Raw genomic sequence first — 43,783 nt, 5'->3', positions numbered from 1 at the left:
CCCCGGACGCGGAACTCACCCCCGTCGAGACCCCGGCGCGCTTTCCTACGTGCGTGCGCCGGACGCCGATGGAACGGGGACGCTAGACGCGTCCGGACAAAACCCCTCAGCCACCGCGATCGCCGTTCCAGGGCGCCCGCTGGGATGCGGGGCCGGGCCGGGGGCGGGCGACGGGTATCGGGACTGGGTGCCGGGAGGCGGGCGTCGGGTGCCGGGTGCCGGGATTCGGGACCGGGACCGGGACCGAGACCGGGACCGGGCGTCGGGCGCCGGGACCGGGCGCCGGGTCCGGGCGCCGGGACCGGGCGTCGGGCGCCGGGTGCCGGGACCGGGATTCGGGACCGGGACCGGGTCCGGGCGTCGGGACCGGGCGTCGGGCGCCGGGACCGGGACCGGGCGTCGGGACCGGGCGTCGGGCGCCGGGACCGGGACCGGGCCGCGGGACCGGGCGCCGGGCGCCGGGACCGGGACCGGGCCGCGGGACCGGGCGCCGGGTCCGGGCCCCGGGACCGGGCGCCGGGTCCGGGTCCGGGACCGGGTCCGGGTCCGGGACCGGGACCGGGTCCGGGCGTCGGGACTGGACCGGACGGGGTTGCCCGCCGAGCCGAGCGCCGGGAGAGCGCGAGCGGAGCGAGCGCCTGCCACTCCGTCCTAACGCGAAAGCGGGGACGGGCGCGACAGCGCCCCAAAGAGGGCGGCCGAAGGCCGCCCGAGGCGCGAGCGAAGCGAGCGCAGGTGAAAGCGGGGAAGCGCAGGACAAAGTCCTGCGCTAGAGCACGAAATCCACGCCCTTCGGCCGGGCCGCCTCGCGGTAGTTCGGCACGCTGTCGTCGCGGCCGAGGATCTGCTTCGAGCGGACGCCCGTGAGGACGACCATCGCGCGCAGGGTCTTCCCGAGGTCGGGCTGCACGTTCGCGCCCCAGATGATGCGGCAGTCGGGCGAGACGCGGTCGTGGATCTCCTGCACGACCTTCTGCGCCTCCTCGAGCGTCATGTCGGGGCCGCCCGCGACGTCCACGAGGCAGCCCGTGGCGCTGCTCACGTCGACGTCGAGCAGCGGTGACGTGAGCGCTTCCTCGATGGCTTCGCGGGCGCGCTGGTCGCCTTCGGCCTCGCCGACGCCGATCATCGCGACGCCGCCCTTCTTCATGACCGTCTTGAGGTCCGCGAAGTCGAGGTTCACGAGGCCGGGCTTCGTGATCATCTCGGTGAGGCCGCGGATCGAGCGCATGAGGATCTCGTCCGCGACGCGGAACGCCTGCGCGAGCGGGAGCCGCGGCGCGACCTCGAGGAGCTTGTCGTTCGGGATGACGACCGTCGTGTCGGCCGCGTCGCGCAGGCGCGAGAGGCCCGATTCCGCGTTCTTCGCGCGGATATGGCCCTCCATGCCGAAGGGGGTCGTGACGACCGCGATCGTGAGCGCGCCGAGATCGCGGGCGACCTCCGCGACGACGGGCGCGGAGCCCGTGCCGGTGCCGCCGCCCATGCCCGCGGTCACGAACACGAGGTCCGCGCCGTCGAGCGCCTTGCGGATCGCCTCCTCGGACTCCTCGGCCGCGTTCTTGCCGACGTCCGGGATCGCGCCCGCGCCGAGACCGCGCGTGAGGTTGCGGCCGATGAGGATCTTCTGGGGGACCTTGACGTTGAGAAGGTGCTGCGCGTCGGTGTTGCACGCGATGAGCTCGACGTTCTCGAGGTTCGACTGGCTGAGCCGCATGATGGTGTTGCAGCCGCCGCCGCCGCAACCGACGACCTTGATCTTCGTGTTGAGCCCCGCGAGGAGGGCTTCGAGCTCCTGGTCGATCTCGGAGGTCGGCATCGCGGCCTGCGCGTAGGCGGGGGCCGCGGGGGCCGGCGCCGCGTACGGCTGCGGCTGGCCCGGGAACAGGCTCGCGAAGGGCGACGCGCCGTTTGCGGCGGGCGCGGCCTTCGGCGCGGAAAACGGCGACGAGCGGACGGCGGGCGCGCCGGACTCCTCGTTCGCCTTCTTGATAGCGTCCTGAATGAGGGACTTCATCGTGGCGGCTCCTAGTGCGCCAGGTGGACCTGGCGGTGCATCCGTCCCGGAAAGGGTGGCCGCGCGCTCATAACGGTTGCGAAGTGCGTCGCATCTCTCGACGGACGCAACCCTTTTCCTATGCCCAACCGCTGATCGACCCGGAGGCTCTCCCCTGATCACCCTGCGTCCCCTCTCCATCGTCCTCCTGGCCACCCTCTCGATCCTCGCGGCGGGTTGCCTGCAGCGGGAATACCGCGTCGAGGTCGGCTACGAGGTCGACGAACCGTCGGCCCTCGCGCACGCGGCCCTCGGCCAGCGGACGTGCCTCCTCGAGGCCCGGGAGCAACAGTCGACGGGCCCCTGCCCCCGCGTGGAGACCGGAGACCCCCGAATCCCGCTCGCGACGCTCGTGCTCGACGATTTCTACACCACGATCGGAGCCCCGAATGCCGGGGCGCAGCGCGACAACTACGAGGATCTCCTGAGCTCCCAGAACCCCTCGGAGATGCTCGACCGCGGCGACCCCGCGGCGCTCGTGACCGACGGGCTCGGCGGTTCGAATCCGCGCCGCGGCACGCAGGGCGCGATGAACGACGTGATCCTGCCGGGATTCGGCACGTTCTGGGCCGCTCTCGGCTACTGGGACGACCGCGACGGCGACGGCGTCGTGCGCCTCTCGCAGAGCTTTTCCGAGGATGACGACGATCCCGACTCCGAGTGGAGTCCTCGCCGCGACGCGAGACTGTACTCCTGGGTCGAGCCCGGACCTCGTCCCGCATGGTCGAGCGCCTACGCGCCCCCGGCGCACCACCCGGATTTCACGTATCACCTGCGAGGATACACGCTCTACCTCGCGGGGGCCGAATCCTCGGACGTCCTCGTGTTCCCCGATGGATCCCTCGCCCAGTCGATGCGGGTCGCGACGGCGTCCGATCCCGTCCTTGCGCCGTCCTCCGAAGGCCTCCCGTTCACGCCCACGGAGCATTCGCGCGTCGACATCGACGCCTACTCGGCGATCGCGGGCGGACCCGTCGCCGCGATCTACGCGTCGGTCCTTGCCCCGACGGTGAACGCCTACGGCAACCCGAGCTGGGGGTGGTGCCCGAACGCCTGCCGCCTCCCGTTCGGCACGGGCGTGGACCCGGTCGACGGGGGTCTGGACGGGGTGTACGACCTGGCCTATCCGCGCGCCGCGCCCGAGTGGACGGAGGGCAGCGGCTCCTCCGCGGCGGGACGCAGGGAGGATTTCACGGACACGTACAGGGGCTGGATCGACGTGCGCCCTGCGACGCGCATCCCCGGCCCGCCGTCGGCCTACGTCGTGAACTTCGGGATCCGCTTCCCCACGGTGGAATCCGCCGCGGTCGCCGCGAGCCCCCAGGGATGGGACCCGCAGCAGGGGACGACGATCGGGCCCGGTTATTTCGCGTTCGATCTGTGGATGGGCGTCTGGAAGGACATCGATGGGGACGGGTTCATCGGGAGCGCGGCGAAGCACGATCCGTACGAAGGCGGCCGGCGCCCCGACGGCAATGACTATCTGCAACCGGGGTCGGAATTCGTGGGCGCGTTTCCCGCCGAGCAGCCGAACGGCGAGAACTTCCAGGTCCGCCTCATCCCCGACGAAGGGTGGGGCCCGGGTGTCTATCAGATGAACACGGGGGGAACGCCCTCCGACGTCTATTCGCGCGACCCGAACTCGGGCGCCTGCATGGACCCGTCCGCCACCCACGTCGCCGGCGTCTGCCTCAGGCCCGTCGACCGTGGAAAGGATACGCTCACGCTCGCAGCGGGCGTCGACCGGAGCTTCGGAAGCGACGGTTACTACCGCTCGATCGGCACGCTCTTCCTTCCGTTCGGGTCGCCGGGATTCACGATCTGCACGCCGACGTTCACGATGCGCCACGAAACCGGCGGAGTCCTGCACGAGGACCCGATCTACGACTGCGACCACCTGGCCCGATACGAGGCCCGCTGATCACGGGATACGGCGCGGAGGACCCGGCGATGCGCGCCGCGGGCTGTGCCGGCGCACGGCCGCGGCGATCGCGGGCTTCGGCTGCGCGCCGACCATCGCGTCCACGAGCCGGCCGTTCCGGAAGATCATGAGGGTCGGGATGCTGCGGACGTCGAAGGCGCGCGCCGTCTGCGGGTTCTCGTCCACGTTGAGCTTCGCGAACACCGCCTCGCCCGCCATCTCGGAGGCGAGGGCCTTGATGACCGGCTCCACGATGCGGCACGGACCGCACCACGGCGCCCAGCAGTCCACGACGACGAGCGGGTGCTTCGCGAGAAGCGCCGGAAGCGTCGCGTCCGTCACGTCGACCGGCGTCGCGGGCGCGGCCTCGGCCGGGGGCGCCGCGGGCGCATCGGCGAGGCCCATGAGCTCCGCGAGCTTGCGCTTGCGCAGCGCCGCGAGTTCCGGGTCGTCGTCCATGCGGCGCCCATCGCGCGTTCCCCGGGATAACCGTTGCGCAGGCGGTCGAAACGGATTTCAGCCTCGACGCGGGTTGCGGCCGCGTGCGCGCGCACCTCCGCATCAGCGGCCGCGTCCAGGGCGTCTACTTCCGTGAATCCACCCGGCAGGAGGCCGAGAAGCTCGGCGTCACGGGCTGGGTCCGCAACCTCGCGGACGGCCGCGTCGAGGCCGTTTTTGAAGGCCCCGAGGAGGCCGTGGAGAAGCTCGTCGCGTGGGCCCGCATCGGACCGCCTCGCGCGCGCGTGGCTTTCATGGACGTCGAGCGTGGCGGGAACGAAGAGGGGTTCCCGGCGTTCGAGGTCCGGCGGACGGGCTAACGCGCGAAGTCCGCGAGATCCAGGTCCGCGTCGCTCCAGAGCGTCCCGAAATGGGACGTGAGCGTGCTTCCGAACTTCGCGTCGCGGACGAACACGACGGCGAAATAGGCGCCGTGCGCGACCGGGTGCGGGACGCCCACCATCACCTTCTCGCCGTCGATCACCGCGAACGGCGTCTGCTCGCGCGCGCTCACGCGCACGTGCAGGTTCTCGCCGAGGCGCGGGAGCACCGTGCGCGCGATCAGGTCGTTGTAGCCCGACTCGAGGACGTACGGAATGTCGCGGTCGCGCATGAGGACCCGCACCTCGACGCCCCGGTCGAGCGCGCCGCGGATGGTCTCGAAGAGCGCGTCGTCGCGCGCGTCGTAGCGGTCGAGATGGAGGCTCACCATGAGCTCGCGCTCGGCCTCCGCGATGCGCGCGGTGAGGTATTCGCGCGCGGCCTCCTCCCCGATCGCGACGTGGTAGAACGTCGAATCGCGATCGCCCGGCGGCATGCGGCGCGCGAGGCGCTTCTCCACCTCGCTTGCGCGATGCGTGAGATCCTCGTATCGCTCGTCCAGCTCGCGGCGGCGCTGCGCGAGCAGGGTCTGGATCGCGGCCTTCGCGGGCACGGCCCGGTAGACCTTCGGGCGCTCGTCGCGCAGGCGCACGAGGTTCTGCGTCGTGAGCGCGGCGAGGACGTCGTAGATGCGCCCCGTCGGAAGACCGGCGCGGCGCGCGAGGGCCGTCGCCTCGCTCGGGCCGGCGAGGAGGAGGGCCACGTACGCCTGCGCCTCGTATCCCCCGAGCCCCAGGGCGCGGAAGCTCGCGACGAGGTCGTCCCGGCCGCCGTCCGGCGGGGCCGCTTTCCCGGGGGCGCGGTCCACGCGGGACCACGGGATGGGCGAGGTAAAAGCTTATCCCGGGATGGGACGTCCCCCGCCACGCGGATGGCGTTCGTCGAGCAAGGCCTGGCCCGGGTCGAAGCGCGCCTCATCGAAGAGGCCGCCGCGGCCGAGGACCCGCTGCTCGAGGAGATCGCGACCGATCTCATCCGGGCCGGCGGGAAGCGGCTGCGCCCGCGCGTCCTCCTCCTCTCCTATGCCGCCGCGGGCGGCCGCGACCTCACGGACGCGGTCGTCGACGCGGCCGTCGCGGGCGAGCTCATCCACACGGCGAGCCTCGTGCACGACGACGTCATCGACCAGTCGGCGCTGCGCCGCGGTCGCCCGACCGTGCACGTCCGCTACGGTCTCGGGCCCGCGATCGTCGCGGGCGATTTCCTCTTCACGCGGGCCTTCGGCCTCTCCGGCAAGCTCGGACCGCGCATGGTGAAGATCGCGCTCGACGCCTGCACGCGCCTCGCCGAAGGCGAGATCATGGAGCATCAGCTCTCGATCCTCGCCGCGAAGGCGACGAACGGGAACGGACACGGCGAGTTCCCGCCCGAGGTCGAGCGTTACCTCAAGACGATCGTGAAGAAGACCGCCGAGCCCATCCGCGCCGCCGCCGAATCCGGCGCGGTGCTCGCAGGGGCCGGCGATGCGACCGTCGCGCGCTACGCGGAGTATGGCCTCGCGGTTGGCATCGCGTTCCAGATCCAGGACGACATCCTCGACCTCGTGGGGGATCCCGCGACGACGGGCAAGCCGCGCGGCGTCGACGTGCGCGCGGGCGTCCTCACGCTTCCCGCGCTCCTGTCGCGCATCGACGGCGCGCTCCCCGAGGAGGCGACGCGCGACGCCGACGCGCTCGCGAGGTCGCTTGCGCGCTCGCCCTACCTCAAGGCCGCCGAGGAGGTCGCGCTCCGGTACGGCGACAAGGCGAAAGCCGCCCTCGCGAACGTGCCGACGACGCCCTACAAGGACCAGCTCCTCGCCCTCGCCGAGGGCGTCGTGCGCCGCGCCGCGTGATCACGCGAAAAGCCGCGCGCGCACCTTCTCGAGACCGTCGAGGTCGTGGATCGAACCCGCGTGGGCCGGGACGAGCGCGAACGAGGCCCGTATGCCCGCGCGAAGCTCCTCGACGCGACGCTCGTGCTCCCGCGCGACGGCGTCGTACAATGTCGCGGCGACGGCGGCGTCCTCGAGGAACGCGGCGGCATCGCTGGCCGACGCGCCCGTCGCCCGCGCGAGGGCGGTCGCCGCCGCGCCGTCTGAGACAAGCATGCGCGCGTCCGCGAGGCCCGGCAGGCGCGGATAGAACCGATTCACGACTACCCCCGCAACCTCGAGGCGCGCGTCGCGCTCGACCTCCCGCGCAAGGTCGAGGGCGAGCGGGACGCTCGCGGCCTCGGCGGTCGCGACCAGGTTGATCGACGTCGTCGTCGGATCGCGCAGGACGCCCTGCATCCGTCGAACGCGCTCCTCCATCGCGACGAACATCGGGTCGAGGGTGGTGAGGAAGTCCGACACCTCGTCGAGATAGCCTGCGCTCGTCCATTTCGCGAGGGTTCCCGCGACGTAGCCGCCGCCCATGCGGAGGACGCGCGTCGGGCGGAATAGGTACTTCACGACGCCCGATTCGAAGACTCGGATGAGCTTCTCGTTGACCCGGAGGAAATCGACCGCGTGGCGCGACGGCGGCGTGTCGACGACGACGAGGTCGTAGCCGCCCTCCTTCACGACGTCGTGGAGCGCGCCCATCGCGACGTATTCCTCGGATCCCGCGAAGGCGTCGCTGAGCTGCGCGTAGAATCGGCTCGCGAGCATCCGCTTCATCGTTTCGGGCGACGGCGCGTGGCGCGCGACGAGGCCGTCGAGCGCGGCCTTCGTGTCGAGCATCATCGCGTCGAGGTTCGGCTTCACGTTCGACGGCTCGTTGCCGAGTTTCACCCCCATCGCGTCCGCGAGGCGCCGCGCCGGATCGATCGTGAAGACGAGCGTCTTCCGCCCGCGTCGGGCGGCCTCGAGCGCGGCCGCGGCCGCAAGCGTGGTCTTGCCGACGCCGCCCGGCCCGAGGAAGACGACGAGCTTCCGCGCGAGGATCTGATCCGCGAGCTTCAGGCGATCCCCTCCAGGCTTCGCGCGACCGCGACGAGACGCCCCTCGGTCGCGGGCGTCCACGGCACGTAGGCAATCGGCGCGCCGACGTCCGCGAGGCGCTCGCGATGCTCGACGGCCTCGCGCCGCTGCGCGTCAAGAAGCTCGGAAGCCGCGACGAGCGCGTCCACGTCCTCGCGCGAGGCCCCCGCGAGCGCCCGCGCGACGTCCCGTCGCGCCCCGGCGTCCGCGGCGAGCCGGTCGAGCACGCGCTTCGAGCCCGGCGTTTCGAAGACGGGCGTCACCCAGCGGTTGACGACGACGCCCGTCACGGGAATCCCGTCGCGCGCGAGCGCCCGGGCGAGCTCGACGGTCTCGCGCACGGGCGTCTCCTCGGGAAGCGTGACGAGGACGACGGACGTCGCCGCCGGGTCGCGCACGAACGTGTCGAGGACGAGCGCGCGCTCGCGAAGCCGGCCCGCGAGGATGGCCGCGGCCTTGCGCGGCGCCTCGAGGAAGTGCAGCCCGTGACCCGTGGCGGGCCCGTCGAGCACGATGCGGTCGTAGCGGCCCTCCCGCGCGAGGTTCCACACGCGGTTGAGGACGGCGAGCTCCTTCGCGCCGGGGGCGATGTCCGCGAGGCTTGCGTAGGCGGGCGACTTCACGACCGCGTCGGAGAGGGCGCCCATCGGGACCATCTTGCGCACGATGTCGTCGAGGAGCCCGCGCGGATCGATGCCACTCACGTCGAGCGTCGCGGGAACGCGCCCGCCCTCGGCCGCGAGGCGCGCGACGAGGTCCCGCGCCTCCACGAGGCCGACGAGGAGCACCCGCTCGCCCGCCTCGGCGCGCGCGAGCGCGAACGCGGCGGCGAGCGTCGTGCGCCCGACGCCGCCTTTGCCGAGGAAGAGCGTGGTCTTCGCCGCCACGCGGCGGGATGCGGTCTCGTGCGCTATAGAAGCTGCGGAACCCCGGCGTCCTCGAGGATCGCGCGGACCTCGTCGTAGCCGTTCTTCGATCCGCGCGAATCAAGCGCGTAGCCCGCGACGCCCGGCGTTGCGGCGAGGGCGGCAAGCACCGTCTCGCGCGCGACGCCCTGGTCGATCGCGTAGCCGGGAAGCATGTGGCCCGGCGCGGCGCGGCCCTTGAGCGCGAGGTCGACGCACTTCGGCGCGTAGTGGCCGCCACCGAGGCCGAGGACGACAGGCTCGTCGCCGGGCGGCTCACGCGAGACGGCGAGGAGCGCCCGGGCGACGGCGCGCGCGGGCTCGGGCTTCGACCATTCCTCCTCCGTCGAGCCGACCTCGACGAACGCGAGGGGCACGCCCGTCCAGGGGCCGTGGTGCGTCACCTCGTACGTGATGGCGTGGCGGAGGCCCTTCGCCTCGCGGGCGAGCGCGCGGAGCGCCTGCGCCATGCGGCGCGCGGGCGCCGGCGCGAACGAGCGGGGCTTACCCCCGTACTCGGCGACGTCGCCCCAGACGCCGACGGGATGCACGGTGAGCGACGGCGAACCCGATGCGGCCTTGTGCTTGCTCGCGACGAAGATGGCCTCGGGCGTCTCGCCGAGCGCCGCGGCGAGGCGTTCGCCGATCGATTCCTCGAAAAGGTGCAGGCCTTCGACCTCGGCGATGACGAGGTCAGGCCCGACGCGAAGCGGGGCGGCCCCGAAGTCCCCGCGCGTCTCCCACGAAGCCTCGCCGAGAAGCGCGTCGCGGATGGCGACGGAAGCGGGGTCGGCGCGGGAGACGAGGATGGCGAGCGTCACGCGCCCGCGAGGCGCGCGGGCGACTTAGCGTTGACGCTACCCGCCGGACATGTTGACGGTCCAGCTCGCCCGCAGGTTCGAGAGCATGTAGGCGTACTGCTCGTCGCACGCGGGCCGGTCCTCGAGGTGGTGGAAGAGCGCCAGGTTCTCCGGCTCGGAGGTCTGGATCCGCTCGTCGCAGAATTCGCAGGTAAAACGCATGGACGTGCGTTCGACGTCACCGTTTTAGTAGGTTACCCCCCAAACGGCGGCACGTGTGACGGATCGCGTCACGCCGTAGCCTTTTTCGCCCGCATGGCCCGTGACGTTCGCGTGATCGTCGATCCCGTCTGCGGCATGGAATTCACGGAAGAGGAGGCGGAAACCCTCGGCGCGGAACGCCTCGTGAAGGACGGCAAGACGATCTGGTTCTGCTCGCCCGCGTGCAAGCACGAGTACGCGAAGCGCGGTTAACGCACGGTTTCGAACTCGGTCAGGAGCGTCGCCGCGAGATCCTTCGGCGAGGCCTTGAGGACGCGGCCGTCGACCTCCTTCGCGATGCGCTCCGCGGCCTTGACGTAGAGCTCGTCCTCGGGTTCGAGGAGGATCTGCACGACGCCGAGGCCGGGGCGGCGGCGCAGGAGCCGCGCCTGTTCGAGCGCGTACGCGAGGCACTTGTCCGGCGTCGAGGCGATGTCGACGCCGCCCTTCGTGTAGGCCTCGGGAAGCCCATCGGTCACGAGGTACACGAGCGCGCGCTCGCCTTTCGAGAAACGGAGGAGGTCGTACGCAAGGCGCAGGGCCGCGCCGGTGTTCGTGAACCCGCGCGGCTCGCTCTTCCAGACGCCCATGAGGTCGACGCGCTCGACGCCCGTGTCCATCGCGATGACGTCCACGATGTGCGCGGGGTCGTCGTCCTTCACGGCGCGGTAGAGCGCGAGCACGGCGCGCTTCGCGGCCTTGAGGCGCTCGTTCTCCTCCATCGAGCCAGACCGGTCGAAGACGATCACGACGTGGTTGATCGCCTCGCGGTCCTCGCGGTGGACGATCACGTCCTCCTCGTAGATGTGGCGATTGTGTGGGTGCCGCGTGCGCGCGTTCACGAGCGTGCCGACGACGTCGAGGTGCGCCGTCTCGTAGGCGCTGCGCATCGGCTCGCGCGAGAGGTTGCCGGACCCGTCCACGATGGCGCCCGTCGCGCGGGCCTGCCCGGGCGGGATTCTGCGCGCCTCCTCGCTGAACACGATCTGGGAGAAGCGTTCGAGGAGCCGCGTCGTCGGGAGGAACGCATCGCCGTCCTTCGAGAGGAAGCCCGCGTCCTCGAGCTCGCTCGCGATTTCCGATTCGAGCGCGCGCTCGGGGCCCTGCTTGAGCGACGCCTCGATGCGCTTCATCTCCGCTTCGCGCTCCTGCTCGAGCCGCGCGAGCGCGGCGTCGCGGCGCTCGGCCTCCGCGCGCTCGGCGTCGAGCACCTCGGAGAGCCGCTTCGCGAAAGCCTCCTCGCGCGTGGCGTATTCGCTTCCGCGCGAGCGGGCGCGCTCGGCGGCGTCGCGCTCCATGAGGCGCATCGCGAGGTCCTCGTAGTCCTCGCGCCCGACGAGCCGGTCCCAGAGGGCGCGCATGCGCTCCTTCGTTCCCATCGTCCTCAGACGCCCCGCGATCGCGCTCCGCACGCGCGGGTCGCTCGCGAGTCGGCCGCGGAAGCCGGGGACGCTCAAACCGCCCGGGAGGAGCACGTCGCGGCCCTTCACGGCGGGCTTCCTCGGCTTCACGATCCCGAGCGCGCGCAGGAGGGCGCGGATCGGCCAGAGGATGGCCGCGAGGACGGCGCGCAGGAAGCGGCCGATCGCGGCGAGCGCGCGGCGCCACCAGGGAAGCGGCGGCGGGGGCTCCGTGATGAGGCGGACGAGATCGTCGGAGGCCACGGCGGCTCGCTCGGCTTCGGCGCGCGCGACCTTCGTGAGCTGGAGTTCGCGTTCGAGGGCCGCGCGCTCGGCCTCGGCCTTCGCGTGGGCCTCCTCCCAGGCGCGGGCGACGTTCTCCTTTCGAGCCGCGACGGAGCCTTCGAGCGCGCGCCGCATCTCCTCGGCGCGGCGAAGGAGCTCGTCGCGCAGGCGTTCGATGCGCGCGCGGATGCCGCGGTCGCTCTTCTCGCGCTCCCGCACGAACGCCTCGATCGCGCCCACGCCTTCCTCGGCGATGCGGCGCACGAGCTCGCGGCGGTCCTCGGGGGAGAGCGCCGGCGTCTCGACGCGCTCGCGGCAGTCGGGGACGCGCATCATTTCGCGGCCTCGAAGGCGCCGGTCGCCTCGAGGTAGCGGAACACGCGCGCCGCGTGCGGGCCGTGGTCGGCGCCGTCGAGCCGGTCCTCGCGGCGCACCCAGTCCGCGAAGCGCTTGAACTTCGGCGGAAGGTCGGCCGCGGCGGGCGCGGGCTTCGTCGCGAGGACGCCACGGATCTCCTGGATGACGCGGCCGGCTTCGGCCTTGTCCTCCTTGAGCTCCTCGTTGAAGAAGCGGCACCAGTAGCCGTCGGAGGCGTCGCGGGCGAGCGCCCCGAAGTGCTTCGCGACGAACGCCGAGACGACGTCGCGGTTCTGGCGGAAGCTCTCCTCGCTCCGGGCGCGGATCCGGCCCTGCATCGCGTCGAGCGCGCCCTGCTTGATGTCGTCGGCCGTGACCGCGGGGCGGCCCGCGAGGAGCGCGCGCGATTCCGCGCGGCGCAGCACGTCGATCATCGTGCGGTTGCTGCCGGCCTCGGAGAGCTCGCCCACGCCTTCCGTCGTCTTGCGCCACTTCGCCATGATGCGGGCGCTCGTTTCGCGCGCCACGCGCGGGACGCGGTCGTCGCGGCCGAGCGCGAGGTCGATGACGGCGAGATTCTTCATCGGATCCTCGTTGAAACCGACGTGGATGCCCGCGAGGCGGCCGACGAGCGGCTCCGTGATGTGGTCGAGATCCTCGAGGTTGGAGGTGGTGACGGCCAGGAAGCTCGCGGGGAACGTCTCGCGGCTCTTCGCGGGGCTCACGATGTGCTCCTGGAAGGCCTGCAGGAGCACGTTCTGCGTGCCGCGCGGGAGCTTGCCGATCTCGTCGACCATGAGGAGGCCGCGGTTCGCCTGCATGACCTTGCCGGGCTCGAGCACGAGCGGCGAGTTCGGGTCGCCGATCGATTCGAGCTTCGCGAGGTTGATCGCGCCCGTGAGGTAATCGGGGAACACCTCGGGCGAGCCCTGGATGCGCGAGAGACCGTGGCCTTCGCGCAGGCGGATCTTGCGGACGGGCACGTCGTCGGGGTTCACCTTCGAGGCGTCGAAGTCGCCGAGCTCCTTGAGGGAGACCTTGCCGTAGGCGGTCTTGCAGTAGGGGCACGGCGGGACCTCGCGCGAGAAGCGCGGGTGGACGAGCGAGAGCGGGTCGTCCTGCACCGGGCAGCCGTCCACCGCGAGGACCTCCTTCGGGTAGAGATCCCAGACGTCCTTCGCGAGGCTCGTCTTGCCGGACCCCGTCGGCCCGAGGAGCAGGAGGTTCTGGCCGGCGAGGAGCGCGCTCGTGACGGCCGCGAGGGTCCCGTCGTCGAGGATCGCGTGCGGGTAGAGCGACTGCTGCGCCTCGGGACCCGTCGTGCCGTCGCGCGCGAGCGCCTCGAGGCGCGCGAGGATGGCGCCCCTCAAGAGGTCGCGGGGGGTCGCGGGTTCGATGCGCTCCTTGACGAGGAAGCGCGCGGTGGTCGTCGAGGCCATGGCGGCGTCCATCCGCGGTTCCAGCCAAATAGGTTGCCCGCGCGGAAGGACCCCTCCGGGGACAATCGGGACGCACGTTGAAGCCTCCCGGGACGATGGAGGGCCGTGCGTCTCCTCGCCGTCCTGCTCCCGGCCCTCCTCATGGCCGTCCCGCCCCCCGCCGCGGGTGCGGAGACGCTCGCGCTCGTCGCCTCCGACGAAGGCGAAGGAAACCTGTGGTACGCGGTCCGCATCCCGGCCGGAACGCGACACGGTTCGATGGAGGCCGTCGTGCGCGCGGGCGACGCGGACGCGGACCACTTCGCGGCGCGGTTCTACGTGTACGACGCGGAAGGCCGAATCGTCTCGCGCTCGGGCGTCGCGCTCTACGGGCCCGAGTATCGCGTCAAGCTCGCCCTCGAAGGCGCGCCCACGGTCGAGGTTTCCGTCGAGCGCATCGTCTATGCGGGGGGCGCGCGCCTCACCTCCACCGTTTCGTGGGGCTGCCCCGCGTGCGAGCCTTCGACGTCGGATCTCCATTTCGTCGATGTCCTCGCGATCGAGAACGCGGCCGTTTGGTCCTACGCGGTGCGCTCGAACGACGCCGGCGCCTGGGCGGTCGACCACGGCAACGCGTCCTTCGTCTTCACGGAGCGCCACTTCGAGGGGACGCTCACGGCGCAGGCCGTCGACGCGACCGCGAATCTCCAGACGTCGCTTGCGCTCGAAAACGACGCCGCGCTCGTCGGGTTCTTCGTCGGCGGCGGGTGGATCCGGCCGACCCTTGCGGTCTCGACGCCGCGCGGGGAGGTCGCGTGCCCCTGCGAGTTCGTGCACGCCGCGGGCGAGGCCGCGTGGGGGCCGGGCGACTACGCGTTCCGCCTCGACCGCAGCGTGGGGCCGGCGATGCTGCACGCCGCGAGCATCCGCCTCCCGCCCCCGCGGACTTAAGCGCCCGCGCGCCCCTCGCGGCGCGTGGAGCGCGCGCCCGAGCCGCCGCGCGAGGGCCCCTCGCGCGTGCAGATGATGAACTTCACCGTGTACCAGCTCCTCATCTCGCTCGTGAACCTCCTGAACCTCCCGCTTCCCGACGGCACGTACGTGCCGCGGCGGAGCGCGCGGCTCACCGTGTTCGAAAAGCACGTGCGGCACCTGCGCCTCCTCAAGGACGCGCTCGCGACGGACGACCCCGCGGCGCTTCGCGCGTACCTGCTGCCGATCAAGAGCCTGGCGTTCGAGGTGGAGTTCCTGCTCGAGCAGGAGCCGGACCTCGCGCGGAACCCCGATTTCTTCGACGGATTCCGGCGGCTGCAGACGCTCCTCCACAATGCGGAGGAGACGGCCGACTTCGCGGAGTGCGCGGACCTCGCCTACCGGCTCTCGATCCTGCTTCCCTTCTACGAAGACCCGTTGTACCTCGAAGCGCGGCGCCGGCAGGCGGACGAGTACGATCGCATGCTGAGCCGACGCCAGGGGCGTCGCGGGGGCCAGGGCCCTCCGCCCGACCGCTCTTCATGACTTCCTGGAGGGGAGGTCGGCCGAAGGTCCCGAATGGGCCATCACGGGAAGCGCTGGGTCCAAATAGCAAGACTCGCCACTCCGTTCCCGGATGATGCTCGACGTCGCCGTTGCGGAGGTGCTCGACAACTGGGTCACGGCGACCCTCAAGCGCGACGCGGGCGCGTTCGCCGACCTGTTCCTGCGCGGCGAGCCCCATCCCATCGCCGTGTGGTCCACCGGCGAGACGAGCGTCGGCTGGACGGCGATCCGCGACCACGCCGCCCGCGACTTCTCGCGCGGCGACCTCGGGATCACGAAGGTCGAGATCTTCGACGAGACCCAGGTCACGCTCGCCGACGACGCGGTGAACGTCGTCTTCCGGTACGAGATGGTCGTGCGGGACGTCTGGGGCACCGAGACCCTCCTCCAACGCCACGCGACGTTCGGCCTCAAGCGGATGCCTTACGGCGTCTACCGGATCGCGACGGCGCATTTCTCTCCGGCGTGACGGTTTCGCTCCATCGCACGCCGTTCCCCCATCAAGGTCCGGAGCCCCTCGCGCGCTCCAGACGGTTCCTCGGCGCGGGTCGCAGGTCCCGGTGGGAGTGGAAGTTTTTTCCCCCGGCCAGCCGTCGCACCCCCGTGGCCCGGACCGGCGTCGCCGCGCTCATCGGAAACACGCCTCTCGTCGAGATCGCGAAGCTCAACCCGCGCGCGGACCGCGTCGCCGTGTACGCGAAGCTCGAAGGCCGGAACCCGGGCGGGAGCGTGAAGGACCGCCCCGCCCTCGCGATCGTCGAGGAGGCGGAGAAGCGCGGCGACCTCCCCGCGCGCACGCTCCTCGACGCGACGTCGGGCAACACCGGCATCGCGTACGCGATGCTTGGCGCGGCGCGCGGCTTCGCGGTGGAGCTCTGCATGCCCGCGAACGCAAGCGAGGAGCGCAAGCGGATCCTCCGGGCCTACGGCGCGAAGCTCGTGCTCACGGATCCGACCGAGGGGCAGGACGGGGCGATCGACGAGGCGCGAGCGCGCGCGGCGAGCGATCCCGACCTCTACTTCTACGCCGATCAATACGCAAACGAGGCCAACCCCCGCGCGCACTACGCTTCGACGGGCCCCGAGATCTGGCGGGACACCGGCGGTCGGGTGACGCACTTCGTCGCGGGGCTCGGCACGTCGGGCACCGCGATGGGCGTCGGACGCTTCCTCAAGGAGCGCGATCCGTCGATCCGCGTCCTCGGGATGCAGCCCGCGGGTCCGTTCCACGGCATCGAGGGGCTGAAGCACATGGAGACGACGGCGCACGTGCCGCCGATCTACCGTCCCTCGGCGCTCGACGGCCTCGTGCCCGTCGCGACCGAGCGCGCCTACGCGCTCACACGGGCGCTCGCCCGCGAGGAGGGCCTCTTCTGCGGTCCGTCGAGCGGCGCGGCGCTCGCGGCCGCGCTCGAGGTCGCCGCGGAGCTCACGAAAGGCGTCATCGTGACGGTGCTTCCCGACGGCGGAGACCGCTACCTCTCGACGCCCGTCTGGGATGGCGCATAAGCGCGTCGGGTGCCGCCGGAGGCGCGCCGACACCCCGCCCTATGTTCCATCGCGTGATCCTCAGGGCGATGACTTCGACGAGGAGCGGCGCCTTCGCGCTCGACTGGGATGGGACAACGGAGCGCGTTCGCGCGCTCGTGGGGAGCCTGCGCCCCTGGGCGGAGCTTGCCGGCGCGGAAGGGTTCGGGGACGAGGCCGCCTGGGGGCCTCACCAGGAACCCTACACCTGGCGCACGTACCTCGCCGAGGAATTGGCGGACCGCGCGCGGCGCGGATGATCACGCGGGGTCGATGCGGTCGCGCGGCGGAATCCGTCCGAGCGGGCGCGCGACGGCGCGGGCTCCGGATTTCAGGATCTGGAGCGGGCGGTCGCTCGACCGCACCGTGCGCTTGTCCTTGTCCACGATGACCTCCTTGGCGCTCGTGTGACGGACGCGCCAGTAGGTGACCGTGACGGCGCCGCGACCCTGCAGGCGCGACGGACCGACGGCGACGATGGTGGCCTGCGGGTCGAGCGGGATGGTCCCGCGCGAGACGGTGGAGGAGGCGTAATCCAGGACGCGCACGAGGTGCTCGCCGGCGCCAAGCTCGAAGCGCGAGAGGAAGCGCTCGAGGGCCTCTTCGTTCTCGATGACGAAGCGCACCGGGACCGCGGGGGCGGGAACGTCGCTCACGAGCGCACCGTCCCCCGGGGGGGTCATAAACGCTCTTGCACGCTCGCCACCCGGGATCGAAAGGCTATTTGACGGGGCGCGTGCGTGGCGCGCCCGTGACCTTCGCGATCCCGGCCGAGGTGCTCGAGGATGTCCTCGCCCACGGGCGCGAGGGCGGCGAGATGGAGGTCTGCGGGCTCTTCGCGGGCCGGCGGCTCCCGGACGGGACCGTGGAGGTTGCGCGCCATTTCCGGGTGACGAACGCCCACCCGAACCCGCGCACCGAGTACCTCGTCGAGCCCGGGGAGCACCTGAAGCTCACGCTCCTCGTCGAGGACGAGCTGGGTCTCGAGATCGTGGGTTTCTACCACAGCCACCCGCGCGGTCCCGCCCGCCTCTCGACGACGGACGCGGCGCGCGCGAACTGGCCGGGCGCCGTGTATTTCCTCGCGTGGTACGGCGAAAGCGAAGGATGGGGCGCGTGGCGGTGGGACGACGGCCGCGGAAGGTTCGTCCCGGAAGCGGTCGAGATCCGCGGATCCGGCAAGAGCTAAGCTCGCCCCGGGCGAAACGGGACCCGTGGCGACGGTATCGGACCTCGTGGCGCGCGGCGCCTTCGTGATCGATCCCCGTCATCGACGCGTGCATCGCTCGTCGACGCTCAAGGAAGCGTGCGCGCGGGAGATTCCGGCCTCCACGGCGAGCTTCCGCGACACCATGCTCGACGCCACGCTCGTCATGAAGACGCGCCACTATCTTCCCTGTCCCCGGTGCTGGGGCTCCGAGGAAGCTTAATCCGGGGGAGGCGCTCCCCGGCTGTGCCCATCGAAGTCGTGCCCGTGATGCAGGTCCACCAGGGCCGCCTCGTCGCCGCAAGCGACGACCTCGCGTCGGAGGACCCCGCGAAGGCGCTCGCCTCGCTCTCGCGCGCGCACGGCCGCGTCGTCGTCATCGATCAGAGCGGCCTCGAGCGCAACGAGCCGGACCTCGCGTTCATCCAGACGGCCTCGCGCCACGCGTCGCTTTGGCTCGACGCGGGCTCGCGCGACGCGCCGGACGCGATGGACGTCGTCGTGGCGGGCGCGCACCGCGCAACTCTCCGATGGAGCCTGCTCGACGCGCCCGAGGAGCTGGACGACGCAGTCGAGCTCGCGGAGCCGGACACGTTCTTCCTCGGCCTCGAGCACAGGAACGGCCAGTTCGTCCCGAACCGCCGCGACCGCATGCCCGTGTCGGCGCTCGCCCGGCGCGCGGACGCGCTCGGCATCGGAGTCGTCGTGATGGACGCGGGCGGGCGCTCCTTCAACGAGTCCCTCGCGAAGAGCCTCGCGACGGCCGGAACCGAACGGTGGTTCGCGGGTTGGGTGACGAGCGAGCGCGACGTCGCCGCGCTCGAATCCCTCGGTTACACGGGCGTCCTCGTGCCGGCGGCGCAGGCCCGCGCATTCGCGGCGCGCGCGAAGGAGGAGGGCGCGTGAGCGACCTCCGGCGCGCCCTCGCCTACGTCTTCCGCCGCAAGGGCGAGACGACCCTCCCGAAGACCGTGTTCAAGCAGTCCGTGACGTTCGACCTCCATTGGTTCGCCCCCGAGCAGACGAAGAAGCTCCTCGAGCACGCGCTCGCCGTGGGCGCGCTCGTCGCGGACGGCGACCACGTGCGCCCCGCGTTCAACGTGGCCACGATCGAGGTGCCGATGGGCTTCCGCCCGACCGAGGACATCCTGAGCGAGATTCCCGAGCCCGACGCGGCCCCGGCGGCCCCCGCGTTGTACGACGAGCTCGTCGCGGCGGTCGCGGCCGCGATCGGGGAGACGCCCGCCGCCGTCGCCCAGGCCGCCTCCGAGGTGCGCGCCCGCGCGGCCAACCTCCTCGCGCCCGAGGTCGCCCTTCTCGAAGTCGCGCGCGCCCGCGGCGCGGACCCCCGGGCGTGGACGGGCCGGGTCCGCGAGGCCCTCGTTTCGACGGCGAAGCGCTAGAAAACGCCAGGAAAGCCACCGTCGAATGCCGATGCGCTGTCCGGCGAAGCGGCAAGGCCTTAGCACCCCCCGCCGCTTTCCGCCCCCGGGACCCCCATGAGGATCGCCGTCTTCACGGAGAGCTGGATCCCGATGACGGACGGCCTCACGACGAGCCTTCTCGCGTTCAAGCGCGAGCTGGAGTCGCGCGGCCACCACCTCCACGTGTTCGCCCCGGGCCCCGAGGCCACGCACGCGGAAGGCGAGACCCGTTACAAGGGCTACCCGTTCTGGGGCTACCCCGAGCTCCGCGTGAACTTCTCGCCCTCGGGCCACGACACGACGCGCCTGCTCATCGAAGGCGGCTTCGACATCGTGCACCTCCAGAGCCCCGGTCCCGTCGCGCTCTGGGGGCTCCTCGCCGCGAAGCGCCTCGGCCTCCCCGTCGTCACGAGCTACCACACCTTCCTGCCGGACCTCGTCCCGTACGTCGCGCCGCCGGGGCTCCAGGGATTCGCGCGCTCGGTCGTGTGGAGCGCGACCGAGCGCTTCTTCCGCGCCACCGACCTCGTCCTCGTGCCGGGCCCGTCGGCCGCGGCCGAGATCCTCGCCCACATGCCGATCGACGCGATCCCCAGGATGGAGATCCAGCCGAACGGCGTGGACGTGGCGCGCTTCCGCCCCGACCGCAGGAGCCGCGCGATGCGCGAGCGGCTTTCGCCGAACGGCGAGCCGGTTGTCCTCAGCGTCAGCCGCCTCGCGCGCGAGAAGAACATCCCCTTCCTCGTGGACGCGCTCGTCGAGGCCCGCAAGACCTTGCCGGACCTCACGCTCGCGATCGGCGGCCGCGGCCCCGAGCGCGAGACCATCGAGCGCCGCGCGCGCCGGCTTGGCGTCACGGACGCGGTGCGCTTCCTGGGATACATCGCCGACGAGGACCTCGCCGCGGCCTACGCGTCCGCCGACGCCTTCGCGAGCGCGAGCGCGTTCGAGACGCAGGGCATGACGGCGATCGAGGCGATGGCGTGCGGCACGCCCGTCGCCGCCGCCCGCGCCCGGGGCCTCGCCGACTACGTGCGCGACGGCGAGACGGGCCACCTCTTCACGCCCGGCGACCTCGCGGAGGCGGCCCGCGCGATGACGCGCGCCGTCGCCGCGGGCGACCGCATGCGGAACGCCGCGCGGCAGCACGCGATGACGCTCTCGGTCGCCCGCGCGACGGACCTTCTCGAGAAGCGCTACCACGAGGTCGCGAACACGGTCCCGGTCTACGCCGTCGCCTGAGGGTCCCGATGCACGTCTGCCACGTCAATCCGTTCTTCTTCCCGCACCTCGGCGGCATCGAACGCCGCATCTACCACGTCTCGCGCGCGCTCCTCGAGCGCGGACACGAGGTCACGGTCCTGACGTCGCGCCTCCCCGGCACCCCGAAGGAGGAGACGATGGACGGCTTCCGCGTCGTGCGCCTCCCCGCGAAGCCGCTTCCCGTCAAGTGGAATCCGCCGATCCTCCGCACCGAGGGCGTCGAGAAGGCGCTTCGCGACCTCGCGCCGGACGTCCTCGACTTCCATTACCGCTGGGCGCCCGAGTACACCAAGGCCGTCGACCGCTCGGGCATCCCGCAGGTGTTCACGTACCACAACACCTACGGCGAAGGGTCCGGCCTCCTTCGTCCGCTCTCGCTCGCGAATGACCGCTGGAACAAGCGCTACGTCGAGCGCGCCCACTCCATCGCGGCGATCAGCCGCTTCGTGCGGGACGACCTTGCGCGCCGCGGCTTCCCCGAATTGAAGCTCAAGCTCGTGCCCAACGGCTGCGCGCCCCCGAAGCCCGGGACGGCCGAGTGGGAGGCGGACGACGGCCGCGAGCTTCCGCGCGCGCCGTACTTCGTCGCGGTCGGCCGCCTCACGCCCGAGAAGGGCACCGACCTCGTGATTCGCGCCTTCGCCGAGGCGAACCGCCGTGGCGCGAACGCGCGTCTCATCGTGTGCGGGAAGGGACCCGAGCGCGCCGCGCTCCTCAGGCTCGCGCGCCGCCTCGGCGTCGAGGACCGCGTCGAGATCAATGGGTGGGTCCCCGAGGCCACGAAGTTCCGCCTCCTCCAGAACGCGACGGCGCTCGTCCACATGGCGCGCTTCGAGAGCTTCGGCATCGCGATCGCCGAGGCGCTCGTCGCGGGCGCGCCCGTCGTCGGCGCGGACGTGGGCGGCGTCGCGGAGGTCGTCGAGGATGCGGGCGTCGTCGTGCCGCCCGGCGACACCGCGGCCGCGGGCGAGGCGCTCGCGCGGCTCGTCGCCGACCCGAAGCTCCGCGCGGATCTCGTCGAGCGCACGCGCGGACGCGCGAAGGCCCTCGCATGGAGCGAGGTCGCCCTCGAGATGGAGAAGCTCTACCGCTCCGCGATCTCGAGCTGAGGCGCGGCCGCGTTGGGCGCCGCCGTCAGGCGCTTCCTGCGGCGGGACGCGACGAACCAGCTCCCGACAAGGAAGAGCACGAGGCCGCCGAGGCTCACGCCGCGCGCGAAGTCGGACTCGAGGTACACGAACGCCACGCCCGAGAAGGCGAGGAGCAGCGCGTACTTCATGGCGGACCCGGCCGCGACGAACGCGAAGGCGCGGCGCACGTTCCAGCCCGCGACGTGGATGAACGCCCCGCCGAAGGGCAGGACCGGGAAGATGCGGTTGAGGAGCAGGAGGCGCTCGTCCGCGAGCATGAGCGAGGACGAGTACTTCACCATGATTTTGGAGAGCCACGGCGGGACGCCGAAGCGCTTGACCAGGGCGTAGAGGACCCACCCCGCGAAGACCTCGACCGCGACGACGATGGCGAGGATCTGCAGAGCCCAGACGATCGTCGGGTTCGCGCCGAAGACGATGAGCGTCGCGATCTCGGGGACGCTCGGGATCCCCAGGCTGTCGAGCGTGAACGCCGCGACGAGGACCAGGATGGGATGGGCGTCGATGAACGCCAGGATCCACTCGCCCCACTCCAAGGACGCACCGCCTCAGAGGATCTCGAGCTTGCCGAACTTGCCCGCAGAGACCTTGATCTCGCCGCGGAACGCGGAGGCCCATCCGTTCGTGATCCGGATCTTCGCCCCTTCCGAGACCCTCTCGATCTCGTCGTTCCAGAGGCTGATCTTGACCTTGCCGCCTTCCCCGTCCACCGCCTCGCAGTCGCAGACAGTCAAGGCGTCGCCGGCGCGCGAGTTGACGCTTCGAGGCTCCTCCTTCTTCAGGACGGTGACTTCGAGTTGGTCGACCTTGCTTTTGTCCTTCAGGTCGCGGGCCAGCATGGACGCTCGGCACGCCAGGGCACACGTCCTTCTTAAAGGCAACGAGGGAGGCCATCAAGAATCCACAGAGGACGACACACGGTCGGGCGCCGGGCGCTGAAACCGGGCGTCGGGACCGGGACCGGGAGCCGGGCATCGGGACCGGGCGTCGGGACCGGGTGTCGGGTGCCGGGACCGGGACCGGGAGCCGGGAGTCGGGTCCGGGAGCCGGGAGCCGGGACCGGATGCCGGGTGCCGGGGCCGGGCGTCGGGTTCCGGGACCGGGAGCCGGGAGCCGGAAGTCGGGTCCGGGACCGGGTCCGGGACCGGGACCGGGATTGCGGAGGGTTTGAGACCCGGTGTGGAACCGGGTTGGCCGTCATTCTTCCGTTCGCCACAATGGCGCTCTTGGGCCGGTTAAATAGGTGGTGTCGCGTCCCTTGGGTTCGGGTAACATGGCGTCGGGGACCTCGAAAAAGATGCAGACGTTCGACGACGATGACATTGTCCGCTTCTCGATGGGGCTCGACGTTCCCATCGTGGGGCTCGTCCGCAACCGGGACGAGTACAAGGAGATGCGCGAGATCGCGCTCATCTACGGTCTCGCCCTCGGCTTGAACGGCCGCCGCGGACCCGCGCCCCAGGCCGCGACGCCGCCCGCCGCGAACGCGCCCCGCGCGGCCGCGATCGCGCCGGCGCCCGCGCCCGCGACGGACGACCCGCCCTCGGCCTGATCAGAACGCGGCTTCCGCCGGGTGGATCGCGAGCGTGACGCTCAGCGCCTCCACGCGGCTCCGGAAGTAGCGCTTCCCCTTTTCCCTCCGCTCCTCGAGGAGCGGCGCCAGCTTCTCGACGGCGAGGACCACGGTCCCCGGTTTCTCGCCGATGCGCTCCGCGATCTCCGAGAGGAAGAGCCACCCGTCCTCCCCGCGCCGCTCGCGCTCGAGGACGAGCGCGCGCAGGATCGCGACGTTCACGCTCGCGGCGAGGATCCGCACGAGGCGCGCGATCGCCTCGGGATCGTCGCCGATCGCCATCTCGCGCCGCTCGGCGCGCGATGCGCGGGACCGACGACGCTCCATGCGAAGGGCACGGCGGGCCGGGATTTATGCTTTTGGAAAATCGCGTCGTCTTGCATTTTGGACTTCGTGAATCCACGAAAGCTTGAAATCTTCCCCCGGGGATACGTCGGCTCGCCGGGGGGAGACCCCGGTGTGTTTCAGCACCGGATGCACGTGGTCCGACGCGCGGAGGCCGCCCCCGCCGCGCGGTGGACGACGACAACTACTCGGGCCTTCTCTTTTCGTTTCCCGGGACCCCGGTCCCCGGACGCCCCCGCGTCCGGGCCTTCATCCTTCGAGCGAAGGCTTCGCTCACATCCAGTTGACGTCGTCCGGACGGATCTCGATCGGGCGGTCGTCGCCCGGGTCGCGCCGGCCCGGCGGCATCGGCGGCCGGCCGGGCGAGGGCCGGAACGGGCGCTCGCGCGAAAGCAGGCCGAGGCGCACGAGATCCGCGACGGCGGTCGCAAGGTCGGGATACTCGCCCGCGTCCACGAGGGCGCGCACTTCCCGCGCGAGGGTCTCCGGGAGCGGCACGTCGACGCTCATGACCCTCCTTTCGGCCCGGAGCAGGATAAGGTTTGGCTCAGCCCCAGGCCGTGTCCGCGCTCACCGCGTGCTCGGCCGCGCCCCGCGCGGAAAGACCGATGCGCACGAGATCGGCGACCGCGGCCTCGGGTGTCGGGAAGGCGCCGCGCCGCACCAGGTCCTCGATCGCTTCCACGAGATCGGGAGGAATCCGCACCTGCATGATGATCCCACGGCGAGGCGCGGGAGGCGGGATCACCCTTGCGCCTCGCGGGGGCGCGGGCGCTCAAGGTTCACGCTCCCGTCCCCCGGAAACCACGGTCCGCAGGCCCGCCGATGGATTTTATACCCTGCCGCGGTTCAGCGGGACGTGAAGCTCCTCTTCATCCACAGCGACCTCCTCGAGTTCGAGGCGAAGAAGCCCGCGCTTAAAAGCGCGCCGCCGCTCGCCGACGCCGAGAAGGCGGGCCGCGTGGAGGAGGCGCTCGTGGTCTTCTACACGGTGGAGAAGGACGACGAGAACCAGGGCGACGTCGTCGTCGCGAAGGCCGTCGCCGAGATCAACAACGTGAACGCGCAGGTGAAGGCGCCGAAGGTCGTCCTCTATCCGTACGCGCACCTCTCGTCGAGCCTCGCCTCGCCCGCGAAGGGCCGCGAGATCGGAAGCGCGCTCATCGCGGCGACGAGGGCGGCGGGCTACGACGTGACGGCCGCGCCGTTCGGCTACTACAAGGCCTTCAAGCTCCACGCGAAGGGGCACCCGCTTGCCGAGCTTTCGCGCCAGATCAAGGCCGAGGCCGGCGAAGCCGCCCCGGCGGCCCCCGCGGCGCCCGCGGTCGCGGGCGTGCCCGAGGCGCGCGAGTCGGAGGCCCTGAAGAAGGAGAAGAAGCTCGTGAGCCACTGGTACGTGCTGACCCCCGCGGGCGAGCTCGTCGCCGCGGACCAGTTCGACTTCAGGGGCCACGACAACCTCCGCGCGCTCTACCTCCACGAGACGAAGGGCACGCGCAAGGCGGGCGAGGAGCCGCCGCACGTGCGCCTCATGCGCGAGCTCGAGCTCGTCGACTACGAGCCCGGGTCCGACGCGGGCAACTTCCGCTGGTACCCGAAGGGCCAGCTCGTGAAGCGTCTCCTCGAGACGCGCGTCTCCGACATCGTCGCCGAGGCGGGCGGCATGCGCGTCGAGACGCCCATCATGTACGACTACGACCACCCCGCGCTCTCGAAGTACCTCAACCGCTTCCCCGCGCGGCAGTACGTCGTCAAGTCAGAGGACAAGGACTACTTCCTGCGCTTCGCCGCGTGCTTCGGTCAGTACCTGATCATGCACGACATGACCATCTCGTACAAGGACCTCCCCGTCCGGATCTACGAGCTGACGCACTACTCCTTCCGCCGCGAGCAGAGCGGCGAGCTCTCCGGCCTCCGCCGCCTCCGCACGTTCACGATGCCGGACATGCACACCCTCGTCGCCGACATGGAGCAGGCGAAGCGGGAGTTCAAGTCCCAATTCCAGCTGTCGATGCGCTGGATGAACGACCTCGGAACGCCGTACGACGCGGCCGTGCGCTTCGTCCGATCCTTCTTCGACGAGAACCGCCAGTTCGCGGTGGACCTCGCGAAGCTCCTCGACCGTCCGATCCTTCTCGAGATCTGGGACGAGCGCTTCTTCTACTTCGTCATGAAGTTCGAGTTCAACGCCGTCGACTCGCAGGGCAAGGCCTCCGCGCTCTCGACCGTGCAGATCGACGTCGAGAACACCGAGCGGTTCGACATCAACTTCACGAACGAGCAGGGCCAGAAGCAGCACCCGCTGCTCCTCCACGCCTCGCTCTCCGGCTCGATCGACCGCAACGTATACGCGCTCCTCGAGCGCGAGGCGATCAGGTCCGCCTCGGGGGCGAAGCCCGCCCTCCCGTTCTGGCTCTCTCCGACGCAGGTGCGGTTCGTGCCGGTCTCGGACGCCTACAAGGAGGCCTGCATCGGCTTCGCGAAGGAGCTCACGAACCGCGGCATCCGCGCGGACGTCGACGACCGCGACCACGGCGTCGGCCGCAAGATCCGCGACGCGGAGAAGGAATGGATCCCCGCGATCGTCGTCTACGGCGAGAAGGAGGCGGGCAAGGACCGCGTTCCCGTGCGCCTGCGCTCGGGCGAGCAGAAGGACCTCTCGACGACCGAGATCGCCGCGTGGGCCGACCGGGAGATCGGCGACCGGCCGCGCCTCAAGCTCCCGCTCGCGATGCGGATGAGCGAGCGCCCCGTGTTCCGCGGTTAGCGGGCAAACGTTGAAGCCGGGCCGGGGCCACTGCGCCACCGGAGGCTTAACCCTGCGCGCCATCCGCGTCCTCGTCGCGCTCGCCATCGTCCTCGCCTCGGCCGCCATCGCCGGTTGCCTCGGCGCCAAGGTGCCGCCGCCCGAGGACATCGTGCCCACGGTCGACCCCGTCGTCCCCGACCTCAAGGCCGTCTTCGCGATGGACCACGACCACACGGACCCGGCCGCGCACCCCGCGCCGTGGAATTTCCACGCCGTCGCGCACCTCGCGCCCGCCATCCCGGAGGTCGATTGGGTGACGCACAACGAGCTCGACCTCGCGGGCGACCTCCTCTACGCGGGCATCCGGACCGGCATGGCCGACGGCCGACGCGGGCCCTCGGGCTTCGCGGTCTACGACGTGTCGAACGCGAGCGCGCCCGTGTTCCTCCACTTCGAGAAGTCGCCCGCCGACGCGGACTGCGTCGGCGACGTGAAGGCCGGCCCCGGAGAGGGCCTCGTCGTGCTCGCGACGCAATGCGCGCGCAACGGACCCGTCGGGCGCGGCTTCGTCGTGTACGACGTGACGACGCCCACGGCGCCGAAGGTCGTCGCCCTCGCGCCGCTCGGCTTCTCGTGCCACATGGTGGACGTCGCCGTCGTCGGCGGGGAGCGTTACGTGTACTGCGCGGACACCTCGGGCCCGAGCGCGTGGCGCCTCGTTTCGACGCCGCTCGGCCTCACGCCCGTGATGATCAACACGAACCTCATCCAGGAGCCGCTCGCCGCGCGCAACGCCCCTCGGGCCGTCGCCGAGTTCGGCGTTTTCGGAACCCTTCTCCTCCAGGGCCCGCACGACATGACGACGCAGGCCGATCCGCTCACGGGCGACCCCGTCGTCGTCGTGTCCCACAGCTACGCGGGCGTGCGCATCCTCGACGGGAAGGACCCGACGCTCGGGCGCGTCCTCGGGGCCTGGAACGGGGACGGCGCGAAGGACTTCAGCTGGATCCACACCGCGGCCGCCGCGAAGATCCAGGACAAGCGCATCGTGGTCGCGGTGACCGAGAACGTCGTCGACACGCCCCCGCGCCTCTGGATCCTCGACTTCACGGACTACGCGAAGCCGAAGGTCCTCTCGGAGTACGCGCTCGCAGGCCACGACAACAGCCACGCGCTCGTCTTCAGCCTCCACAACTTCCAGATTGTCGGCGAGCGCCTCTACATCGCCGCCTACCACGGCGGCGTGTGGGCGCTCGACCTCGCGGACCTCGCGAACCCCGAACCGCTCGGGTACATCCTGCCGCACGGCGAGCACGGGTACAAGCCCGACCAGGGCACGTTCTACGGCATCGGGAACGACTGGACGACGCAGGTCTGGGACGTCGTCCTGAAGGACGGGTACGTGATCGCGAGCGACATGCTGAGCGGACTCCACGTGCTCCACTTCGCGCTCGATGCGAAGGGCGACCCCGCGCTCCGTTCGTTCGGCTAGCCGGGTCCGGCCGGCCGCGACCGCATGCGGCCGGACGCATGAGCCGCGCCGTCCAGAAAAAATCCTCGCGTCCGGTCGTATGATCGGAGATTCGCTCGCTTGTCGGTCGAACGCGCTCGAAAATCGCCCCCGTGCCACACCCGGAGAAAGCCTCAAGAAGGCATGTCACATTGCGACTAGCGACACGCATGGCGGAATACAAGGTGTTCCTCAACGGCCAGTTCGTGCCCGAGTCCGAAGCCAGGATCAGCGTCTACGATCACGGCTTCCTCTATGGCGACGGCGTCTTCGAGGGCATCCGCGCCTACAACGGCCGCGTCTTCCGCCTGACGGAGCACGTGGACCGCCTCTTCGAGTCCGCGAAGGCCATCGCGCTCACGATTCCCTATACGAAGGAGCAGTTCACGGAGCTGATCCTCGAGGCGTGCCGCGTGAACAACCTGCGCGACGCCTACATCCGCCCCATCGTGGCGCGCGGCCGCGGCGACCTCGGCCTCGACCCGAGGAAGTGCAAGGAGGCGACCGTCGTGATCCTCGCCCGCCAGATGGGCGCGCTCTACGGAGACGCCTACGAGCGCGGCCTCACGCTCGTCTCGGTGAGCACCCGCCGCAACTCGCCGCAGGTTCTCTCGCCGAACATCAAGTCCCTCAACTATCTGAACAACATCCTCGCGCGCATCGAGGTGAACGAGCGCGGGGCGGACGAGGGCATCATGCTCGACCTCCAGGGCTTCGTCTCGGAGGCGACGGCGGACAACATCTTCCTCGTCTCGAAGGGCGTGATCGTCACGCCGCCCACCTACAACTCGCTCAAGGGCATCACGCGCGGGGCCGTCATCGACGTGGCGCGCGCCGAGGGCTACGAGGTCCGCGAGGAGCCGATCACCATGTTCGACGTGTACGCCGCGGACGAGGTGTTCATCACGGGAACGGCCGCGGAGGTCGCCCCGTGCGTGAGCGTCGATGGCCGCGTCGTGGGGAACGGCAAGCCCGGACCCGTCACGAAGCAGCTCATGGCGGGCTTCCAGAAGCTCACGCACTCGACGGGCACCGCGATCCAGCCCGAAAAGCCGGTCAAGGTCACGACCTGAGCGCGTCTCCGCTCGCCCGCCGATGAAGTCGGACTACGAAGGTCCGAATTCATCAGCGGGTCGATAGTTTCTTGAAGGTCGCATTCATTCCCCGCCTCGGGTTTCCCAATGACCCGCACGATCACCGAGCCCTGCATCGGCGTGAAGTCCGGCGAGTGCGTGGACGTCTGCCCGGTGGATTGCATCCACCCCAAGAAGGACGAGCCCGACTTCGGCCCCGCCAAGATGCTCTACATCAACCCCGACGAATGCATCGACTGCGGTGCGTGCGAGGCCGTGTGCCCCGTGGAAGCCATTTTCCCGGACGACTCCGTCCCGGACCAGTGGAAGCTCTACACGCCCCTCAACAAGAAGTACTTCACCGACGGCCTCGACGCCGCGGCGCCCCCGTCCGGCTGATCGTCCTCGGGCTTTTTCTCCGCCGGTTCGCCGGCGGCCAACCTTTCGCGCACGAGCGGACGCGCCGCGTCGTAAACGGGAAGCGGCCGCCCGTCCTTGAGGCCGCGTGGCCATCCTCGTCGGCACCTCGGGCTGGAGCTACGAGGATTGGGTCGGCCGCGTCTACCCGGCGGGCCTCCCGCCGGCCGAACGGCTTCCGTTCCTCGCCGAGCGCCACCCGACGGTCGAGGTCAACAGCACGTTCTACCGGACGCCCCCGCCCGCCACCGTCCACGGGTGGGTCGCGAAGGTCAAGGACCGGCCCGGCTTCGAGCTCTCCGTCAAGGCCCCCCAGACGCTGACGCAGGACCTCCTCGCGACGGGCGCGGTCCCGGACGTCGCGCGCTACGCCCGCGAATGGGACACGGCCGTCCCCGAGCACCTCGCCGCGGCCGGGCGGCTCGGCGCGGTCCTCCTGCAGCTCGCCCCGAACGTCCTCGCGAACGACGCGACGCTCGCGCGCCTCGAGGCCGCGCTCGATGCCCTCGCGCACCGGAAGGTCGCGGTCGAGTTCCGCAATCCCACCTGGGTCCGCGACGACGCGCTCGACGCGCGGGCCCTCGCGCTCCTGGACGGGCGCGACGCCGCCCTCGTCGCGCTCGACGGGCCCTCGTTTCCCGTCCTCCTCGAGGGCGGCGCCTCGCACGCGTACGTCCGCTTCCACGGCCGCAACGCGGACGCGTGGTTCCGCGGCCGCGCCATCGAGGGGGACGCAGGCGACCCGCGCATGAACCGCTACGACTACGCGTACCGCGCCGAGGAGCTGCGACCGTGGGCGACGCGCCTTGCGGACCTCGCGACGCGCAAGCCGGTCGTGCGCGTCTATTTCAACAACCACCCGTACGGGAAAGCGCACGACGCGGCGGCGCTCCTCGACGGACTCCTCGCGGAGGCGGGATCGCCGTCCGTCCGCCCGCCGCCCGGGCCCCAGCGGCGCCTCGACGCCTTCCGGGAACCGCAAGAGCCATGATGAGGCGCGCGGGTGGACACGCGGGGTCGACCTCGTGCGGGAACGCGTGAAGCGGATCTACAAGAACCTCGAATCGAGCGTGGACGCGATCGTCCTCATGAACGCGGTCGATCCGCACCTCGACATGAGCTTCTTCCACGCGACCGACCTCGTGACGGGCGGCCTCTTCGAACGCTCCGCCGCGATCCTCTGGCCCGACGGCCGCGTCGAGGTCTTCACGAGCCGCCTCGAAGAGCCGTCCGCGCGCAAGGCCACGGAGATCGACCTCGTGGTCTACGAGACGAACGACGAGCGCAACGAGCACCTCGCGCGCCGCCTCTCGGGTCTCTCGAACGTCGGCGTCAACCCGAATGAATTGACCCACGCGGACCACCAGACCCTCAGCGCGACGATCAAGGGCCCGAAGCTCGTGGACGTGGGGAAGGCCGTCGCGCACGCGCGCCTCGTGAAGGACAAGAAGGAGCTCGACCGCATGCAGCGCGCCGCGGACATCGCGAGCCGTGTTGCGGACGAGATCCCCTCCATGCTCAAGGCCGGCATGATGGAGTACGAGCTTGCCGCGGAGATCAACTACCGCATGCAGCGCCTCGGGTCCTCCGGCCCGAGCTTCTCCACCATTGTCGGCTTCGGCGAGAACAGCGCGGAGCCGCACTACACGAGCGGCGAGCGCCGGCTCGCGGAGGGCGACTACGTGCTCTGCGACTTCGGCGCCTACTATCAGCACTACGCAAGCGACATCACGCGCACGTTCGTCTTCGGCAAGGCCTCGGCGAAGCACCGCGAGGTGTACGACATCGTGCTCGACGCGCAGCGCATCGGCCTCGAGGCGTGCCGCGCGGGCGCGAACGGCGGCGACGTGCACAAGGCCGTCGCGGCCCGCATCGACGCGACGCCGTACAAGGGTCGCTTCATCCACGGCACGGGCCACAGCCTCGGCCTCGCCGTGCACGATGGCCCCGGCCTCCACCCGAGGTGGAACCTCACGCTCGAGGAAGGCATGGTCATGACCGTCGAGCCGGGCATCTACCTCCCGGACTTCGGCGGCGTGCGCATCGAGGACGACGTCGTCATCACGCGCGACGGATGCCGCCTCCTCACGACCGCCAAGAAGGCGTTCGTGGAAGTGCACCCGTAGCTACGCGTGGAACGGGTTCTCCCGGGCGCGCCCGGGGGGCTCGCTCGGGCGGCCGGGGAATTCGCTCTCGATCATCGGGAAGACGTCCGCGTGTGGCATGACTCCCCATGGACGCTTCGCGAGCATGCTGACGCGGCGCGCGCGTGACCGGGTCAAGCCCGGACCCGGTCCCGAAGCTTCTTGTGCCGCCCGCGCGCTCGCGCCGGCATGACGCGGCTCAAGGGCGGCGCATGGCTCCTCTACGAGGGCAAGGGCGACGCCGTCGGCGAGGAATCCTGGGAGGTTGCGCACGGGCGCGACCTCTCGACGTGGCGCTCGACGGCGCGCCGCGCGAAACCCTTCCCGCACGAGACGCGCGTGACGCTCACGCTCGGCGCGGACGGCGCGTGGCGCGCGCTCGCCTTCGAGGTCGAGGCCGACGGCCGGCGCGTGCGCGCGTGGGAAGGCCGCCCCGGCGCGACCGCCGCTGCGCCCTGGCGCGTGCACGTCACGGACCGCGAAGGCGAATCGCGCGTCGCGCTCGACCTCGCCGGCGCGGAGCTCGACGGCCCGACGCCCCTCCTGGCGGGCGCGACGCTCCGCCGCCTCGGCCTCGCTCCCGGGGAGGAGCGCGCCGTCGAGACGGTCGTGCTCGCGCCCGTGACGCTCGAGCCCGCCCGCGTCGCGCGGCATTGGTCGAACCTCGGCCCCGCCGCGATCGACGCGCCGACCGGTCGCCTCAAGGCGACGCGCTGGCGCCTGCGCGAAGGGAACGCCCCGCCGCGCGACGTGCTCGTCGACGCCGACGGCAACGTCCTCCGCATCGAGGGCGCGGCGGAGATCGCGGGACTCGCGTGAAGCGGAGGGCGGCGGGCTAGCCCCGCAGGATCTTCTCGAGGGCCTTCCCCCGGGCGAGCTCGTCGACGAGCTTGTCCAGCCAGCGGATCTTCCGCATGAGGGGATCCTCGATCTCCTCCACGCGGACGCCGCACACGACCCCCGTGATGAGCGAGGCCTTCGGGTTCATCGCCGGGGCCTTGGCGAAGAAGGTCCGGAAGTCGCGCTCGTCCTTGAGGCACGCCGCGAGGCCCTTCGCGTCGTAGCCCGTGAGCCACGCGATGATCGCGTCGACCTCGGCCTTCGTGCGGCCCTTGCGCTCCGCCTTCGCCACGTAGAGAGGATAAACCTCGGCGAAGGACATCGAGAAGATGCGGTGCTCGCTCATATCGGGCTTCCCCGGATCGCAGGCTGACCGCCCGAGATCACAACCTTACCCTGCGCTCGAGCACGAGGCGCGGCCCGGGCTTGAAGCCGAGGCTATCGAAGTAGCGCACGAGCTCCGACCCGGGCTCGACGAGCGTGCTCATGTGCTCGACGCCGAGGCGGCGGAACTCCTCGATCACGCGCTCCGCCATCCGGCGCCCGAGCTTGTGCCCCTTGAACGCGGGGTCCACCCCGACCGCGATGATCCACCCGACCGGGTCGCGCGCGCCGAACTCCCACGGGCGCACGTCCGCGAGAATGAACCCCACGAGCTTCCCATCGGCCTCCGCGCCGAAGGACGTCGTGGACTCGCCGATGAGGCGCCACAGGTCCATGTCCTTGCGCTCCGCGGCGTGCTTCGTGTTCGCCTCGTCGATCGCGGCGATGGCCTTCACGTCCTCGTAGCGCAACGCGCGGATCACGGGCTCCCGGGCGGACATGATTCCGGCCAAGGGCGTGCTGGTATACCATGGTTGCGGGCGGAGGGCGAAGGGGTTTTTCCACCCGCGGGTCGTCTTGGAACGCATGGTCCAGGCGCTTTCGCCGAAGGAGCTCGCGTCCGCCCTCGCCCGATTGCCGCGATGGCGCGAGGAGGACGGGGCCATCGCGCGCGACTTCACGTTCAAGGACTTCGCGGCGGCGCTCGCGTTCGTGAACCGCGTCGGAGCCCTCGCCGAGGAATGGGAGCACCATCCCGACTTCGAGATCCACTACAACCGCGTCACGCTGCGGCTGTGGACGCATTCCGAGGAGGCCATCACGGAATGGGACACGGGGTTGGCGGAAGCCATCGACCGACTCCCTTCGCCTCCATGAGGAGGCGCGCGTGAAGGCGGAAGCGCGCGTGGTGGGGTTCGACGACGGGCCGTTCTCCTTCGGCGACGCGCGGGCCCCGGTCGCGGCCGTGGTGACCCGCGGGGCCTGGTACGTCGAAGGCATGTTCCGCACCTCGGTCGCGGTGGACGGGACCGACGCGACCGAGCGCCTCGCGGACGCCTTGCTCTCGTCCCGTTTCGGGCACGAGGTCCGGCTCGTGTTCCTCGACGGCGTCACGTACGGGGGGTTCAACGTGGTGGACGTCGAGGCGCTGCATCGCCGCCTGGGGGTGCCCGTGCTCGCGGTCTCCGCCGGGGTGCCCGATCTCGAGGCCATGCGCGCGGCGATGGAAAGGCACGTCGGGGAATGGCGGCGCCCGTGGGAGGCGCTCGAGCGATGCCGATTCTCGCTGCTCGAGACGGCGGAGGGCCCGCTGGCCTGGACCGGCGCCGGGATATCCGCCGACGACGTTCCGCGGACGCTCGCCCAATACACCGTGCTCGGCTACCGGCCGGAGGCCTTGAGATTGGCCGGCCTCGTGGCGCGAGCGTGACCGATCCGACCGGCGACGCCATCCCCCGCGCGTCGCGCGCGGCCGCGGGAAGGGCGTTACGATCCCGCCCACGGAAGCCCATACGCCGCCCCCAAAAAGGCTTAATCACCGCCCACCCCTGACCGGATCGCGGAGGCTCTTACATGCACGCAGCCAAGGTCGGCGTCATCGTCGTCCTCGCGCTTCTCACCCTCGCGGGCGCGAGCGCGACGCCCGCTCCGGAAACCCACACGCGGGCCCATCCGCCGATCGTCATCGTCGGCGACGCGGGCTTCCTCCTGCCTGGGTCGGGCGTGCGGTCCGGGTCCGGCACGGAGGCCGACCCCTTCGTGATCGCGCACTGGACGATCGCGCAGCCAACGGCGCTCACGGGCGCGCTCGGCATCGTCCTCATGGGCACGAGCGCGCATGTCCTCGTGAAGGACGTCGAGATCCTCGGCCCGGCCTGCCAGGTCGAGTGCCCTTTCTACGAGGCCGTCCGCATCGAAGGCGCCCGCAACGTCGTCCTCGAGGACGTTCGCGTGCACCACTTCGAGATCGGCCTCACGATCCTCGATTCGCGAGACGTCGCGGTCGACGGGTTCTCCCACCGCGGCGGCCCGGACCCCCGCTTCTTCGGCGACGCGAACCGCGTCCTGAACAGCGCCGACGTGACGCTCGCGGGCCTCCACACCGAATCGCTCGGCTGGCGCAACCTCCTCATCCAGGACTCGTCCGGCGTCGCGGTGGCGGGCGCGCGGTTCGGCCCGTCCGCGTATCCGAACTGGGACGCCGGGACGGTCACGGTCGCGCGCTCGACGGACGTCGCGTTCCGGGGCAGCGAGTTCCGCGGCGCCGACCTCACGCTCGGCCGAGGCGTCGACAAGCTCGTCGTGGAAACAACGCGTTCATCGACGGCGGACAATTCTACGCGTGGTCCTCCGAATCCACGAGCGCGCACGGCGCGCTCGCCTTCTGCGGCAACCGCTTCGCGTCCTCGGGCGACCCCGCGCTCGAGGTCCAGGGCGCGACCTCCGTGCTCGTGAAGGGCAACGACTTCCAGGACAACGTCTGGCACGCGCGCATCCAGCTCCACCATGTCGAACCCGTGCCCGACACCCCCTTCTCGCGCGTCGTCCTCACCGGGACCCTCCGGCTCGAAGACAACCGCTTCGGCGATGCCTCGTGGGGCGGCGCCACGATCTCCGCCGCCAACGCGACGGCGGTCGGCAACCGCTTCGAAGGCGCGAACGCGTGGCTCGCCCTCCGCGCCCACCACGGCTCCGCCGTCGGCAACTGGTGGGGCCACCCGAGCGGGCCGAGCGGCGCCGGAACGGGCGACGGGAACCGGTACGCGCCGTACGGGGCGAACCTCGCGTACGAGCCGTGGCTCGCGGAGGCGCCCGCGTTCGAGCGTGTCGGGTGCGGGGGGTAGGGGGCGCGTTAAGCGTGAACGGCCGCGCTGCGGCGCGTCGGTCGTGATTGCGGCGGGCGCGCCGAAGGGCTCGCTTAACAAGCAGCCCCTGGAATCGACGCGCGAGGCGAGGGAACGGCACGTCGAGGGTGGCAGACGAGGGACAGGGCTCTCGAGGTTTTCTCTTTTTAAGACCGCCGAAGGTCCGTTGACTTGGACGGGGGCCGAGCTATCCGGGGAGAATGTTCCGCGGGTGTGGCGCAGTACACTGTGCTCGGGCATCGGCCGGAGGCGATGAGGTTGGCGGCATGATAGCGCGGGTGGGGGACGGGGGGTCAGGCCCGCCCTCCAATAGACTCGTGATTCCCAGGGCCGGGGCACGAAATAAATTAGCCTCGTAAATCAACATCAAATCTATATCCATCCAAGTTTCTCACGGCATACTCGGCGCTTACCTCGTGCATCGGGACCGTCACTCAACATGACCTCTCGAGGCGATTCTGTGCGTGGATAGCCCCGGGTGCTTCAGGGGGCTCCTCATGAGCGCACTCCAGTCATGCTGCACGCGACCGTCCCGCATGTCCTTGCTTGCGGACGGTCGACAAATGGCGATCTGTAGGGTCTGTGGCGACGCCCAGCTGCTCACAGGGCTGCCCTTGCAAATTCCGCCCATTGAGGTATATCGCGATTACCTGACGAAGGAAATTGAAGCGGCCGCTGCCGAAGACAAGAAAATACGATGGTTCAAAGTCCGCGCGCTGGACTACGCGAGAGAGACTCGGATCAAGGCGCGGCTTGAACTCGAGGTTCAATCGAATCAGTATTTCAACATCGACATTGGAGAGAACTGCGAGATCAAGTTTGGATCGATCATTAAGCTGGGGTTTGTGACCGCCTTCTCGGGGAGTCGCCTCACCCTGTCAACGGAATTGTTTCCCGAGAACATTATTGAGGCAACCGAGTTAGAGGTTCGAAGAGTTAAGAGCCTTGACCTGGCCCGAACACTCCTTCAGGCCTTCGAGGCCGTCTGCACGCATACAAGTGATGCAGATGGCTTCCTCGACCCTACCGACTTGCTGTCGATCACCCCTCCGGAGGTCGATGAGGTTCATGGCTTAGACGACTTGAACGAGGAACAGGTCCGTGCCGTCTGCCATGCTCGCCGCGTTGCACAACAGGGAGTCGCGCTCATTCAAGGACCTCCAGGAACAGGCAAGACGACCGTGATTGCCCACTTGATCCGCCTCCTGAGAGAATCGAATCAAACGGTCCTCGTAACGGCGCACACTCACGTGGCCATCGATAACGCGCTCGAGCGCGCAATCGGACTTGCACCGCACCTCAAGGACGAACTGGTGCGACTTGGAACGGCTGCCAAGATCAGCGACGCCATGGAGCCCTACTATCGCTCTCGCGAAGAATTGGAAAGGACGGAAGGGGAAGGGCCCCTCGATGCGATTCTTGCTGAGCACCCCCTTGTCGGCATGACGCTCTCGAGCCTCGCGGGCCGAATGAAGCACCTGACCGCAGGTGAGTACACTCCATTCGATTTCGTCATCGTCGACGAGGCAAGCATGAACCTCCTTCCGTCGACCCTCATCGCCCGGGCTGCCGGGCACAAACTGATTCTTGTCGGGGACCATATGCAACTCCCCCCCATCATCAAGGATCCGACCTACGCCTCGCGGCCGGGCTTCTCACGCAGTTCTTTCGAACAGATTGCGCTGAAAAGGCCCGACCTCGTCGTCACTCTGCGAGTTCAATACAGAAGCCTTCCAGGAATCATGGCGTGGTCGAATCACGTACTCTATCAGGACCGCCTTGTCGACCACGATACCGAAGGCACCGTCGATGCGAAGCTTTTCGGCGTTCAATTGGAGCAGACGGTTGCATGGATCGATACTACGAAACTGGAAAGGAATCAGCACCTTCCCCGCTGGCTTCCGGGTGCTGCTTCTGCTTCGTATGGCAACGCGCGCCATGTCGCTCTCGCGCTGCATATCGTTCGAGATTTGTGCCCTCAAGGACTTGAATTAAATCAATTAGGTTACATCGCCCCCTATCGGCTCCAGACCGCTGTGTTCCGCCGACTCGCACACCGACACCTGGAAGGAGGGTACCGCATCGAATCCAGCACCGTTGATGCGTTCCAGGGTCGCGAGAAGGACGTCATTATCTACGACTTCACCACGACCGAGCCGCAGAAAAGTCACGATAGCCCAAATCGCCTCAATGTCAGTCTGACCCGTGCGCGTCATCTCACAATCATCATAGGGTCGAAATCCTTCGCAACGGGCCCGGCTAACAATCCATCCTATTGGTCACTGCAGAAGTGGCCACGGATTCAAAAGATCGAGGCGATGATTTCGCTTGATCCTACATGGGTTAACGAAGCGGACGTCGCCATCCGAACTGGGGATGCCGCGCCTCTGACCCGTCTGACGAGCCTGTCAGATCTCATCGACCGGCTTACATTCACGGCCGAACATGCCCGAATGTTGGCATCGGCTTTCGAAAAACGCCACGACAAGAACACTTGCCATCAGAAGCTTTGGCAGATTGTGACACAAGTCGCTCCGGGAACGAACGTGTCGGCACTGTACGATGAGCTCCTCAAAAGACCGACGGCCCCCGAGGATGAGAATCGAGACGTGAAAAACGCCATCCTCAGCATCAAGCAAGTGTTCGAAGCCTCCCAGGACCCAACACGACGCCGCCTAATCCTCATGGCCAAGAAGAACGGGCTTGACGCTGCGCTCAAGCGCGAACCATCGATGAGCCCTGGCTTGACCGTCGAGGTTGCTAGAATTCAAAAGCAGCTTCACGAGGTCGGCCTATGACAGCACCTTCGCGGAGGTCTAGCCAATCCTGCGACGGACTCCAGTGGATACGAGATTCTGTTCGACCTTCGCCTGAAGGTGACGCAAATTGACCCTTGGCGCCCTCGAAGTCGCAATCATCGTCGCGACCATTCTCGCAATCTATGCCTTGTTTCGATTGGTTGAACGCCGTAGAATCGAAGAAATCGCAGCGGCTGTGCCTCGAGCCGAGATAACTCTCTCATCGGTCTCAGCTACGATTAAAAAAACTCGCGAAGCATCACGCTACATGACCCAGCGGTTGGAGAAAGAGCTGGCAAGCCAGCTGGATGCCGCTCGGAAGGACCTATCATCCGCATCAACGCGAATTCCGCGTCGACTCCCCGCGGACTTGCGCGGACGCCTTGAGGCGGCAACCGCTCACGAGGTAATACTTCGCAAGCGACTCTCTGAATTCAACACGGAACACATTCAGATCGAACTCAAGCGGCACGAGGCGCTCCTGAGGATCGATCATGGACTGAATGACGAGCAGGTCGAAGCCGTCCTGCGCGACGACGAGCGCAACCTCGTCATCGCGGGCGCCGGTGCAGGAAAAACTCGTGTGCTCATCGCGCGCATGGAGTACCTCACGAAGCGAGTCGCCCGGGTCGAGCCCAGTCGGATCCTCGCCGTGAGTTACACCCGCGAAGCAGCGGGCGAGATTCAGGAGCGCTTAAAGGCCAGAGGCATCGATGGGACGCACGCTTCGACTCTGCATGCGCTCGGGAGGCAGATTGTAGCAGAGGCGCGAGGCTATGTCCCAGCCGTCATCGACGAGGAGAAGCTCAAGGATCTCATTCGCCGCTCGATTGAGAATGCGAAATCCGGGAAGGACCTGCACTTCGAGAAGCTCTATCTTCGGGTGCTGGCGAATTATTTCCGTTCCCATCGTGAGGACGTCCCCTCCCAACCACCGGATCAACTCTACCGCACGCTGAACGGAGAACGAGTCCGGTCCCTCGGAGAACGGATCATTGCCGATCACCTTTTCTTGAACGGTATCCGGTATGTGCATGAGGATATCGCACGCTGGGCGCCACGAACACAGGGGAAGGGCCCGTACAGGCCCGACTTCTATCTCGTAGACCACAATGCCTACATCGAGCATTGGGGAATCGACGAGGATGGGGAGGTGCCCGCCTGGTTCAACCAGACGACTGAGCAATACCGAGAAAAGATGGTTTGGGCACGACGCGTCTTCGAGGAAAAAGGGTACCGGCTCATCGAGACTTACGATCACCAGCGGAAAGATGGAATCCTCGAAGATTCACTTCAGGAGGAACTCGAGGACGCTGGAATCGTCGGGAATCCGATTGACCTGAAGACCCTTTCTGAGCAGATTCGTGAATTTAAACGCATAGACGCCGACCTCGCAAAGATGTTCGGGGCCTTCGTGACGAACGCCCGAGCCCTGCAACTCTCTTCCGCCGATGTACCCATTAGACTGATCGGACACACGCCTCGCGTCATCGCCTTTGGTGAATGCGCGACAGAGATCTTGCGTCGATACGAAGGGCTCCTTTCGAAAGACGATGCAATTGATTTCAGCGATATGCTCTACGAGGCCGCCGAGGCTCTCGAATCAGATAAGGTCGGCGAGCTATTCACATTTGACCAAGTCCTTGTAGATGAATTCCAAGACGTGTCTCCTGACAAGGCGCGTCTGATCCAAGCCCTTGTGAATGAGAACACGAAGCTCTTCGCCGTCGGAGATGATTATCAAGGGATTTTTGCATTCTCCGGAGGCGACATTGGGTATATCGTCGACTTCGAGAATCACTTTGGGCCAGCGACGACGACATTCCTCACGACCAACTACCGCTCACCCGAATTAATCGTCGAGGCCGGAAAATCAGTCATCGCCCACAATACCCGGCAGATCAAGAAGAAGCTGCACGCGGCAAACAAGTCAGAGGCCGAAGCCACGATCCACATTGTCGCAGCTGCGCTGGAAGAGCTCCTCGCCAAAGTGGTCGAATTGGTCGTCGCGGAATTAAAACGGGTGGATGACCCGCACGAGATCCTGCTCATCTCCCGTGTGAATTGGCCGTTCGACCACCTTCGACCGATGCTCCGCCGTCAACGAGTTCCCGTAGACGGGCCAAAGGGAGTTCGATTGCAGAGCGCGCACAAATCGAAGGGTACGGAAGCGGCCGTGGTGATTGTCCTCGACGCGAGTGAGGACCTATACGGGTTCCCGCCTCAAGTCGAAGATCCGGACGTGCTGGCACCGGTACGATTGGGCGGTGAAGATCCGCTCGCCGAAGAGCGACGCCTGTTCTACGTCGCTCTCACCCGTGCCATGCAACGCCTCCATCTGGTCGTCCGAGACGGCCGCCGGTCGCGGTTCATCGATGAGATCGAAGGGGTGGAGGCCGATCAGATCGTGAAGACGGATTCGCTTGAAGCGGGCCAACGAGTTTCTGGCACCCTTCGTGTGGATCGGATCTATTCACTCACTCCACGACAAGCTGAAACACGCATGCATCAGACGGGCCTACTGAACAACGGCCGAGAGAGTGTGCGTTTCGCGTCCTGGGCCACAAATTTTCCGGCGACAGTGGAGGCCGGGAGGAAATATGCCTTCACCAATCTCCTCGTGACCGAATACCAGGGCCAGCCTCAGTTTGAGATTGATGGCCAGACAAAGGTGATGGAGACTGTGGATGCGATGGCAGGGGACGAAAAGGCTGGTTCTCGCCCATTGCGCGTGCGCCGTGTGGAAGATTGAATCGACTGGCCGGTGAACGACGTCGCAATCCGGTGCCGGCGGTGGAAGCGACACAGGTCACGCGAGGGTCCATCGCGAACGCCCCTCCCTCACCCTCCCCTCATGCTCTAGCTTCCTCAGATGCGCCTCCAGCGAACGCGCAGCCAACCCCCAGACGGAAGCATCCACATCCGAGTACACCAGCGGCAGCATCTCCTCCACCGTCGCCGCCCCGGCCTTGAGCGCCTCCACGACCTTCGCCTCCCGGCCGCGCCGGTGCTCGAGCGTCCCCGTCAGCAACCGCGCCCCAGCCACGGCAGGCCCATGTCCCGGGATCACGATCGACGGACTTAGGTCGGCAAGACGAGAAAGAGACCTCATGTAGGCCCCCATGTCCCCGCCATCCGCCGGGTCCACCACGATCGTGCTCACGGAAGACGCGAGGTCACCGACGACCATGGCACCGAACCGGTTGTCCAGGAGCGAGATCGATCCCTTCGTGTGCCCCGCCGTGTGGAGCACGCGAATGCGCCAGTTCTTGCCCACGTTCTCGTCGCGCCCCAACTCGAGGATGTCGCCATCCCCGAGCCGTCGATCCACCGGGAAGGACACGCGCTTCGCCGTCTCCGCATGCGCCATCACGGGGAACCCGAACCGCTCCTTCAGGAACGGTACCCCGGCCACGTGGTCCGGGTGGTGGTGCGTCAGCACGATCCCTTCGACGGCCGACCCCTCGTCAAGAATCCCGCGGACGTACGCTTCGAGCACCGCGAGCCCTTCGCGATCGCCGCATCCCGGGTCGACGAGCAGCACCCGCTCGCGCCCGATGCACACGAAGTTGGTCGTCGTCGCGGGAGCCAACGTCGGCGTCCGCAGCGGCAGCACATGAATCCCCGGGTGGAACCACACGCGGAAGCGCTCGTGGTGCGGCTTCCCGTCCTCGGCCCGCATCCGAGCGGCCGCTTCCTCGAGCCCGTGCTCCGCGAGCGCGGTCAGGATGGCGATGGCGGGCGGCGCGATCAGCATCTCGTGCCGAGCCCACCGCGCGAGCGCCTCGGCGGGCGCGAACCACGCGCCGTCCACGAGCTCCCCCGGCACGATAGAGGGCATCTCGCCCGGCGGGAGCCAAGCGGCGTAGAACTGCGTGTCGTAGCGCGCCGGCGAGAACTCGGGCGTCACGAGCCGCGCGGCCGGCACGAGCCGCCCGGCCGCGAGCGAGCCCCCCGCGCCCGCGAGCATCGCCGCGAACCCCTCCGCGTCGCCCGCCAACAGCGCGCCGCGCGCCTTCTCCCGGTCCAGCGCGGCCGGCACGGAGGACGCGAGCCAGACGCCCGTCTCCTCGACCATCTCCCGCAGCGCGGCCTGGGCGAAGTCCTCCCCCTCGTCGAGGGTCCCGCCCGGGAACGCCCAGTAGTCGGGGAAGAACTTCTGCTCGGGGGACCGTCGCACGAGGTACACTTCGAGCGGGTCGCGGCGCGCGAGGACGACCGCGGACGCGCGGCGGAGGCGGGGCACGGCCGTTCCAAGGGGGCCGGGGTATTTGTGGGTCGCGGCCGGCCTCGCCTGTTGCGCTGACGGCGACGAAAGAGTAGATGACCTACCGCACAAGTCAAACCCCGTTGGCGAACAGGGAGCCGGACAAGGTCGCATGGCAATGGATCGTCCAGCTCGGGCGGAATTCCTCGACCTACAAGCTCGCGCTCGCGTCGGAGCTCCTGCGGCATGCGAACGCGGGGCTCGACCGGATCCCGCTTTCGGATCTCGCCGCCGGATTCCGGGACGCCTATCGCGACCGGGTCGCCCGCGGCCGCCCCCAGCAGCCGATCGCGGGCCGGTGGACCGTGGTCGAGCGCAACATCCTCCAGCAGGATGCCAACGCGAGCCTCGACCTCGTGCGCGAAGAGGCGCTAAGGAACATGGTCCTTCAGAAGTTCCACAACCTGGACCGTGGCGTCCAAGCGCCCCGCTTCTTCGAGGACCCGGAGGACGGCAACGTGCTGTTGCTTACGCCTCGTCTCCTGGGTCTCGTGGATGGGGAGGCCGAGATGCTGCGGCGGGAAGCGCTGAGTCGTTGGGACCTGCTGGAACACGCCTTCACCGCGGCGAACCCGGAGGCCGTGACCGCGAACGAGCTCTTGGGAAGCATCGAGACTCGCCAGGGGCGTGTATCGCTCACGCACCTCATTCCGGCGCTGAGTCCCTACCAGCGTGATCGATGCTTCTACTGCGGCGGCGAACTCGATCGCATCCACGTCGACCACGTCCTGCCGCACGCCCTCGTGGGGCACAACGAGCTTTGGAACCTCGTGCTCGCCGACGACGTCTGCAACGGGAACAAGAGCGACCAACTGCCGACGCGGCCGATGATCGATCGATTGGTCTCGCGGAACGAGGCGCTGATTCGGAGCATGAATCCGCTCCGCAACAGCCTCATCGACGCGCTCGGCAATACCGGAGAAAGGCGATCGAAGACGATGCTCGCAGCCTACGCGCGCTGTCTGAAGATGAGCCCACGCATCTGGACAGGCGGGCGTGATGACTCGATGACGATGCTCCAGGAGTACGCTGCCTACGTTCGGTCGCGTTCTGGGTGACTCGTGAGGTAATTCCCTTTCGCTGGGATGACGTGCCGCACCCCGCCTCGAGGGTCCGGGACGTCCCCTGTATAACGCGGGATCACGTGGACGTGGAAATGCGGCACGGTCTGGCCGGCCGCCAGCCCCGCGTTGTGCCCGATGTTGTAGGCATCCGGATTCCACTTCGCTCCCAGGACGTTGCGCGCTCGCCGGATGGCTTCGAGCAAGTCCTTCTCCTCGCTGGTGGAGAGATCCCACCACGTGGCGACGTGCCGACGCGTGACGAGAAGGAGATGACCCGGATTCACTGGGAAGCGATCATAGATGGCGCGGATCGAGCCGACCTCGAATACGCTGTCGAGATTCGTGCAGAAGGGGCACGCTTCCTCGCCGCGCGGCGAACCCGGGTGATCCACATAACCCGAAGTCCGCGCGCCCTCTAAATACCGATCCGGTGAACAAGGTCGCAACTCAGGGGCGCGAATTGGCCGCGTGCTCACCC

General features: G+C 69.2%; 49 protein-coding genes. 30 read left to right on the top strand and 19 right to left on the bottom strand.

The genetic code is table 11. The annotated features are described in order from the left end of the window. Nucleotides 1-769: 769 nt before the first annotated feature. Nucleotides 770-1,819, bottom strand: coding sequence for a cell division protein FtsZ (gene ftsZ / locus VM889_09675; protein HVL48813.1), 1,050 nt, complete (start codon nucleotides 1,817-1,819; stop codon nucleotides 770-772). Nucleotides 1,820-2,093: 274 nt separating this feature from the next. Between ftsZ and VM889_09670 the strand changes: the two genes are divergently transcribed. Next, nucleotides 2,094-3,977, top strand: coding sequence for a hypothetical protein (locus VM889_09670; GenBank protein ID HVL48812.1), 1,884 nt, complete (start codon nucleotides 2,094-2,096; stop codon nucleotides 3,975-3,977). Here VM889_09670 and trxA read toward each other — a convergent pair whose 3' ends face one another. Next, nucleotides 3,978-4,436 (bottom strand): thioredoxin, encoded by a 459-nt coding sequence (gene trxA / locus VM889_09665; protein HVL48811.1) that lies wholly within the window; start codon nucleotides 4,434-4,436, stop codon nucleotides 3,978-3,980. A gap of 83 nt (nucleotides 4,437-4,519) precedes the next feature. Here trxA and VM889_09660 point away from each other — a divergent pair, with 83 nt between their 5' ends. Beyond that, complete coding sequence (locus VM889_09660; GenBank protein HVL48810.1) at nucleotides 4,520-4,795, top strand: acylphosphatase; 276 nt, start codon at nucleotides 4,520-4,522, stop codon at nucleotides 4,793-4,795. On the opposite strand, the gene VM889_09655 is transcribed toward VM889_09660, so the two are convergent. Next, nucleotides 4,792-5,664, bottom strand: coding sequence for a helix-turn-helix domain-containing protein (locus tag VM889_09655; GenBank protein ID HVL48809.1), 873 nt, complete (start codon nucleotides 5,662-5,664; stop codon nucleotides 4,792-4,794). The two genes, VM889_09660 and VM889_09655, sit on opposite strands and share 4 nt — an antisense overlap. A 63-nt stretch (nucleotides 5,665-5,727) precedes the next feature. Between VM889_09655 and VM889_09650 the strand changes: the two genes are divergently transcribed. After that, nucleotides 5,728-6,690, top strand: coding sequence for a polyprenyl synthetase family protein (locus VM889_09650; GenBank protein ID HVL48808.1), 963 nt, complete (start codon nucleotides 5,728-5,730; stop codon nucleotides 6,688-6,690). On the opposite strand, the gene VM889_09645 is transcribed toward VM889_09650, so the two are convergent. Genes VM889_09645 through VM889_09630 form a run of 4 tightly spaced genes read right to left on the bottom strand, consistent with a single transcriptional unit; the run spans nucleotide 6,691 to nucleotide 9,727 of the window. Beyond that, nucleotides 6,691-7,842: an ArsA-related P-loop ATPase gene (locus VM889_09645; GenBank protein ID HVL48807.1), complete on the bottom strand. Its 1,152-nt coding sequence runs from the start codon at nucleotides 7,840-7,842 to the stop codon at nucleotides 6,691-6,693. Then, nucleotides 7,779-8,687 (bottom strand): ArsA family ATPase, encoded by a 909-nt coding sequence (locus VM889_09640; GenBank protein HVL48806.1) that lies wholly within the window; start codon nucleotides 8,685-8,687, stop codon nucleotides 7,779-7,781. Before VM889_09640 ends, VM889_09645 begins: the two co-directional genes overlap by 64 nt. 23 nt (nucleotides 8,688-8,710) lie before the next feature. After that, a complete protein-coding gene (locus tag VM889_09635) occupies nucleotides 8,711-9,526 on the bottom strand; it encodes a D-aminoacyl-tRNA deacylase (GenBank protein HVL48805.1) in 816 nt (271 codons plus the stop codon). A 36-nt stretch (nucleotides 9,527-9,562) separates the two neighbouring features. Next, nucleotides 9,563-9,727, bottom strand: coding sequence for a hypothetical protein (locus VM889_09630; GenBank protein HVL48804.1), 165 nt, complete (start codon nucleotides 9,725-9,727; stop codon nucleotides 9,563-9,565). Between the two features lie 111 nt (nucleotides 9,728-9,838). On the opposite strand from VM889_09630, the gene VM889_09625 reads away from it, so the two are divergent. Continuing rightward, a complete protein-coding gene (locus tag VM889_09625; protein ID HVL48803.1) occupies nucleotides 9,839-9,979 on the top strand; it encodes a transcriptional regulator in 141 nt (46 codons plus the stop codon). Here VM889_09625 and VM889_09620 read toward each other — a convergent pair. Further along, nucleotides 9,976-11,787, bottom strand: a complete 1,812-nt coding sequence (locus VM889_09620) for a VWA domain-containing protein (GenBank protein ID HVL48802.1) — start codon at nucleotides 11,785-11,787, stop codon at nucleotides 9,976-9,978. The genes VM889_09625 and VM889_09620 overlap by 4 nt on opposite strands. Then, nucleotides 11,784-13,247, bottom strand: a complete 1,464-nt coding sequence (locus VM889_09615; protein ID HVL48801.1) for an ATP-binding protein — start codon at nucleotides 13,245-13,247, stop codon at nucleotides 11,784-11,786. Before VM889_09615 ends, VM889_09620 begins: the two co-directional genes overlap by 4 nt. A gap of 105 nt (nucleotides 13,248-13,352) precedes the next feature. On the opposite strand from VM889_09615, the gene VM889_09610 reads away from it, so the two are divergent. The 5 genes from VM889_09610 (at nucleotide 13,353) to VM889_09590 (ending at nucleotide 16,552) form a co-directional block, all read left to right on the top strand. Next, complete coding sequence (locus VM889_09610) at nucleotides 13,353-14,177, top strand: hypothetical protein (protein HVL48800.1); 825 nt, start codon at nucleotides 13,353-13,355, stop codon at nucleotides 14,175-14,177. 24 nt (nucleotides 14,178-14,201) lie between these two features. After that, entirely contained in the window at nucleotides 14,202-14,744 is a 543-nt protein-coding gene (locus VM889_09605) for a hypothetical protein (protein HVL48799.1), read from the top strand. A gap of 94 nt (nucleotides 14,745-14,838) precedes the next feature. Next, the gene (locus tag VM889_09600; protein ID HVL48798.1) at nucleotides 14,839-15,234 is read left to right on the top strand and encodes a hypothetical protein; all 396 of its coding nucleotides are present in this window, start codon (nucleotides 14,839-14,841) and stop codon (nucleotides 15,232-15,234) included. Nucleotides 15,235-15,368: 134 nt separating this feature from the next. Beyond that, the gene (locus VM889_09595) at nucleotides 15,369-16,274 is read left to right on the top strand and encodes a cysteine synthase (GenBank protein HVL48797.1); all 906 of its coding nucleotides are present in this window, start codon (nucleotides 15,369-15,371) and stop codon (nucleotides 16,272-16,274) included. A gap of 68 nt (nucleotides 16,275-16,342) precedes the next feature. After that, complete coding sequence (locus VM889_09590; protein HVL48796.1) at nucleotides 16,343-16,552, top strand: hypothetical protein; 210 nt, start codon at nucleotides 16,343-16,345, stop codon at nucleotides 16,550-16,552. Here the strand turns inward: VM889_09590 and VM889_09585 are convergent, their stop codons facing one another. After that, a complete protein-coding gene (locus VM889_09585; protein ID HVL48795.1) occupies nucleotides 16,553-16,948 on the bottom strand; it encodes a hypothetical protein in 396 nt (131 codons plus the stop codon). Between the two features lie 95 nt (nucleotides 16,949-17,043). Here VM889_09585 and VM889_09580 point away from each other — a divergent pair, with 95 nt between their 5' ends. The 6 genes from VM889_09580 (at nucleotide 17,044) to VM889_09555 (ending at nucleotide 21,295) form a co-directional block, all read left to right on the top strand. Continuing rightward, entirely contained in the window at nucleotides 17,044-17,481 is a 438-nt protein-coding gene (locus VM889_09580; protein HVL48794.1) for a M67 family metallopeptidase, read from the top strand. 25 nt (nucleotides 17,482-17,506) lie between these two features. Further along, a complete protein-coding gene (locus VM889_09575) occupies nucleotides 17,507-17,722 on the top strand; it encodes a hypothetical protein (protein ID HVL48793.1) in 216 nt (71 codons plus the stop codon). Between the two features lie 23 nt (nucleotides 17,723-17,745). Further along, nucleotides 17,746-18,405, top strand: a complete 660-nt coding sequence (locus VM889_09570) for a HisA/HisF-related TIM barrel protein (GenBank protein ID HVL48792.1) — start codon at nucleotides 17,746-17,748, stop codon at nucleotides 18,403-18,405. Continuing rightward, a complete protein-coding gene (locus VM889_09565) occupies nucleotides 18,402-18,902 on the top strand; it encodes a DUF2240 family protein (protein ID HVL48791.1) in 501 nt (166 codons plus the stop codon). The genes VM889_09570 and VM889_09565 overlap by 4 nt, the downstream gene beginning before the upstream one ends. A 96-nt stretch (nucleotides 18,903-18,998) precedes the next feature. After that, the gene (locus VM889_09560) at nucleotides 18,999-20,165 is read left to right on the top strand and encodes a glycosyltransferase (protein ID HVL48790.1); all 1,167 of its coding nucleotides are present in this window, start codon (nucleotides 18,999-19,001) and stop codon (nucleotides 20,163-20,165) included. A gap of 8 nt (nucleotides 20,166-20,173) precedes the next feature. Further along, a complete protein-coding gene (locus VM889_09555; GenBank protein HVL48789.1) occupies nucleotides 20,174-21,295 on the top strand; it encodes a glycosyltransferase family 4 protein in 1,122 nt (373 codons plus the stop codon). Here the strand turns inward: VM889_09555 and VM889_09550 are convergent. Both VM889_09550 and VM889_09545 read right to left on the bottom strand, forming a co-directional pair. Further along, a complete protein-coding gene (locus VM889_09550) occupies nucleotides 21,271-21,873 on the bottom strand; it encodes a hypothetical protein (protein ID HVL48788.1) in 603 nt (200 codons plus the stop codon). The genes VM889_09555 and VM889_09550 overlap by 25 nt on opposite strands. A 12-nt stretch (nucleotides 21,874-21,885) precedes the next feature. Beyond that, nucleotides 21,886-22,176 (bottom strand): DNA-binding protein, encoded by a 291-nt coding sequence (locus VM889_09545; protein ID HVL48787.1) that lies wholly within the window; start codon nucleotides 22,174-22,176, stop codon nucleotides 21,886-21,888. Nucleotides 22,177-22,610: 434 nt separating this feature from the next. Here VM889_09545 and VM889_09540 point away from each other — a divergent pair, with 434 nt between their 5' ends. Beyond that, nucleotides 22,611-22,889 carry a hypothetical protein gene (locus VM889_09540; GenBank protein HVL48786.1) on the top strand — a complete coding sequence of 93 codons (279 nt, stop codon included), beginning with the start codon at nucleotides 22,611-22,613 and terminating at the stop codon, nucleotides 22,887-22,889. Here VM889_09540 and VM889_09535 read toward each other — a convergent pair whose 3' ends face one another. The 3 genes from VM889_09535 to VM889_09525 all read right to left on the bottom strand — a co-directional run bounded on the left by VM889_09535 (nucleotide 22,890) and on the right by VM889_09525 (nucleotide 23,940). Then, complete coding sequence (locus VM889_09535; protein HVL48785.1) at nucleotides 22,890-23,237, bottom strand: hypothetical protein; 348 nt, start codon at nucleotides 23,235-23,237, stop codon at nucleotides 22,890-22,892. Between the two features lie 291 nt (nucleotides 23,238-23,528). Continuing rightward, nucleotides 23,529-23,765: a hypothetical protein gene (locus VM889_09530; protein HVL48784.1), complete on the bottom strand. Its 237-nt coding sequence runs from the start codon at nucleotides 23,763-23,765 to the stop codon at nucleotides 23,529-23,531. A gap of 37 nt (nucleotides 23,766-23,802) precedes the next feature. Then, complete coding sequence (locus tag VM889_09525) at nucleotides 23,803-23,940, bottom strand: hypothetical protein (protein HVL48783.1); 138 nt, start codon at nucleotides 23,938-23,940, stop codon at nucleotides 23,803-23,805. A 174-nt stretch (nucleotides 23,941-24,114) separates the two neighbouring features. Here VM889_09525 and VM889_09520 point away from each other — a divergent pair, with 174 nt between their 5' ends. From VM889_09520 to VM889_09490, 7 genes are all read left to right on the top strand, one after another. Further along, nucleotides 24,115-26,022 (top strand): threonine--tRNA ligase, encoded by a 1,908-nt coding sequence (locus VM889_09520; protein HVL48782.1) that lies wholly within the window; start codon nucleotides 24,115-24,117, stop codon nucleotides 26,020-26,022. A 10-nt stretch (nucleotides 26,023-26,032) separates the two neighbouring features. Beyond that, nucleotides 26,033-27,496, top strand: a complete 1,464-nt coding sequence (locus tag VM889_09515) for a hypothetical protein (protein HVL48781.1) — start codon at nucleotides 26,033-26,035, stop codon at nucleotides 27,494-27,496. 188 nt (nucleotides 27,497-27,684) lie between these two features. After that, nucleotides 27,685-28,587, top strand: coding sequence for a branched-chain-amino-acid transaminase (gene ilvE / locus VM889_09510; protein ID HVL48780.1), 903 nt, complete (start codon nucleotides 27,685-27,687; stop codon nucleotides 28,585-28,587). A 108-nt stretch (nucleotides 28,588-28,695) separates the two neighbouring features. Next, nucleotides 28,696-28,986 carry a ferredoxin family protein gene (locus tag VM889_09505; protein ID HVL48779.1) on the top strand — a complete coding sequence of 97 codons (291 nt, stop codon included), beginning with the start codon at nucleotides 28,696-28,698 and terminating at the stop codon, nucleotides 28,984-28,986. Nucleotides 28,987-29,092: 106 nt separating this feature from the next. Continuing rightward, on the top strand, nucleotides 29,093-29,995 hold the full coding sequence (locus VM889_09500; GenBank protein ID HVL48778.1) for a DUF72 domain-containing protein: 903 nt from the start codon (nucleotides 29,093-29,095) through the stop codon (nucleotides 29,993-29,995). 34 nt (nucleotides 29,996-30,029) lie between these two features. After that, nucleotides 30,030-31,130 (top strand): aminopeptidase P family protein, encoded by a 1,101-nt coding sequence (locus VM889_09495; protein ID HVL48777.1) that lies wholly within the window; start codon nucleotides 30,030-30,032, stop codon nucleotides 31,128-31,130. 207 nt (nucleotides 31,131-31,337) lie between these two features. Further along, nucleotides 31,338-31,967, top strand: coding sequence for a hypothetical protein (locus tag VM889_09490; GenBank protein HVL48776.1), 630 nt, complete (start codon nucleotides 31,338-31,340; stop codon nucleotides 31,965-31,967). 16 nt (nucleotides 31,968-31,983) lie between these two features. Here the strand turns inward: VM889_09490 and VM889_09485 are convergent, their stop codons facing one another. Next, the gene (locus VM889_09485) at nucleotides 31,984-32,334 is read right to left on the bottom strand and encodes a DUF2200 domain-containing protein (GenBank protein HVL48775.1); all 351 of its coding nucleotides are present in this window, start codon (nucleotides 32,332-32,334) and stop codon (nucleotides 31,984-31,986) included. Between the two features lie 37 nt (nucleotides 32,335-32,371). Further along, nucleotides 32,372-32,812, bottom strand: a complete 441-nt coding sequence (locus VM889_09480; protein HVL48774.1) for a GNAT family N-acetyltransferase — start codon at nucleotides 32,810-32,812, stop codon at nucleotides 32,372-32,374. An 85-nt stretch (nucleotides 32,813-32,897) separates the two neighbouring features. Here VM889_09480 and VM889_09475 point away from each other — a divergent pair, with 85 nt between their 5' ends. The 6 genes from VM889_09475 to VM889_09450 all read left to right on the top strand — a co-directional run bounded on the left by VM889_09475 (nucleotide 32,898) and on the right by VM889_09450 (nucleotide 40,726). Continuing rightward, nucleotides 32,898-33,188 (top strand): 4a-hydroxytetrahydrobiopterin dehydratase, encoded by a 291-nt coding sequence (locus VM889_09475; protein ID HVL48773.1) that lies wholly within the window; start codon nucleotides 32,898-32,900, stop codon nucleotides 33,186-33,188. A gap of 10 nt (nucleotides 33,189-33,198) precedes the next feature. Then, complete coding sequence (locus tag VM889_09470) at nucleotides 33,199-33,741, top strand: DUF99 family protein (GenBank protein HVL48772.1); 543 nt, start codon at nucleotides 33,199-33,201, stop codon at nucleotides 33,739-33,741. A gap of 143 nt (nucleotides 33,742-33,884) precedes the next feature. Beyond that, nucleotides 33,885-34,766, top strand: coding sequence for a hypothetical protein (locus VM889_09465; GenBank protein HVL48771.1), 882 nt, complete (start codon nucleotides 33,885-33,887; stop codon nucleotides 34,764-34,766). Further along, nucleotides 34,757-35,155 carry a hypothetical protein gene (locus VM889_09460; protein ID HVL48770.1) on the top strand — a complete coding sequence of 133 codons (399 nt, stop codon included), beginning with the start codon at nucleotides 34,757-34,759 and terminating at the stop codon, nucleotides 35,153-35,155. Before VM889_09465 ends, VM889_09460 begins: the two co-directional genes overlap by 10 nt. A gap of 557 nt (nucleotides 35,156-35,712) precedes the next feature. Next, entirely contained in the window at nucleotides 35,713-37,974 is a 2,262-nt protein-coding gene (locus VM889_09455; GenBank protein ID HVL48769.1) for an AAA domain-containing protein, read from the top strand. 88 nt (nucleotides 37,975-38,062) lie between these two features. After that, nucleotides 38,063-40,726 carry a UvrD-helicase domain-containing protein gene (locus tag VM889_09450; GenBank protein ID HVL48768.1) on the top strand — a complete coding sequence of 888 codons (2,664 nt, stop codon included), beginning with the start codon at nucleotides 38,063-38,065 and terminating at the stop codon, nucleotides 40,724-40,726. Nucleotides 40,727-40,783: 57 nt separating this feature from the next. Here VM889_09450 and VM889_09445 read toward each other — a convergent pair whose 3' ends face one another. Beyond that, nucleotides 40,784-42,220: an MBL fold metallo-hydrolase gene (locus tag VM889_09445; protein ID HVL48767.1), complete on the bottom strand. Its 1,437-nt coding sequence runs from the start codon at nucleotides 42,218-42,220 to the stop codon at nucleotides 40,784-40,786. 104 nt (nucleotides 42,221-42,324) lie between these two features. Between VM889_09445 and VM889_09440 the strand changes: the two genes are divergently transcribed. Continuing rightward, on the top strand, nucleotides 42,325-43,299 hold the full coding sequence (locus VM889_09440) for an HNH endonuclease domain-containing protein (GenBank protein ID HVL48766.1): 975 nt from the start codon (nucleotides 42,325-42,327) through the stop codon (nucleotides 43,297-43,299). Here the strand turns inward: VM889_09440 and VM889_09435 are convergent. After that, nucleotides 43,275-43,783 (bottom strand): HIT family protein (locus VM889_09435; protein ID HVL48765.1); only part of this gene is annotated, 509 nt, incomplete at its 5' end. The two genes, VM889_09440 and VM889_09435, sit on opposite strands and share 25 nt — an antisense overlap.

The organism is Candidatus Thermoplasmatota archaeon (genome assembly GCA_035540375.1).
Classification (GTDB): domain Archaea; phylum Thermoplasmatota; class SW-10-69-26; order JACQPN01; family JAJPHT01; genus DATLGO01.
The sequence above is the reverse complement of the archived record's forward strand: the minus strand, read 5'-3'. Positions and strand labels throughout refer to the sequence as shown.

Coding starts and splice junctions, on each gene's coding strand:
- ftsZ (HVL48813.1), bottom strand. CDS start 1,819: ATGCCGACCTCCGAGATCGACCAGGAGCTCGAAGCCCTCCTCGCGGGG.
- trxA (HVL48811.1), bottom strand. CDS start 4,436: ATGGACGACGACCCGGAACTCGCGGCGCTGCGCAAGCGCAAGCTCGCG.
- VM889_09650 (HVL48808.1), top strand. CDS start 5,728: ATGGCGTTCGTCGAGCAAGGCCTGGCCCGGGTCGAAGCGCGCCTCATC.
- VM889_09630 (HVL48804.1), bottom strand. CDS start 9,727: ATGCGTTTTACCTGCGAATTCTGCGACGAGCGGATCCAGACCTCCGAG.
- VM889_09620 (HVL48802.1), bottom strand. CDS start 11,787: ATGATGCGCGTCCCCGACTGCCGCGAGCGCGTCGAGACGCCGGCGCTC.
- VM889_09615 (HVL48801.1), bottom strand. CDS start 13,247: ATGGCCTCGACGACCACCGCGCGCTTCCTCGTCAAGGAGCGCATCGAA.
- VM889_09600 (HVL48798.1), top strand. CDS start 14,839: ATGCTCGACGTCGCCGTTGCGGAGGTGCTCGACAACTGGGTCACGGCG.
- VM889_09590 (HVL48796.1), top strand. CDS start 16,343: ATGACTTCGACGAGGAGCGGCGCCTTCGCGCTCGACTGGGATGGGACA.
- VM889_09560 (HVL48790.1), top strand. CDS start 18,999: ATGAGGATCGCCGTCTTCACGGAGAGCTGGATCCCGATGACGGACGGC.
- VM889_09555 (HVL48789.1), top strand. CDS start 20,174: ATGCACGTCTGCCACGTCAATCCGTTCTTCTTCCCGCACCTCGGCGGC.
- VM889_09545 (HVL48787.1), bottom strand. CDS start 22,176: ATGCTGGCCCGCGACCTGAAGGACAAAAGCAAGGTCGACCAACTCGAA.
- VM889_09540 (HVL48786.1), top strand. CDS start 22,611: ATGGCGTCGGGGACCTCGAAAAAGATGCAGACGTTCGACGACGATGAC.
- VM889_09535 (HVL48785.1), bottom strand. CDS start 23,237: ATGGAGCGTCGTCGGTCCCGCGCATCGCGCGCCGAGCGGCGCGAGATG.
- VM889_09530 (HVL48784.1), bottom strand. CDS start 23,765: ATGAGCGTCGACGTGCCGCTCCCGGAGACCCTCGCGCGGGAAGTGCGC.
- ilvE (HVL48780.1), top strand. CDS start 27,685: ATGGCGGAATACAAGGTGTTCCTCAACGGCCAGTTCGTGCCCGAGTCC.
- VM889_09505 (HVL48779.1), top strand. CDS start 28,696: ATGACCCGCACGATCACCGAGCCCTGCATCGGCGTGAAGTCCGGCGAG.
- VM889_09490 (HVL48776.1), top strand. CDS start 31,338: ATGACGCGGCTCAAGGGCGGCGCATGGCTCCTCTACGAGGGCAAGGGC.
- VM889_09485 (HVL48775.1), bottom strand. CDS start 32,334: ATGAGCGAGCACCGCATCTTCTCGATGTCCTTCGCCGAGGTTTATCCT.
- VM889_09480 (HVL48774.1), bottom strand. CDS start 32,812: ATGTCCGCCCGGGAGCCCGTGATCCGCGCGTTGCGCTACGAGGACGTG.
- VM889_09475 (HVL48773.1), top strand. CDS start 32,898: ATGGTCCAGGCGCTTTCGCCGAAGGAGCTCGCGTCCGCCCTCGCCCGA.
- VM889_09465 (HVL48771.1), top strand. CDS start 33,885: ATGCACGCAGCCAAGGTCGGCGTCATCGTCGTCCTCGCGCTTCTCACC.
- VM889_09455 (HVL48769.1), top strand. CDS start 35,713: ATGTCCTTGCTTGCGGACGGTCGACAAATGGCGATCTGTAGGGTCTGT.